This is a genomic window from Mesorhizobium sp. M1273 (assembly GCF_040318195.1).
GTDB lineage: Bacteria > Pseudomonadota > Alphaproteobacteria > Rhizobiales > Rhizobiaceae > Mesorhizobium.
Window position 1 is genome coordinate 55,748 of record NZ_JAMYLV010000006.1, and the last position, 57,671, is coordinate 113,418.

Below are 57,671 nucleotides of genomic sequence, written 5' to 3' on the forward strand. Positions count from 1 at the left end.
GTCGGTGATGGTGGATTTGCGGGCACTGATTGTCCGCTCATCGACAGAGGAAAAGAGATAGACGTCACGCGGCTCGACCTTGAAGCCGACGGTCGCGTCGGCAGCGACGGCACTCGCATGGCCGATCTGGACGGTGACGTTGCCGCTGCCGCTTTCGGAACTGACGCATTGCAGCGGGCCCGCGTCGGCATAGAGGATGGTCTCGCGGCCGAGATGCTCGACCAGCCGCACCCGTCCTGCAAAACTCGCTGTCCCTTCCGCGGCCAAGCTGATGCTCTCCGGCCGAATCCCCATCGTCACCCTATCGCCGACCTGTACGGATGCCGCTTCCGTCAGTTCGACAGTCAAAGGAGAAAGACCGGCGGTCGACAGCGTGGCGGCACCGCCGGAGACAGCGGCGACGGTCACTTCGAAAAAATTCATCCGGGGTGCGCCGAGGAAGCCCGCGACGAAGAGATTGGCCGGATTGCGGTAGAGTTCGAGCGGAGCGCCCACCTGCTCGACCGAGCCGCGATTGAGCACGACGATACGGCTCGCCATTGTCATCGCCTCGGTCTGGTCGTGCGTGACATAGACCATGGTGGCGCCGAGCCTGGCGTGCAGATCGGAAAGCTCGACGCGCATCTGCGTGCGCAGCGCTGCGTCGAGGTTGGACAATGGTTCGTCGAACAGGAACACGTCGGGCGAGCGGGTTATCGCACGGCCGATCGCCACTCGCTGACGCTGGCCGCCGGAAAGCTGTTTCGGCCGCTTGTCGAGCTGGTCGGTAATGCGAAGGATCTTGGCGGCTCGCAGCACGGCGGCATCGATCTCGGCCTTGGGGCGATGCGCCATGCGCAGGCCGAAACCCATGTTCTCGGCGACGGTCATATGCGGGTAAAGCGCATAGGACTGGAAGACCATGGCAATGCCGCGCTCACCCGGCTCGGTGGTGGTGACATCACGGCCGTTGATCAGAATCTTACCGGTCGAGACGGTTTCAAGCCCGGCGATGATCTTCAACAGCGTTGACTTGCCACAGCCGGACGGCCCGACGGTGACAATGAACTCGCCCTGTTCGACGCTGAGATCGATGCCGCGCAGCGCGTGGTAGCTGCCATAATTCTTTTGTATCTGCCGGAGTTCAAGACTGGTCATGGAGCCCTGCTTGCGAAATCAGTTTCGGATCGGGTGGGCGACGCCTTGAAGTCATGGTCGCTCATCCCTTGACCGCTCCCATGGTGAGGCCGGTGATGAAGTGCTTCTGCATTAGGAAGAACATGGCAACCGGCGGCAAAGCCACGACGATGGTGCCAGCCGAGATCAGGTTCCAGGCCGAGACCCATTCGCCGCGCAGGTTGGCGAGGCCGGCGGTTACCGGTTTGACGGTATCGCTGATGGTCAGCACGACCGCCCAGAAATAATCGTTCCAGATAAAGGTGAAGAGCAGGATGGCCAGCGCCGCGAGAGCCGGCCGCACCAATGGGACCACGACATGTACCAATGTCTGAAACGGCGTCGCGCCCTCGGCCCTGGCGGCCTGAAACAGTTCTCCCGGCAAGGCGGCGATGAAGTTCCGCATGAACAGTGTCGCAAACCCGGTCTGGAAAGCGATATGGAAGATGATCAGGGCCGCCATCGTGTCGTAGAGGTTGAGCCGCACCATGAGATCGCGCACCGGGATCATCATGATCTGGTGCGGCAGGAAGTTTCCGCCGACGAACAGGGCGAAGACGAGCATATTGCCGCGAAACCGGTAACGGGCGAGCACGAACCCGGCGAGCGTGCTCAAGATGAGAACGCCCATCACCGAGGGGATTGTGATCGTCAGGCTGTTGAGGAAGTAGCGGGCCATGGGCGTCTGGGTGAAGACCGCCGTGTAGTTGTCGACCAGGCCGAATTGGGTCGGCCAGCCCCACAGATTGCCGCCCATGACATCCTGTGTAGAGCGGAACGAGGTAAGGATGATGGCAAAGAGCGGCGCCAGCCAGACAATCAGGATGCCGACCACCAGCACGACATAGAGGCCACGCTGCCAAATAGCAGTCTCGGGAATCGGGCGGGGAAACATCAGCCGCCTCTTTCATCGGCGCGGATCATCCGCGTCAGGTACCAGGCGATGAAGACCGCCATGATCACGAACAGCACCGAGGCAATGGCCGCGCCATAGCCGAAGCGGTAGGAAAATATGGACTGCTCGAACATCTGATAGGCAAGCACCTCGGACGAACCGAAGGGGCCGCCGCTGGTCATCACCGAGACCATGTCGAAGGAACGCAGTGCGCCGACAACAGTGACGGCGATGGCGATAAAGGTGACCTGCGTCAGCTGCGGCAACACGATGTGGCGCAGCATGTTCCAGCCCCTGGCGCCGTCGACCCGCCCGGCGCCGATCAGGTCCTCGCTGAGATTGTTGAGGCCGGCGAGATAGAGCACCATGCAGAAGGCGATCTGCGGCCACAACGCTGCGATCACGACGGCGAAGGTGACGAAGTTTTCATCCGACAGCACTGCCGGGGCGGTCGCGCCGAAGGTGCGGAAGATCAGGGCGAGAAGTCCGAATTCCGGCGTATAGACCCAGGTGAAGACAACGCCGACGGCAACCGAAGCCAGCACCAGCGGAATGAAGAACAGCGATTTGAGCAGGCGCATGCCGCGGATTTTCTGGTTGACGAGCAGCGCGATGGCGAGGCCGAGCGGCGGCGCCAGCATGAACATCACCAACCAGATCAGATTGTTCTTCAGCGAAACATAGAACTGCGGGTCGGCGAACAGTTCGCGGTAGTTGCCGAGGCCGATCCAGACCATCGGGCTGAAGCCGTCCCATTCGTGCAGGCTGATCCACAGGCTCTCGACCGCAGATGCCAGAATGACGACGGAAAACAGCACAGCGGCTGGCAGGATCAGAAGTGTCGGTGTCAGCCACCAGCGATGGCGGCGCCAAAGCTTCGTCATTTTGGGAGACCTCATTCACGGAAAGCATCAGGGAGCAGAGTACGAACCCCGCTCCCCTCCGCTGGGAGGCGCTAGATCTTGAAGATCCGGCGACGGGTTCCCTCGAGACGCTGAAGAATGGCGTCCCGGCGCTCCGGCTTGGCCATGAATTCCTGGAAGCCGACCAGGCCGGCCTGGGCCATGTCGGGATCGGTGTCACGGTCGTAATATTGCGACGTGCCGGCCACCGTCTTCAGGCTTTCCACAGCCGCGTTGACCAGCGGGTCCTTGCTGGCCGGAAGGTCGTTGCGCGGCGGAACGTTGCCGCCGGGTTCCAGATAAGGGCCGAAATTTTCCGGCTGGTAGAAGAACGCGAGGAACTCGCGGGCACCCGCCTTGTTCTTGGCGTTGGCCGGGATGTGGACCGAATTGACCGAGAATTCTTCGTAGCGGTCGAGGGCGCCGTCAATCTTCGGGAAAGGGGCGAATGTCAGCTGCTCGAGATCCTGCTCAGGGAAAGTAGCTTTCACGAAGGCACCGAGGTTCATCATGCCGGCCTTCTTCTGGGCGAGGAAGGCGCCGGCCTCCTGCCAGCCGAACGACGTCTGATCCGGTGTGAAGAAACCCTGCTTGATCAGCTCTTCCCAGTGGTCGAAAACAGGCGTCAGCGCCGGGTCGGTGTAAGCCATCTTGCCGTTCATCAAGGCAAAGTGCTTGTCGAGACCGTTGATCCGCAGGTTCATCTGGTCGAACCATCCGGCCGCCGGCCAGAGTTCCTTGGTGCCGATGCTGACGGGAATAAGGCCGGCAGCCTTGGACTTCTGGCCGTAAGCGAGGAATTCGTCCCAGGTCGCCGGCACCGTCAGTCCGTGCTCGGCAAAGACGTCCTTGCGATAGAACATGCCCCACATCGTTCCGCCGGTCGGCAGGCCATACTGCTTGCCGTCGACAGTGACGGCACCGGTCGTGGCACCCAGCACGTCCTTGTACTTTTCCTTCTCGAACAGATCCGAAATGTCGTCGAATAGGCCGCGGGTGACGAAGGCGCGCATACGGTTTCCAGAGAACCAGAAGCAGACATCCGGCGCGCCGGCGACAAGGTAGTTGCGGATCGCGGTCTTGTGGGCCTCGTGATCCATATTGTTGATCACAACCTTGGTGCCGGACTGCTTCTCGAAGTCGGCCGCGATGCGCCGCAAGATCCGCAGGGCATCGGCATTGTTTTCGTCTGAAATGATGGTGACTTCGCTCGACTGGCTGAGTGCCGGCATCGGGAAGCCCGCGAGGGCTCCAGCGGAAATGCCCCCAGCTCCCTTCAGGAAATTGCGCCGCGTCGACGGCTTTTCAATCCACTTGAACGTCATTGTTACTCCTCCCGTGTTGTCAATTCTCTACTGGCGCACCGGCCGGCGCGGTTGTTCTTCTCAACGGCACGGCTCACCTCCCGGGCAAGGGAATATGCTTGCCCGCTCCTTCAGAGCGCGGTGACATTGCTAACCGGATTAATTTCGCTGACCCCCGGTTCGGGTGTTGAACAGTCGGGCAAACTTATGCATATGTTTTCTCGAGAGGCAATAATTAATTTACAAAATTAAGAAAGCGGATCCGTGAAGCTCAAGGGTGACCCGAGCACGACTCGGGCGATGAACCGCAGACTGATCCTCAATCTCTTGCGGCAGGAAGGAGCGCGCAGCCGGGCCGACATAGCGTCAGTTACCGGCCTTAGTCCGGCAGCGGTCACCTTCGTCGTGGCCGACCTCATCGAGGATGGCCTGCTGATCGAAGGCAAGACAGTCGTGGGCTCGGCTGGGCGCCGCCCTATCCCGGTGGATATCAACTATGCCAACGGCCTTGCCTTAGGTTTCAAGCTGATGGTCGGATCGGTCGAATGCGTGGTCACCGATCTTGCGACCAATCCGCTGGGCTCTCTGCGCGTCAAGCTCTCGGACAGCGATCCCGACCACATCATAGCGACCTTGGCCAAGGCGGTACCGGAGCTGATTTCCATTGTCGATCGGCCCGCTGCCAAGCTTGCCGGGATCGGCATTTCAATGCCTGGCGTCATAGACAACCAGAAGGCTGTGTGTATCCGCAGCAATCGCTACAACTGGGACAACGTTCCCCTTGGCCCGATGCTGGCCGAACTGGTAGACGTCCCCGTGTGGCTTGAGGACGACACCAATGCCTATGCCATTGCCCAGCAACTCTTCGGCCTGGGACGCCAGCACCGCAATATGGCTGTGCTGGCGATCGGCGTCGGAATCGGCTGCGCGCTCGTCTTCGACGGCAAACTCTATCGCGGCGCGAACGGTGCCGCCGGCAAGTTCGGCCACACCTCATATGAGGAGAACGGCCGCCTTTGCGAGTGCGGAAAGCGCGGCTGCTTGATGGCCTATTACGCCGAGCCGGCGATCCTGCGCACCTGGCGCGAAGCCACGGGGCACAACGAAACGGATAGCAAAGTCAGCCTTATGGCAGCCTTGGCAGACCGCGAACCGCGAGCCGTCGCCATTCTCGAGGAAGCGGGACATGGCATCGGCCGGCATCTCGCCAATCTTGTCAACATCACCGACCCGGAGGTCATTGTCGTCGGTGGTGAAGCCGTGTCGTTTGGCGATGCGCTGTTTGGCCCAATGCGGCTGACGCTTGGGAAAAATACCTTTCGCGCGGCACCACCAATGCTGCTGGACTGGGAGGACAATTCCTGGGCAAGAGGGGCGGCTGCACTCGTGACGCAGAAGCTCTTTGATTTCGAAACATCTGCCGGCAACGCCGCTCCGCTTTCAAAGCCGGCCCTATGGTCGGCATAGGCGAGTGAAATAGACAGCCCTGCGCCTTAGGCCGCTCGAACGCTGCGCGCTCCACGCGCCCAGGCCGGCAGCCAATCGCCATGCGCAACCAGCAAATCATCGACCAGCGACCATATCTGGTCGAGGTCGAGCTCGGCCGCCGTGTGCGGGTCCATCATCGCCGCGTGATAGATGTGCTCGCGGTTCTCGGTCATCAGCGCCTGGACCGTCAGCTCCTGGACGTTGATATTGGTGCGGATCAGCGCGGTGAGCTGCACCGGCAGGTCGCCAATGAACGTGGGTTGAATGCCGGAGGCATCGACGAGGCATGGCACCTCGGCCGCGCAATTATACGGCAATGACGTGATGCAGCCATTGTTGCGGACGTTGCCGTAGATCACCGACGGCTCGCCGGTCCAGACCGAGTTCATGATCGAAGACGCATATTCCTTCGACTGCTCCACTTCGATCTTGTCAGCCGAGCGATAGGCTTCCGCTTGCCCCTTCCAGCGTTCGATCTGCTCGATGCAGCGCTTCGGGTATTCGTCGAGCGGGATACCGAATTTCTCGATCAGATCCTCGCGCCCGTCCTTGATGAAATAGGGCGTGTATTCCGCGAAATGTTCGGAGCTCTCGGTGACGAAGTAACCGAGGCGCTTCAGCATCTCGTAGCGCACCTTGTTCGGGCAGCGCGGATTCCATCCCGGCTTCGGCGCCCGCCCTTCGCTGTAGGCGCGCAGCAGATCCGGATAGAGATTACGGTAGGAGCCGTCCGGCTGGCGATGCTCGAACTTCAGGTAGAAGGCCATGTGATTGATGCCGGCCGAGCGGTAGCGAATCTCCTCGTAGGGAATATCGAGATCATGCGCCAGTTCCATCGCCGTACCTTGCACCGAATGGCAGAGGCCGACCTGCTTGATGTCGGGGTATTTCTCCGCGATCGCCCAGGTGTTGATCGCCATCGGGTTGACATATTGCAGCATGATCGCCTGCGGGCAGACCGCGAGCATGTCCTCGCAGATCTTCCAGAGATGCGGCACGGTTCTCAAGCCTCGCATGATGCCGCCAACACCGAGCGTATCGGCGATGGTCTGGCGCAGCCCGTATTTCTTCGGAACTTCGAAATCGGTTACCGTGCAGGGCTCGTAGCCGCCGATCTGGAAGGCGACGACGACGAAATCGGCGCCCGCCAGCGCCTTGCGCTGGTCCGAATAGGTTTCGGCTTTGGCCTTTACGCCAAGCGTCGAGATCAGCTTGCCGACGACGATTGCGCTTTCCTCGAGCCGTTGCGGATTGATGTCCATCAGCGCGATCGTCGAGCCGGATAAAGCCGGACGCTGCAATATGTCGCCGACGATGTTCCTCATGAACACCGTCGAGCCAGCTCCGATGAAAGCGACCTTGGGATTTCTTGCCACAACAACCTCCGGCATAAGCAATTAGGCTACCTCGAAAGCGGCTTTGACCAGCCGTTCGGTGTAAGCGGTCTTGGGATGGGACAGGACTTCGTCGACCGGCCCCTCTTCGACGATCTTGCCGTGCTGCATGACGATGACGCGGTGGCACAGCGCCCGCACGACCTTGAGGTCGTGCGAGATGAAGATGTAGCTCAGGCCCCGTTCGCGCTGCAGCTTGCGCAGCAATTCGATGATCTGCGCCTGGACCGAGAGATCCAGCGCCGATGTTGGCTCGTCGAGTACGATGAATTCCGGTTCGAGCGCGACGGCGCGGGCAATCGCAATACGCTGGCGCTGGCCGCCGGAAAACTCGTGCGGGAAGCGCGAGAGGATATCGCCGGGCATGCCGGCGCTGATCAGCGCCTCGCGCACGCGCTCGATCCGATCGTTCCTGGTGGCGCCCATGCGGTTGACGACCAGCCCTTCCTCGATGATCTGGCCGATCGTCATGCGCGGGTTGAGCGACGAGAACGGATCCTGGAAGACGACCTGCATGCGCGACCGCAACGGCCGCATCTGCGCGCGCGAACAGCCATGGATCGGCTGGCCATCGAAATAGATCTCGCCGCTGTCCGTGGTGTTGAGCCTGAGCAACGCCTCGCCGAAGGTGGTCTTGCCCGATCCGGATTCGCCAACGAGACCCAGCGTCTCGTGCCGTCGAAGGGTCAGGCTGAGGCTGTCGACGGCAACGAGTTCGCGCAGGTCCGGCCTCATGAACGTGCCATGCCGTAGCATGAAGGAGACGCGCACATTCCTAGCTTCAAGAATAACGTCGGCGCTTTCCGGCAACGGATTGGCCTGGCCGCGCGGCTCGGAGGCAAGCAGGTGACAGGTGTAGGGATGCTGCGGATTGGCGAACAGCTTCTCCGTCACATTGTGCTCGCGCATCTCCCCATGCTGCATGACGTAGACATAGTCGGAGAACTGCCGCACCACGGTCAGGTCGTGCGTGATCAGGATCACCGCCATGCGCAGTTTCTTCTGCAGGTTTCGGATGAGATTGAGGATCTGCGCCTGAACCGTGACGTCGAGCGCCGTCGTCGGCTCATCGGCGATCAGCACATCGGGATCGTTGGCCAGCGCCATGGCGATCATCACACGCTGGCGTTGGCCGCCGGAAAGCTGGTGCGGGTATTGTTTCAGCCGCGCCTGGGGCTCAGGAATCTGTACCTGCTGCAGCAGCTCGAGCGCTCTTGCTTCGGCCTGCCTGCGGCTCATCTTGCGATGCACCCGTATCGCCTCGACGATCTGGCTTCCGATCGTGTAGATCGGGTTAAGCGAACTCATCGGCTCCTGAAAGATCATCGAGATGCGGTCGCCGCGCAGTTTGCGCCGCGCACGCTCGGAAAATTTCAGGATGTTGGCCCCGTTGTATTCGACAGTCGATTTCGGCGACACGACTGCGCGCTTCGACAACAGTCCCATGACGGTGCGCGCCGTCACCGACTTGCCCGATCCCGACTCGCCGACAATGGCGATCGTCTCGCCGCGATAGAGCTGGAAGGAGATGTCCTTGACGGCTTCGATCATGCCGTGTTCGACCTTGAAATCGACGGCGATGTTGCGGGCATCAATGACCGGGTTTTCCGAACGGCCGTCATGGTCGAGCCGGACAGGCGGTGCGAAGGATTTGACGAGCGCGTGTTGCATCATCTCATGCTCAATAAGGATCGACCGCATCGCGCAGTCCATCGCCAAGCGCGTTGAACGCGAAGACGGTGACAAGCACGAAGCCGACCGGTGAGAGGATCCAGGGATAGGTGCCGATGACCGAATACGTCGCGGTGTCTTGCAGCATCAGGCCCCAGGAGATCAGCGGCGGCTTCACCGCGAAGCCGAGAAAACCGAGGAAGGATTCGAGCAGAACCACGCTGGGGATTGCCAACGTGACCGCAACGATCACGTGGCTCATCACGTTTGGAAAAATGTGTTGCATGATGATGCGGCTATCTGTGGCGCCGACCGCCATCGCCGCACGAACGTAATCAATCCGCGCCAGTGCCAGGGTCTTGCCGCGCACTTCGCGCGACATCTGCGCCCAGCCGAGTGCCGACATGACAACGATCACGAAGGCCAGGAAGACATTCGTCGGCGCCGTCACCGGAACCAGCGAGGTCAGCGCCAGATAAAGCGGCAATTGCGGAAACGCGAGCACCAGTTCGACGAAGCGCTGGACCCAGACGTCGAATGTGCCGCCGAAATAGCCCGACACCATGCCGACCGTCGTGCCGATCACGGTGACGATGAAGACCACGGTCAATGCGATCATCAACGAGATGCGCGAACCATAGATCGCACGAGCCAGCACATCGCGACCGAATTTGTCGGTGCCAAAGAAGTGCACCGGCTGGCCGTCGGTCGAGCCGAAGAAGTGCCGGTTCGCGGGAAGCAGGCCGAGCAGTCTGTACTCCGCTCCCTTGACGAAGAAGCCGAGCAGCCGCGGATGGTCGTAGTCCGGCCCGACGACGGGTTGGAAGGTGACCGGGTCGAGGTCTTCCGAATCCGCCAGGGCATAGACGCGTGGCTGGAAGACGAAGTTGCCGTCCTTGTCATGGAAGCTCATCATCTGCGGCGGGGCGAAGCCGACATCGGTCACCTTGGGATCCATCGGTGCGAAGAAGTCGGCAAACACCGCCAGCAGCACCAGAAACGCGACCAGGATGAGCCCGGCCATGCCGGTCCAGGACCGTTTCAGGCGGCGCCAGACGAGTGCGATGTAACTCTCATTGCCGCGCGGCTTGATCTTGGCCGGTTCCTCGGCAAGTGGCGGCAGCGAGGGCTCGAAAGCAAGCATCTCAGGACCCTGCATATTGGCGCACACGCGGATCGAGCATGACGAGCAGCATGTCGGCGATGATGTTGCCGACGATCAGCGTCGCCGACAGCACCATCATGAATGTCGCCGTGACATAGACGTCGCCGACCGCCATCGAGCCAACGATCGCCGGGCCGACGGTCGGCAGGGCAAAGATGATCGCGGTCTCGATCTCGCCGGTCAGCATATAGGGCAGCACGACGCCCTGATACATGACCAGCGGATGCAGCGCATTGGGCACCGCATGGCGCATCACGACCGCACCGCCGCTAAGGCCCTTGGCGCGAGCGGTTTCGACATATTGCGCGTTCAGCGTGTCGAGCAGATTGCCGCGCATCACCCGCATGTTGTAGGCGAGCCCGCCGAAGGTGGCGATGGCGACAACCGGCCAGACATGCCGGACGAGATCGACGAACTTCGCCCAGGACCACGGCGCCCCGCCAAATTGCGGCGAAAAGAAGCTGCCGATCTCGGAAACGTTGAACTGGAAGACCAGCAGATAGACGATGATCAGCGCCATCAGGAAGCGCGGCACCGTCATGCCGAGGAAGGAAATCGCTGACAGCGTACTGTCGATCCAGCTGTACTGCCTGGTCGCCGCCCATATGCCGAAGGTGATACCGAGGACCGAGGCCAGCAGATGGCACACCAGCGCCAGCAGCAGCGTGCGCGGCAGCCGCTCGCCCACCACATCGGCCACCGGCTTGTTGTAATAGAGGCTGTAGCCGAAATCGCCGCGGGTGATGATGCCGCCGATCCAGTTGAAATACTGGACGGGCAGCGGCTTATCGAGACCGTGTTCTATCCGATAGGCCTTGGCCTGCGCGTCGGCCTCGGCGAATGAGGCCCCGCCCTGATTGATCAACTGCGAGCGGATGTAGTCGGCATAGTCGCCCGGCGGCGCCTGGATGATGGCGAAGGTGACCAGGCTCAGAATGGCGAGGACCGGGATCGCCGACGCTATGCGCGTGAGCAGGAATCGCAACATCGGTCGGTCCGCTTCCTTGTCTGGCCGGTCGCTCTCTTTGAGCGTACGGAGGTTTGCTTTGTCCGGCCGCGCCAACTGGCGCGGCCGGAGTTCTCAGTCAGGGGAGGTAAACCTAGTTCATCGGGCCCTTGTCTCCGGGCTTGCCGGGAAGCTCTTCGGGGAACAGCTCGTACTTGGCCTGCTTGTCGGCAGCGACAAAGACCCGCTCGCGGACGATCGAATCCTCGGCCCAGTTGAACATGAAGATCGGCGTGCCCTGCGGGATGTTGGAGAAGCGTTTGTTGATGATCAGCGCGCCGGGATATTCCGTCAGGCCGACATTGTAGACGTGCTCGGTCGAGATCTTCTGGAACTTTCTCATCAGGCTGGCGCGCTCGTCATTGTCCGCGGACGAGACAAACTTGTTGACGATGTCGACGAGGTCCTTCTCGAAAGGCATCATATCGACCTCGCCGTTTTCCGGCGCACGATGGTCCCAGCTGGTTCGTGGACCGACCGGGGCCAGCTGATCGGTATTCTGGACGACGGAAGTCAGCTCCTGATCGTTGCGCCGTACCAGCCAGTCGAAGCGGCCGGAGTATTGCGAGGCATCGCGCTGGGTGCCGTTGAGTCCGTTCAGCACGATCCGCAGCCCTAGCTTTTCCATCTGGGCGACGACACCTTCGGCAAGGCTCTTGTCGGTGGTGTAGTCGTTGTTGACGAGCATCACGATCTCGACATTCTTGCCGCCGGCGGTACCTGCAGGAAAATTGACGAAGCCGTCGCCATCCGTGTCCTTCAGGCCTGCCTTGGCGAGTTCCGCCTTAGCGCCTTCGAGATCGAAGGGGTAGTAGACCGTCGACTTCCGGTCGTAGAAGCTCGTGCCCGAGGATAAGCCGCCCGGATAGATGGCAGTGAACGGACCCTTGACCAGCGAGTCGCCGAGCGCCTTGCGGTTGAGCGCCATGGTGACGCCTTTGCGGAAGTCCTCGTTGCGGTTCAGCTCGCGTATCGCCTGTCCGCGCTCGTCGGGGTTGCCCCAGCCATTGGCTGAGAAATTCATGCGCAGATTATAGCCGATCAGCCGCGCGCCGAACGCAAGCCGTGCCGGTGCGTCTTTTTGCGCCGCGCGCTTCAGCGAGGCGACGAAGTTCTCTGGCTGCTCCAGATTGGAGAAGTCGCCCGCCCCCGATACCGCCTGAACGTCGCGGTCGGCCCAGGTCGACAATTTGTAGTGCAGTTCATTGAGATACGGCAGCTGGTTGCCCTTCTCGTCGACCTTCCAATAGTACGGATTGCGACGCATGACGATGATGTCGTCGGGGCGGTATGCCACCGGCACCCAGGCACCCATCACCGGCATGTTCATATATTCCGGCGGGAACGCGTTCTTGAACTGCTCGTAGGTGTTCTTCGAATATTTCGGATGCTGCGGCTTGAGGATATGCGACGGGCCCGGACAAAAGGTGCCGTAAGCCATGGCGTAAAGGTATTGTTTCGGAAAGGCGTCCTTGAACGTCCACTCGACGGTGTAGTCGTCGATTTTCTTCAACGTCGTGCCGACGCCGAAGGTCTCCTGCGTCGCGCCGTTCAGCGGCGACACATTGGGGTCGATCACCTCGTCGTCCCAGTAGAACATCACATCGTCGGCGTTGAACGGAACGCCGTCCGACCATTTGGCGCCTTCGACCAGATGCATCGTCAGCGTGTGGCCGTCCTTCGACCAGTCCCAGCTCTTGGCGAGGTTCGGCAGCGGCTCCGTGTCCTTGGCCTCGACCTGGAACAGCGGCGCGGTGCGCGTCAGGCATTCGGAAAGGCCGATGTCGATACCGCCCCAGCCTTGCGTCTGGCCGGCGCCGTAGTTCCAGCCCTCCGGCCGGCCGCCGATGACATGACGCATCGTATCACCGTAGACACCGACGCCGTCCGGCATATTGCCGGTCTTGAAGACCAGCGGCTCCTTCGGCAGCCGGTCCTTGACCGGCGGCAGCTTGCCTGCCTTGACGTATTTGTCGGTGACCCAATCGGGTTCGTGGTATTCCGGAAGTGCCTTGAACTCCAGGATGGAGTCGCGCGCGACGTATTTGATCTTTCCCTCGGCGGGAAATTGCGCAGGCACCGGCGGCACGGTCGGCTCGGATGCATACGCGTTCAGCGCCGAGGCCGAGACGCTAAGCGCCAGCCCGGCGAGAATGCCAATGTTTCGAAAATTCCTCATCGTCTCTCCTCCCTGTTGTTCAGGAGCGCGTTGACGCCGCTCCATTTCTCCTCGAACGAATGTACAGACGGGTGCGGAAAATCCTCCCGAAAGCTTGCCGCGATCCGTTCTGGCGAAATTCAGACGGCCTGCTTGAGAGCCGTTTTTTCCGCACGCAATTCCTCGATCGAACGGACGTCGCGCCTTGCCGCACCGGCCCATTCGCGGGTCTTGATCCTGGATTTCGAAAGCCGTTCCTTCGCGGCCGGCACCGCATCGGCATATTGCGGCAGCCAGCGAGCCTGGGCGACGACCATTTCGTCCACCATTTGCCAAACCTCTTCCGGCGTCGAAACCGCGCCGACCAGCGGGTCGTGCAGGACCGCGAGCTTCAGCAGGTCGACATCGCCGGAGATCGCCGCATGAACCGACATGCGCTGGACGTTGATCGAGGAAATGCAAGTGGCGGCGCAGGCCTCCGGCAGCGTGATGCCGGAGGCCATGTTGATACCGAAGCGGTCGACGAAGCCGGGCGACTCGATGATCGCGTCCTGCGGCAGGTTGGTGATGATGCCGTTGTTCTTGACGTTGAAATGGCCGCGGTAAACGCGGTTCGTCTCCAGCGCCTCGAGAATGTGGCTGGCATGCTCGTTGGAGCGCTTGGCGGGGTCTATCGGCCTGGCGGCGGATTCCAGAAATTGCGGGAACTCCGTTTCGAACCAGTTGCGTGTTTCGGTCGAATAACGAAGGTAGCCGCCGGTCTCGCCGTGAATCCAGTCGGACATGTCGATCCAGCGGGTGATTTCGTCCGGCCGCTTGCGATACCAGGGCAGGTATTCGGAAAGATGGCCGTTGCTTTCGGTCGAATAGACGCCGAAGCGCTTCAGGACATCGATGCGCAGCTTTTCCTGCTGCGAATAGACCGGATGCGCCTCGAAGGCGGCAACCAGCTCGTCCTTACCGATCTTGCGGCCGTTGAGACGCAGGTCGATGAACCAGGTCTGGTGATTGATGCCGGAGCAGACGTAGTCGAGATCGGTGCGCGACTTGGCGCCGAGCACTTCGGCGATCTGGTCGGCGCCATGCTGGACGCCGTGGCAGAGGCCGACGGTATCGACCCTGCCATATTCGATCGCCGCCCAGGTGTTCATGGCCATCGGATTGGCGTAGTTCAGGAATTTCGCCCCAGGCTCGGCGACTTCGAGGATATCCTTGCAGAAATCGAGGATCACCGGAATGTTGCGCTGGCCATAGAGGATGCCGCCGGCGCAGATCGTGTCGCCGACGCACTGGTCGATGCCATACTTCAAGGGAATGCGGATGTCGTCCGCATAGGCTTCGAGACCGCCGACGCGAACGCAGCTGATGATGTAGCGTGCGCCCTCGAGGGCAGCACGGCGGTCTGTCGTTGCCGTAACCTTGGTCGGCAGCCTGTTGAATTCGACGACCCTGTCGAGGATCGACTTGATCATCTGGAGGTTGCGCTCGCTGAGATCGGTCAATGCGAATTCGACATCCCTGAATTCAGGAACGCACAAAATGTCGGTGAAGAGCTTCTTGGTGAACCCGACGCTTCCCGCACCGATGATAGCGATCTTGAAACTCATCAGCCTCACCTCGACCTGATCGAACGCTAGGGCAAAGGCGGCGAAAAGAGGCTGGCCCGCCTGCGACGCTATGCAGGCTGGAATCCAGCACTTCCTCCCATCCGCTCTTTGACCGCGGTTTCTTTTGCTTTTCTCGAGGGATTATGCGCCTTATTCGGCACGCGACCAGAGAAGGATTATGCTTTTAGGGGTAATTTTGTGCTGCGGAACTTGATCGACATCGGGCCGGCGGGCAGGACGGTATCGCTGCCGCGCGGGCGCCAGCGCCTACACACCATGCCGACAAGCACCGGCTATGAAGTGCGCGAGAACGAGGTCTACGACTGGGATGGGCGCAAGCGCGGCCTGACGCCGTTTACCGTGCTCCAGCATACGATCAGCGGCACCGGCCGATTGCGCTACGAGAACCGGAACTACCGCCTGCAAAAGGGCGACACTTTGCTGGTTCTCGTGCCGCACAACCACCGTTACTGGCTGGCCAAGGGCGAACGCTGGGAGTTCTTCTGGATATCGATGAACGGCGAGGAGGCACTGCGCATCCACAAGTCGATCCTTGCCGCCGTCGGTCCGGTGCTGCGGCTGCAGCCCTCGACGATCGATCATCTGGCTGATTGCAGTGTGCGCCTGATCACGGGCGCGGTCTCGCCGGGAGCCGCCTCGGCCGTCGCCTATGAAGCAGCCATGGCGCTCTACGACGATGTCTTCGGCTCGCATGCCGTCACCGACGACAAGAGCGCCATGCAGCCGGTCATCGATCACATCAGGGCCAATCTCGACAGGCCGCTCCGCGTTGCCGATCTCGCTGAGATCAGCGGCCTGAGCCGCGCGCATTTCTCGCGCTGCTTCGCCGAGAGCGAGGGACTTCCGCCCGCCGAATTCGTGCTGCAGCAGCGACTGCAGCTCGCGGCGAAGTTGCTGACGAAGGCCGATTTCCTGCCGGTCAAGGAAGTCGCCATCATGTGCGGCTTCGAGGATGCCAATTATTTTTCGAAGGTCTTCCGCCGCCTCTACGGCATCAACCCGACGCAGTTCCGCACCAACGGGATGTATGCCAGCCTGGGAACCGCCCGATAGCCCGATAGATTGGCACCGCGCTTGGCATCGGATGCGGGAACGCTTTTGCTTCCCCTCGGTTTAGGACAAGAGAGCCTGCTCGCCGCTGCGGCACCCCCGCTCTGGCGGAGATCAGGCCACAGATGTCAGGGAGTGATCGATGAACAACCCCGATCCGAACAACCCGAATCCACTGCCGGACAATCCCAATCCGGAGCCGGCCCGGCCGCCTGCCCCGCCGGAGACTCCGCCGGGAGAACCTCCAGGCGTACCCCCGCCCTCGCCGGATCCAATTCCGACGCCGGACCAGGAGCCGATCGGAGTTCCTCCCGGCACGCCTTCCGAAATTCCTTCGGAACCGACCTTTCCCGGGCCGACCGCCTGAAGGGCAGTCGGGTGGAGGATGGCAAGGGTGATTTCGGCGAAGCGCTCGAAACGGGTCTTGCCATGGAACGTTTTGCGCTGGCGCTCATTCACCCTTTCATCCTGGAAACCGGCGGCGGGCCCTGCAACCAAGGGAGGTTAAAATGAAAGTTGGCAACTGCATGACAAAGGACGTCGAGATCGCCAGTCCGCAGCAAACCCTGCGCGATGCGGCTGAAATGATGGGTCGCCTCGACGCCGGCGCAATGCCGGTGGGCGAGAACGATCGGCTTGTCGGCATGGTAACCGATCGCGACATCGCAATCCGCGGCGTCGCCCAAGGCAAGACACCTGACGCCAAGGTACGGGAAGTGATGAGCACCGAGGTCAGGTATTGCTTCGAAGACGAAGACGCAGAGGATGTTCTGCGTAACATGGCTGACCTGAAAGTGCGCCGCTTGCCGGTGCTGAACCGCGACAAGCGCCTGGTCGGCATCGTTTCGCTGGGCGACCTCGCCACCAACAGCGAGACGGCGACAGCAGGTGAAGCGCTGAGCGGCATCTCGCAACCCGGCGGCGAGCATTCGCAAACGATACACTGACGGCGCACCACCGGCCGGCCTTTGCTACGACCGAACCGCCGGCTGGATAGACGCCGGCCTGCCGGCGAAACTGTTCAGAGCGAACTGGACTGCAACCCGACGAGGAGCAAGCCATGATTACGATGAAGGCCGTCCGTATCCACGATTTTGGTGGACCGGAGGTTCTTTCGCTGGACGCGGTTCCGTTGCCTCAGCCGCATGACGACGAGGTCACGCTCAAGGTCTACGCGGCAAGCGTCAATCCCGTCGACTACAAGGTTCGCGAGGGCTCTTCGGGCGCGGATCTGCCCGTCACGCTCGGCCGCGACGTATCCGGCGTGGTGGAACTGTGCGGCACGCGGGCCCATACGCTGAAGAAGGGCGATCCGCTATATGCCATGCTCGGCAACGACCGCGGCGGCAACGCCGAATATGTCGTCGTGAAGGCAACGGAGGCGGCGGCGAAGCCGCAACGCTTAAGCCACGCCGAAGCCGCCGCCGTGCCACTTGCGGGCCTTACCGCGTGGCAAGGCCTTTTCGATCACGGCGGCCTCAAATCCGGGCAGCGGGTCCTTATCCATGGCGGCGCCGGCGGCGTCGGTCATCTGGCGGTGCAGTTCGCAAAGGCCGCGGGCGCGTTTGTCGCGACGACTGTGTCCGCGCAGGATTTCGATTTCGTCCGCGCGCTTGGCGCCGACCAGGCGGTCGATTACAAGAACCAGCGCTTCGAGGAGCTTGTCGAGGACGTCGACCTCGTCTTCGACCTGGTAGCGGGTGAAACACAGGACCGCTCGTGGGACGTGCTCAAGCCCGGCGGGACGCTCGTCTCAACGCTTTCCGAACCGTCGGCGGAGAAGGCCCGCCTGCATCGGGCTCGCGGCGTTTCCTATTTGACCAAGCCGAACGCGGCGCAGCTTGCCGAGATCAGCCGCCTCATCGACGCCGGGAAGGTCAGGCCATTCGTGCAGGCAATCTATCCTCTTGAGGAAGTCGCCAGGGCCGAGGAACAGCTCGAGAAGCAGCACACGCGCGGCAAGATTGTGCTTCAGGTAGCTGCCTGAGCACTCGCCGAACAACAGGCCGCGGGCCAGTTTGCGGAGTGCTCGGACACAGGCCGTTTTCTGCTGTCCAGAAGCCCGGCGGCCGAGAGTTTGACACAGGCCGGCCCGCCGGGCCTGGCCGGCTTAGGCAGGTGCCGGCTAAAGCAGCATGCGCCGGGTTTGCCGGGATGCGCAAATCAAACAAATCAAGGAGATGCAACGGATCGTGAGGCACGTCGCGACGACACCGTCGCACGGCTGCGATCAGTTAACTGCGAAGCGAAGGACATAGCGTTTACCGACAGGCGGGCCAGGTTCCTACCGGCCGCAAGCCGCAAAAACCGCTTCAAACTGTCGGAAACCGGCGATAGGTTCGAACCATGTCTCAACCCGCCAATATCTCGCGCGAAACGGCAGTCTCGCCGTGGCGCCACAACTGGTCAGGAGCGTATGATGGCAGACGAATGCAGGCACGCCGGGGACATTCGCGGCGTGACACCGAGCGCGCTCGGCTGCGAGGAATGCCTGAAGAGCGGTTCGCAGTGGGTGCATCTGCGGCTCTGCCGCACATGCGGCCATGTCGGCTGCTGCGACGACTCGCCCAACCGTCATGCCACCAAGCATTTTCGGGCAACCGGCCATCCTGTCATCGAAGGCTACGATCCGCCGGAAGGTTGGGGATGGTGCTACATCGACGAAATCTTCCTCGACCTCGGCGACCGCACCACGCCGCAAAACGGTCCGATACCGCGCTTCATTTGAGCTTTTTGCGAGCGGGCCGTTTCCGTGAAACGATGAACCGTTCTAAAGCATGTCGCGCAAAAGTGTGCAGCGGTTTTGCGATAACGACATGTATAAAACAAGAATCTAAAGCGCGTTGCATGAGGCCGATCGAACGCGACGCGCTTTAGTCCAAGGCTGCTTCGGCTTGAGCGGGCGCATCGCGTCCCTCTGGTGGTGCCGATGACCGCTCGCGCATATGCCTGACCGTCTGGAGGACACGATCGGCAAGAAATGCCAGTGCGCCCTGTGCCGTGCGCGTCCCGATGACGGATTCCAGCGTAACCGCCTGCGTTGAGAATTTGTGTTTGAACGACTCTGCGCCACAGAGGAAATCGACCGTGCTCAAACCGTGATCTATCGACCACTGCACGTAATCCATCAACAGGATCACACCCGGCGACGCCCGGCCGAAATCCGGATCGAACGTCGTCACGAAGGCCATCATCACGTCGTGCTGGACGAAATTGATCGACACCGCGACCATCACGCCATTGCATTCGAGGACGAAGATATGCAGCACGCCGGCGCGCGCCAACGCACCGACGAGCGCGGCGAGTACCGGGACGCCCTCTTCGAACAGGTCTGACTCACGCATGCGCTCGGTCAGCCATTTCCGCTTCAAGGCCGCGAGGCGCTCCAGTACCGGTTGCAGCGGCTCGTCGGGGGCAAGCAGGCGAAATCTCACCTCTCCGGTTTCTTCCAGCGCTTTGATGCCGCGCCGATAGTTCTGGCGCGTCTTTTTCGACTGGCCCGCGAACCATGCCGCTCCGCTTTCCCATTGTCCGGCAACGCGATAGCTGACTTCCGTTCGGTGAAACGGACGAAGCCTGATGCCGCCGGAAGCTCCCGGCGTGAAAATTTTGCGGGCCGCCGCATCCGGCGAGAGACGACTGATCAAGGCAAGGTCGAAGCCGCCGGCATCGCAGAGTTGGGTCCATAGCTCCTGCAGCGCCGATAACGAGCATTCCGGAGCAACGAGAATATCCCCATAGTCGGTATAGCTGCCGGCCGCCCATTCGAGAAACCGCAGCCCCCTGCGCCTGCCGATCGCCAGCGGAACGACAGCAACGAGTCTCTCGCCCTTCCAGACCAGGCCGATCCGCAACGCGCGCTGGTCACGGCGTTGTACGGTACTCCACCATGCCGAAATCCAGGCATGGCTTTGAAAGATCAGCCCGTCGGTACGATGCCAAAGCTCCATCCAAGCGGCTTCGATCGCAGCCAGGCGATCCGCCGAACGGACGATTTCCAGGCGCTCCGCGCTTAGGACGTCGATGGAAACAGCGGTGTTCATGAAGGAGAACTGTCCTGTGGCTGCGCGACCACATTGGGCCGTCTGTGAAACAGTCGCATGACATGCCTTGCCATCTTCTTGAGCGGCAGGATGTAGAGCCCAAAGAGCGACTGGTAATCGCGCACATCGCGATCGACCAGGCCAAATTTCAGGTCTTCATCCGGCTCCGGGACAAATTGCGTTCCGAACAGACGATCCCAGAACGAAAAAAGCAGGCCGAAATTCTTGTCATAATGACGAGGGTCGATGCTGTGATGCACCTGGTGCCAGTGCGGACACAGGATGATGTTGTTCAACGGGCCGAACGATATCTTGAGATGCGTGTGACGAACAAAGTCCATCATCAGGATGTTACGGATGACGTAGACGTTGATGCCGAAGATAGCGACCTCTACCGGATCGAGTGCGATCAGGCTCCAGATCCCGAAGCAGATGCCCGGGATGACGCCATCCCACATACGGTTCATCAGATCGTCCAGCGGATGAACCCGGTCCTTGGTGATCCCCACCATCACCTCGGCCGAATGATGTACCTTGTGCAATTCCCACAGGAACGGGAAACGGTGCTGGGCGACGTGGTAGAGGTAGTATGAAATATCATAGGCGACCAGCATGGTTGCGGTGAAGATGACGATCGTCACCGGTCCCGCCGGGCCGCCGGGAAGCGGCGCGTGGATGTTAAGGAGCCAGCCAATTGCCTCGCGTGTGCCATAGCCCACCGCGACGACGAAGGTGACGCCGGCAGGAATAAGCAGGAAAGGCATCATCGCCCGTTTCGTGATCCAGAACATGGCGTCGGCTCGCGCCGACGGGTGCAGGATGACTTCCTGTGGGAAGGCGAAGTCGAAAAAGTCCCTGAGGGACTTATGTTCGGCAGTTCGCCAGTAGGCGATCACCGCGCTGCCCAGTGCGGTGAGGAGAAGCAGGCCGAGCGTGGTCAGATTGACGTTCGAAAGCTTTTCCACAATCGCTCTGGCAAATTCGGAAAACATTGATGCAGCGGCTCCTGGTCGTAAGAAGGCAGTCTGGGGGTCGTAAGAAGGCGATCTGGCGAATAGCAAAGCACAAAATTCCCGCCAAACTCGCTACGCCGCCTGCAACCAGTGGCTGTTGCGGGGCGCAGCGGGCAAAGCAGGCTGGATGGTGCGAGACTAGCAGATCAACGGTAACGAAACCGCTAAATGTCCAAACGTAATTAATGTCGAATACGGCTGGAACTCGCCCGGCAACTCTACGTTGGCACCGGCTTTTGCTGTTGCGGCGGGTGAATTGGGGCAAGATGGATATCGATCCCGGCTTCGCCCACTTCACCGTGCCAGGCGATGCGTTCGGCTTGCTGCCTGGTGCCAAAACGCAGTGAAACCCAACCGCCTTGGCCCGGCATGTCACCGCCGGCGCCGATATCGAGCACAGCATCAGGAAAGCGGATGGCCAACAGTACCTCGTCGCCGCGCAATACTGCGACCGTATCTTCGTGCCGGTCGGCATGGAGGCCGGGGGCCAGTTGGAAGACGATCTCGGACTGGCGCCTGCCGCCGAGCAGTTGGTCGGTGATGAGGATGCCATCGGCCTGGCGCGCCAAAGTGCGCTGATGCACGACGCCGAAGCGGCTTCTATAGCCGTCATGCCGGGCGCTCAGCCTCCAGTGCGTCCCCGGCTCGCTCTCCACCAGCGCTGCGACTGCCTTGTGCGACCAGTTGAAATTTCCAGCGATGGTGCTTTGGCTCTTGCCCTCGATGTTCAGCGTGTTGTGCGCCGGTGTGGAGCGGAACCAGTCGCGCCATGCGCCTCCCGAACCGTAGAGCCAGGTGCCGGGATCGACCAGCACCGGCTCATCGTCGATGCACAGGGTGAGCGACAGCGCGTCGGCATGGCCGTGCGCCGCTATCGAGAGATAGCCGAGCGGTCCATGGTCGAACGTTAGTTCGACATTGCGGCCATTCATTGCTCCGCGCCAGACGGAGAGCCCGCCTTGCGTGAATGTCTGCAAGCCATGCACCGCGGGCGCCGGGCCTGACGGCGCACCAAAGAAAAGCGAACGAAAATCGTCAGGCTCCGGCGCGTTGCCCGGCGTCCCCAGTAAGCCGTGGATGGCGGCCGCGACGGATCGGATATAGTTCGGCTCGTCGCCCAGCTTCAGCACATGGCCCTCATCGTCGTCGCCGAAGCGGGCGGCTTTCTGTGGCAGCCAGCCGACGAAATTGGCGAAGGCGCCCAGACGCGCTTCGACGGCCGAGGGAAACGGCGTTCCCGCCTGGCGCGCCGCGGCGGCGCACAGCAAGATGAGTTCGGCGCTGAAGGCTGCATAGGTCGGCGTTTGCTCGGCACCGGCGCCGTCGGCAAGAATCTGCTTGTGCGTCTCACTTAAGAGGGCGCTGCGGGCAATTTCGGATTCGGCCCCGAGCGCCAGGCCAACCAGATATTCGCCAGCCAACTCTGCGACGAGATGGTTGTTGGCGGAGGAATATCGCGACGGAAACCGCGGCAGCCAATAGGCGCTTGCCGCGAGTATCTCACCGGCTTTCCGCAGCGTCGCCGGGTCAAGCCGGTCACCGATAAGGTCCAGGGTGACGATCAGGCTGATGGCTCGCAGCGCTACTTCGATGCCGGAAGCCCAGCCAATGCCTCGGAACGGCGGATTGGCGGAATGCCAACTGCAGATTGCCGCCTCAATGGCACTCCGGGATCGATTGTCCTCGCTGAGGAGCAGGTGTGCAGCCAGTACTGGCAATTGCTGCAGCCGGTTGACCTCCCAGACATATTTTATATCGCCAAGGTCGCCGCCATCGCGAAAATCGATATCGAAAGTATGAGCCTCGGCGCCAGGCCAAAGCCTGCCGGTTACCGGATCAAGACGCCAAAGCTCAGCAGGAAACAAACGATCGGGCTCACGCTTTGGCCATGTCCGCCCGAGTGCCGAAAACCGGCCATGAAGCATCTCTTGCGCGGCCGCCGCTATGGCCTGCCGTTGAGCGTCGGTCGCTGCCAGCGCAGCATGGCGAAATCCGGGCAGCACTGGGTGCAACTGCGGCGATGGATAGCGTTCCCACCCATCATCGCGGCGGCGCGACGCGATCCTTCGACGTTGCTCGCCCAGCCGGTGCAACACCTCGGCCGGTCCCATGCTGCGCAATCGGTTGATGTACCAGCCGATTCTCATGCACGCCCCGTCAACGTTTCGGTCCTTGTATACCATGCCGTCGAAAAGCTGCGGGCCGGCAATCTTCTTTCCCGTTCGTTGCGGTTAATATCTCCCGCGAGCATGCGGAGGGAGCGATGCGAAAAGCGGTGTATTTTGTTGCCTGGGTGCTCGCCTTGCTTGTGGCGGCCGAGGCAGAGCCCATCCCTCTCAAGCGCGGCGTTGGCGTGCATCAGTGGCTCAACTGGTCGCCGGTGGCGAAAGACGGAACCTACGTTTGGCCGCCCTATCGCAGCGAAAAGGAGTGGCTTGCGGAAAGCAGGCCGCTCACCGACTGGCCGGCCGGGGAGGTGTTTGCCCACATCCGATCGATGGGCTTCGACTTCGTCCGGCTGAGCGTCGATCCCGGCCCGCTGCTTGCCAGCGGGGACGCCAGGCGGCAGCAGGCGCTGGACATTCTTGCCGCCGCCGTCGAGCGGATCACGTCGACCGGCCTCAAGGTGGTTTTCGACCTGCATGGCGTCACTCAGGTTACCGACTACAGCATGGAGATGATCTATGGTGGCGCCGACAGCAAGGGCGTTGCCCGCTATCGTCAAATGGTTGTGGCGGTCGCCGCCATGCTGGTCAAGATAGGCACCGACAAAGTCGCCCTCGAACCTTACAACGAGCCCGCATACTACCCTTGCGATGCGAGCGGCAGCGATCACTGGCAGCGGATCATGGCAGGGACCGTCCACGACATTCGAGCGGTCAGCAGCGAACTTACCATCGTTGCAACCGGCGCCTGCGGCGGCAGCATTGCCGGATTGGTCAACCTCAGCCCCGGCTTTGATGACCCAAACCTCTATTACAGCTTCCATATGTATGAGCCGCACAGCTTCACCCACCAGCGGCCCGATGACACGATCAGCTTTGCTTCGGGACTTCCCTGGCCGGCCGACAGCAGTACACCCGAAGTGGTGACCGAAACCCTTAGAGCGCGGATGGACGCTGCCGGCTTGAGCAGGGTCGAGCAGGTCATGAACATGGCCACCGCGCGCCAAGCAATCGCGAACTATTTCGAGCAGAATTGGGGCCAGAGCCAACTGGAGGCGAGCTTTCGCCAGGCTGTCGACTGGGCTGATGGCCATGGCATTCCCAGCCGGCGGCTCTTCATGGGCGAATTCGGCGCTATCCTCATGTCCGCGGACGGCCGCATGGGCGCCTTTGAGGCCGACCGTTCGCGCTATCTCAAGGCAGTGCGCCGAGAGGCCGAACGCTTCGCGATCCCATGGTCTGCCTGGGAGTTCTCCAATCCCTATGGGATGAGCCTCATCCCGCCCGATGGTCCCCCGGTTCCCGACCCGGAGATGCTGCAGGCATTGGGCCTGCCATAGGTGCCATCACTCGCCCTCACTAGCGAACAACCGGTGGCAATCCCTGACCCGCCAGGCTCGATCGAGGAACGGCCCGCGGCAGCTTTCTCCCGGTTGGGTTGTATTGGCACGAAGTGTTTAACACATTTGTTGTACTGAGTGGGGAATGCGCGCGCCTAGGGGGGAACAATGTGTGGAATTGCCGGATGGATCGGGCGAAGGGCTAAAAATCCACAAGAGCGGGCCGCCAAAATGTCAAACGCATTGCGGCATCGCGGTCCCGATGCCGAAGGCACCGAGATATTGGACCTGAATACCGGCGAGCAACAATTGGCATTGGTTCATCGCCGCCTGGCGATCATTGACCTAGCGCCCGAGTCGAATCAGCCGATGCAGATTGAGGACGGTCGTCTCAAAATAATTTTCAACGGCGAGATATATAACTACATCGAGCTGCGCCAGGAACTGATCGGCCTTGGCCATCATTTTCGAACGCGCTCCGATACCGAGGTGCTGCTCCGAGCCTACGATCAGTGGCGCTTGTCAATGTTCGACCGGCTGAGCGGCATGTTCGCCTTTGCACTCTGGGATGCTCAGAGGCAGGAATTGATCCTCGCCCGGGATCCCTTCGGGGAAAAGCCGCTTTACCTCATGCAAAGCGAAAAATTGCTGCTGTTTGCCTCGGAGATCAACGCATTGTTGTCATCGCAGCAAGATGCTCAGGAACTCGATATGGATGCCGTGCACGAGTATCTGAACTGGCGTTATGTGCCGGGACCGCGCACGCTCTTCAAACAGATCCGCAAACTCAATCCCGGAAGCTATGCTGTCTGGTCGCAAGGGGTAGTCAAGGAAACGCGCTACTATACGCCTCCGGACCAGGCGGCCGTTACCGAGCGGATCGACGGAAAAACCGCCAAGCGGCGATTTCTGGAATTGCTCGACCATTCCGTCGAGATCAGGATGCGCAGCGATGCACCTTTTGGGGCCTTTCTCTCCGGAGGGCTCGACTCCTCGGCTATCGTCGCGCTGATGGCCAGGCACAGCGCCACGCCCATTCGCACGTTTTCCGTCGGGTTCGACAACGCAGCCTATAGCGAATTTGCATTCGCCCGACGCGTTGCCGATCATTTCAAGACCGATCATTGCGAACTTGTAATCCAGCCAGGCGATCTGATGGATCATCTGCCGACGATGGTTCGCCAACGCGGGGCACCTGTTTCGCAAAGCAGCGATATTCCAATTTACCTGATGTCGGAGCGAGCCTCGCAAGACGTCAAGATGGTGCTCACCGGAGAAGGAGCCGACGAGATTCTCGGCGGCTATCCCAAGCATCGCGCGGAGTCACTGGCCGGGATCTACCAGTCGCTTGTTCCAGCCTCGCTGCACGATAACGTCCTTTCTCCTTTGGCACGCGCCATGCCGGGCGCGTCGGCCAAGGTCGATACATTTGCCCGCACCGCGGGCGAAAGGGACTTTGCCGCCCGGATGGTCTCCTGGTTTGGAGCCGTTTCGGCGCAGCAGAGCGCTTGCCTGATCGGCGCGTCCGCAAATCGCCGTTATGAGCGCAATGACTTTCCGTTCTCGTCAAGTGCTGCGGCCTCCCATCTTCGCCGCGTGTTGTTTTTCGATCAGACATCGTGGCTGCCCGACAATCTCCTGGAACGAGGCGACCACATGATGATGGCCGGTTCAATCGAAGGAAGAATGCCGTTCCTCGATCGCGATCTGGTCTCGTTCGTCAGCAAATTGCCCGATCGCTACAGGCTGGGTTGGTTGCACAGCAAGCAGATCCTGCGCGACAGCATGGCCAATATCCTCCCGGAGGAAATTCTCAGCCGCCGCAAGGTCGGGTTCAAGGTACCGGTCGCCGAATGGTTTCGCGGATCGATGAGGAACTACGTGCATGACCATCTTTGCTCGCCTCACTCCGTCATTCGCAGCTATCTGAGTCCGAAACAGCTAGATCAAATCGTCTCGGAACACACCACGCGTGCCGCAGACCACGAAAAGCTGATATGGGCGCTGTTGAATTTGGAGATATTCCACCGCGAATTCAGGCTCGACGCGCCGCCGCGATCGTCGGCCTCAGCGCTTGACCGGTTGACGGCTTGACGCGGCCGACCGCCAGACATCGCAGATTGCGCCGACAAACGGGGCGAGCTCAAGCCGTTCCCGATGCACGGCCATGGCACCGGCACCAAGCCTTGCCCGCAGTGCCGGGTTCTCCACGAGGCGGCTCAGCGCCTCGGTCAACGCTGTAACATCGCCTGGCGGCACCAGCAGCCCGGATTGCCCGTCGGTGATTATGTCTTCGACGGCGCCAACCGGGGTCGCCACCACCGCCAAACCGGCTGCCATGCCTTCGATCACCGACATCGGCAGATTTTCGGCGAAGGATGGAAGAACCAGAATATCGGCCGAAGAAATCAGCGATGCGACATCGTCCGGTCCCACCCAACCCGGAAAGGCGATCCGGTCTGCAATCCCCAGCGCGGCCGATTTTGCCCGTGCCGCCTCGACTTCGCCATCGCCGGCAATCGTGGCACGCCAATTCTTGACAGGGCTCATGCGGTGCAGTGCCTCGAGCAATTGCGGTACGCCCTTGCGGTCGCCGATGCGGCCCAGGAACAGGATATGCACATGGTCGCCGCCGCCGACATGCGCCAGCGACGGGACTTCGGTCGCATTGGGCACGATCACGATATTGCCGGCTGCGCCCGGCGCCCGGCTGGCGACGAAATCGCGCCAAAGCCTGCCCAAAACGATCACCCGATCGGCATGCTCGAACAGAGCTTTGATACGGCGGCTAATGAAACCGCGGTCGGCTTTCCAGAATGTCTGATACTGCGCCCCGTGCAAATGCAGGACATAGGGTATCGACAGCAGCCGTGCGCAGGCGGCGATCACCATCTTGCGGTAGGTGCTGCCGGAAACTGAGATGTTGATATGAATGACATCGGCGCGTCCAGCCAGACGCGCTTTAAGCATCCGTAAGCAAAAACCGAGCATATAGAAGATCGAAAGTCCGACATGCCCCGGGCCACGACTGGCAAGGAAGCACACATCGATGTCGGCGATTTCTTGCCGTTCGAACTCCTGCTTCAGCGCGCCCATGATGCGGTCGATGCCGCCCTGCCCCGAAACGCCCGAGGGCGTCGCGACCAGGACATGTATTTTTCGATCGGATATGAGGCGCTGCAACATGATGGTACTCTAAATAACACAGACCGGGTAACTGCAAAGCAAACGTTCCCGATAAGTTTTACGGCAAATCTTTTAGTTCAAACTGAATCTGTTCACCCTTCGGCGTCATCGGGCTGGATTTTCCGCCAGTCGGCGGCTAGTCGAAGGTGAGTTTTCCAGGGACACGCCCTTGCTGCTCCGTTCCACGCTCATTTATGCTCCGGCGATCCTGCTGACGCGAATTTCGGCGCTGCTCCTGCTGGTCGTCGTGACGCGTTTGATCGACCAGACCGAGTATGGCCTGCTCACCCTGGTGGTGACCGTCGGCGAAATGACCGACATTGCCGTCACCAACTGGCTGCGCATCGCCTTGCTCAGGCTTGGCGGCAAGGGCGAAGTCAGCCGCGGCAGCCTGATGCTGGCCGGGCAGGTGTTGCTTGCCACCACGGCACTGGCGCTGGTCATATCGGTAGGCGCGTCGGCGGTGATCGTGCCTGAACGCTGGATCGAGTTCGCGATCGCAGTCTGCGGCTATCTGGTCGCCGGGTCCATCAGCCGCTTCGCGTTGACGGTGCTGCAGATGCAGCAGCGCCATTCGGTCTATTCGATGCTAGAAGCCCTGCGTGCCCTGCTGCAACTCGCGTTACCGATCGGCGCTATCCTTGTCTTTCAGGATAGCTTTCTGACGGTGTCGCTCGGCTCGAGCCTCGGCGCCTTGATTGCCGGCATCGTGGCGGGCATCATGGCATCGCGACGGCTCGTTGCCGGTCCGCCGCGTTTCACCCACAGGGACTTCTTTGCGCTCGGTGTGCCGCTGATCATCATGGCGCTGGTTGGCTTCGGGCTCAACAGCGCGGAGCGTCTGTTCCTCAAGTTCTATTACGATGCCAGCGCCGTGGCGATCTTCGCCGCAGCCTATGCGCTGGCCCGCCAGCCGATCGATATGGTCGCCAACGCCATCAACATGGGCGCCTTTCCCGAGGTGGTTAGCCGGTTCGACGAGGATGGGCCCGCGGCATCGGGTCGGTTGCTGTCGCAGTTAATGGCCTTGATGATGCGGCTTTGCCTGCCGATTGCAGCGATGCTGGTCGCGCTCAGCAGCGATATCACCGAGCTCATGCTGCCCTCGCAATATCACGGCCGCTTCGGCCTGCTGTTTCCGATCATTGCCTTCAGCGTGCTGTGCGCCAACCTCACCAGCTTCGTCTATGGCGTCGTGGTGCACGCGCACAAGCGGCCGTGGCTGCTGATCATCGCCAATCTCTTCGGCTCGGTGGCAACAATCGCATTGTCCCTGCTGTTGATCCCCCCGATGGCGGAGATCGGCGCCGCTTTGGCGCTGGCGGGCGGCTCGGTGGTGGGCTCCATAACCTGCATCATCATCAGCGAGCGGCTCACACCGGTGCCGGTGCCGTGGCGCGACATCGGTGTTTCGGTAATCATCTCGCTCAGCACGGGGGTGGCCGCCAAGCTTGCCAGCATGGTGGCCGGCGACCTGCCGGCGATCTTCTCGCTTGTCGCCGGCGGCACCACCGGCGCCGCGGTTTTCTTCGGGCTGACCTCGTTGTTCCACCCCGTGGCAGCGACGCAATTCGTCGCCCAGCTGCGAGCGCGGCTACGGATCGCGTAATTTCCAAGCGATCTGTAAGCAGGTATTTCTGAGGCTTACAACACATGGTGTACCTTGCCGGGGACGGGCTCGTTGCATATCCGACATTCGGTCTCCGGGTGTTCGGGTCATGAGAGCGAGGCGCCATAATGGTCCGCACGTCGCGCTCGGCGGAAAAATGCCAACGAATCCGCGGGATCGCAGTCGGGCGAGAAACGGATGATTGAAAAGCTGCAATCATCGGCATTTAGTCGAACCCGGCTTCTTGTCCAAGTCTGAGGGGGCAATGTGATTTCCCGATCCAAGAAGGTTAAACAATTTCGCGCTCTTCATAAATCCGGCTGCTTCGTGATCCCAAACCCTTGGGACGTAGCCGGCGCGCGGATGATGGCTGGTCTGGGTTTTAGGGCGCTGGCGACTACCTCTTCGGGCTACGCCTTTTCGAAGGGGAAGAAGGACGGAGCAAAGGAAGTCGGCCGCGCCGAAAGCTTGGCATATGCCGCCGAGATCGCAGCCTCGACGACCGTGCCGGTCACTGCCGATTTGGAAGATTGTTATGAAGACACACCAGAAGGCGTGGCTGAAACCGTCCGGCTTGCCGCCGAAGCGGGATTGGCTGGACTTTCGATCGAAGATCGACAACCAAATCCCGGCCAGCCAATACGCGATTTTGATACCGCGATGGCACGTGTAGCGGCGGCGGTTGCGGCTGCTCGAAAATACGACATCGTACTCACCGCCCGCGCCGATGGGATGGGTAAAGGCGTATATGGTCTCGACGAGGCAATTCGCCGCCTGAAGGCCTTCGAAGCTCTTGGCGCTGAGGTGCTGTATGCGCCGGGCGTCCCGGACCTGGCGTCTCTCGAGCAGATTTGCAGCTCTGTCAGTGCACCAGTGAATCATGTCCTTGGCCAAGGTGTTTCCGGTCTCACATTCGAGCAGATTGCCGAGGCCGGTGTACGGCGGATAAGCGTGGGCGGCTCACTTGCGCGCGCCGCTGGCGGAGCACTAATGAAAATATGCCAGGAGATCGCAACCGGGAAATATACGGCGTTGGAAAGCGCTCTGGCCTGGAACAGTCTTCGCGATCCTAAGCCTGTGGTCGAAAGGGGGCGACGCCTGCGTTCCGGACATTAGGCGCCGCGCCGCTGGAGCCCCGTAGGCGAAACTATAAACCGGCGTTTCGGCGCCAGCGACGCTCCCAGAACTCCCGGCACAGCAGTCCCGCATAGGCAGTGTTGGTATCGTAGTAGCGGCGCCACAAGCGTCGCGGCTCCTGGACGACGCGGAACAGCCACTCCAGGCCGGCCGCTTGTATCAGCTTCGGCGCGCGGGCAACCTTGCCCCCATAGACGTCGAAACTGCCGCCCACGCCCATCACGAAACTTGAGGCGAGTTCATCGCGGTAGCGTTTGAGAAAGCGTTCCTTGCGCGGTGTCGGCATGGCCACCAGCAGGCAGTCGGCGCCCGAGGCGTTGATCGCCGCGACGATCCCGGCCTCGTCCTCCGGCTTGAAATAGCCGTTGCGCATTCCCGCTATGACGAGGCTCGGATGGTCCTTGGCAAGTCTCACTACAACCGCGTCGAGAACGTGCTGTTCGGCCCCCAGCAGATACGGCCTGAATCCACGCTTCGCGCAGAGGCTCAGCAGATTGATCATGATGTCGACGCCCGCCACCCGCTCGGGCAGCGCGACGCCGCACAGACGTGCACCCCAAAGCACGCCGATGCCATCGACATTGACCACGTCCGCCCCGGCCACGTCCTCGCGCAGCTCGGCATTCTGGCGCATGGTCACCAGTTTGGCGACGTTCACGACCACATGATGCAGCGGCCGCCCCAGGGTCATCGCCTCGTCGGCGATGGCCAGTGTCTCGGCCATGGTCAGCGCATGGATCGGTGCGCCAAGGAACTCCCGGCGCCGTGATGCCAACAGGGAATGCTGCGCCCATGCCGGGGCGTGCGCGTTCATGCGGCCTGCTCCCTTGCAAGTGTCACTTGTGCGACCTCTGGTTTCTTGCCTTCGATGCGGGCGTCGGGCTTGCGTGCCTTGCGCCATGTCCACAGACCCCTCGTATCGACGAGCTTCTTATCCTTGAGCGCTTCGGGGTCGACCAGATTGAACTGCCGATGGTCGACCAGGAGGACGACGATATCGGACTTGTCGATGGCCGAAAGTGCGTCGGTGAACACGATGCCCCTGCCCTCGAGCTCATGCGGCAGCGCATTTGTGTTGGGTTCAGCCGCAATGATCTTCACATTGGGGATATCGGACAGAAGTTTCACCACCTCGACGGCCGGGCTCTCGCGCAAATCGTCGATGTTGGCTTTAAAGCTGAGGCCAAGACAGGCGATCGTCTGTTTGCGGGAGGGGTCGAGCAAGGCCTCGATATCCCTGACCACCGACATGGGCCGTTCGGAATTGATCCGGCGTGCCGAAGCCATCAGCCGCGTGCTGTTGGGTGCGGCGTCGATGATAAAATATGGATCGACCGCAATGCAGTGACCGCCAACGCCCGGGCTCGGCTGGAGGATGTTCACGCGAGGGTGTCGATTGGCGAGATCGATCACTTCCCATACATTGAGCGACAGGTCCTGACACACGGCGGCAAGCTCGTTGGCGAAGGCGATGTTGACGTCGCGGAACGCGTTCTCGGTCAGTTTCACCAGCTCAGCACTTTCGGCCGTCGTCATGAACAGGTCGCCGGTGACGAAGGTTGAATAGAGTGCCGCGGTCCGCTCCGACGATTTGCGGGACAATCCGCCGATCGAGCGATCGTTGTTGATCAGCTCGGTCAGCACCTTTCCCGGCAGCACACGCTCGGGCGAATAGGCGACCAGCACATCGGCGTCTTCGCCATGCTGGACAGGAAATTTGAGATCAGGCCGCAACTCGGCAAGCAGCCCGGTCATGATACGCGTGGTTCCAACCGGCGATGTCGATTCCAATACCACAAGGTCTCCGCGCTTCAGCACGGGGGCGATGCTTCGTGCCGCCGCGAGCACGTAGGTTACGTCCGGCTTATGATCGTGGGTCATCGGGGTCGGCACGGCGATGATATAGGCGTCCGCCGGCTGCGGCGTGCTGTAGGCCATGAGCTTGCCGTTCGCCACGACCTTCTGGATCAGACCGTCAAGGTCCGGCTCGACGATGTGGATTTCGCCGCGATTGACCTTCTCGACCACCGCTCCGTTGACATCGACGCCAATGACGTTGAGCCCGCGGCTGGCGAAAATGGCGCAGGTCGGCAGGCCGATATATCCCATGCCGATTACGGAAACGGTTTTGATTTCAGCCATGATGCAGCAGTTCCTCAACAATCCGGTTACTAGCCCGGCCATCGCCATATGGGTTGTGTCGTTCCGCCATGCCGCGATAGGCAGCCTGATCGTCGAGCAGGCGATTGGCGTTGAACAGGATTTTTTCGACATCGGTGCCGACAAGGCGGGCGGTGCCGGCCACGATCCCCTCGGGTCGCTCGGTATTTTCGCGCATCACCAGCACCGGCTTGCCGAGCGACGGCGCTTCTTCCTGCACGCCGCCGCTATCGGTAAGCACCAGATAGCTCTGCTTCTGCAGGTACAGGAACGGCAGATAGTCCTGCGGCTCGACCAGATGGATGTTCGGCACGCCTTCCAGCTCTGCGTTGACCACCGAGCGCACATTGGGGTTTGGATGGACAGGGTAGACGATCTGCACGTCTCCCCGCGCCGCCAATCCCTTCAACGCCGTACAGATGCGCTGGATGCCGCCGTCGAAATTCTCGCGGCGATGTCCGGTGACGAGGATCATCTTCTTGGAAGGATCGAGGAAGGGAAAGCTGGCAGCGAGCTTCGCGTTCATCAGCCTGTCGGCATCGATCGCGCTTGAAAAATGCAACAGCGTGTCGATCACCGTGTTGCCGGTCACGAAAATGGTGCTTTCGGCCTTTCCTTCGGCGATGAGATTGTCGCGCGCTTGAACGGTCGGCGCAAAATGCCAGGTGGCGATGTCGCCGGCAATCTTGCGGTTCAGTTCTTCAGGAAACGGCGAGTTGATGTTGTGGCTGCGCAATCCTGCTTCGACATGAGCGACGGGGATACGCTTGTAGAAGGCAGCAAGAGCCGCGGCCATTGCCGTGGTGGTGTCGCCCTGTACCATGACGATATCGGGCTTCGCCTTGTCCAACACCTCGGCCATGCCCAGGAGCACGCGCGAGGTCACATCGAACAGCGACTGGCCGGGTTGCATGATGTTGAGATCGTGGTGCACAGGCAAGCCGGTCAGCTCGACAACCTGGTCGACCATTTCACGATGCTGGGCGGTTATGCATATTTCGGTGATGAAGCCTGGATGAGCGAGGGCGGCACGCGCCACTGGAAAGCATTTGAGTGCCTCCGGCCTAGTGCCGAACACGATCAGCAGTTTCTGCCTGGATGGCAGTTTTGGACGTGAAAGGACGTTCATCGCTGATCCTGGTCGCCTGCAGCCTTCGGGACATGCCGACTATTGCCCGCAAGAGTCATAATAGCGCCGGAAAGCGCCTTCGTGATCTCAATTCTTAATATATGATTAACAACCAACGCCGCGTTCTCCCGGTTTAACTCTTGTGAAAGGTTGGACTGACAAGTAGTCTATGGCAGTAGTCTTGAAAAAGAATATATTGGATTGACTAATATTTTAATCATCGGCCACGCCGACACATCCCGGCGCTGGGAAAATGAGCTTCTGGCGCGGTTGAGTGCGGCTGGACATGCGGTTTCGAGTTGCCGCGCGCCGACGCCTGAACCCAATGCGCGCACGATGGATAATGTGCTGGCGCTCGAGGGCCGGCGCTTCGGCCCCTCACTGGCAAGCCGTTCCCGGCCGTTGCCGTCCGGCGACACCGGCCCAGTCGATCTTATAGTCGATCTCACGGCTACCGCCGCACGACGCGGCACGCCTGTCCTGACGCTCGAATTTTGCGGCCAAAGCAGCTTTGCCGCAGGTATGACCGAGATGCTGGCGAGCGGGCGGCTGCCCGAACTCACCGCGCGCCTCGACGGCGTTGCCGTCGCCAGGGCGCGGCCGATGATCAGCGACCGGTTGTGGCTGTCCCGAACCAGCAACGACCTGCTCGCCGGCGCCATCTCCCTGATTGCCCAATGTGTCGCCCGCTTTTCCGCGGGCAAACTTGCGCCGATTGCCGAGAGCCCGGCGCCGCCCCTGCAGAAAGGCGGATTTATCGGGCACTATCTGCCCTTTTTCGGCAGGGGGTTAGTCGACCGCGCCGTGCAAAAACTGCGACGTGGTCGGCGTCCCTTCTATTGGCAGGTTGCTTATCGGCTGATCGACGGTCCAGGCGTCGCCGAAACCGGACAGCTGGATGGTAAGCCCTTCACCGTGCTTGCCGATGACGGGCAGCGATTCTACGCCGATCCGTTCGTCCTCGAGCGCGACGGCCGTCATTTTCTGTTTGTCGAGGAGTTTCCCTACTCCACTGGCCGCGGCGTGATTTCTGTCGCTGAACTTGGCACCGATGGCACTTTTGGTGTGCCGAAGGTGGTGCTGGAGGAAGCGCATCACCTGTCATATCCGCAGGTGTTCGCTCACTCCGGCGAGATTTTCATGATCCCTGAAAGCGCTACGGCGCGCGAAGTGGTGCTCTACCGTGCCGTGCAGTTTCCGGATCGCTGGGTACGCGACACGGTACTGATGATGGACAGGGACTTCAACGACGCCACGCTGCTCGAATCCGACGGCCGCTTCTGGCTGTTGGGGACTGAGCGGTTCGGTCACGGTAGCGCGTCCGACACGATGGCGGTCTATTCCGCCCCTGCGCTGCGTGGGCCTTGGGTCGCGCATGCGCTCAATCCCATCGCCGTCGATCACTCGGCCACTCGGCCGGGCGGCGCTTTCATCCGCCAGGGCGACGCTTTGCTGCTGCCCGTGCAAAACGGGTCTAGAGCCTATGGCGGCGGCCTGGGATTGATGCGGTTGGATCGCCTTGACGACTTCGATGTCCTGTTTGCACCGCCCCACCCGATCGGCCCAGGACCGGCATGGGCGCGGGCGGGCATCCACACGCTCAATCGCGCAGGCAATGTCGAGGTTGTGGATAGCGCCGGCTGATGCGTCTGGAGCCTGCGCTTATCCAAGCCGATCCAGTTTCGGCTCGGATGCGACAGCGGTCGAAGACGTGCTCTTCGGCTGGTTTCTATACGGCACGTTTCTATAGGCAAGCAGCAACACCACGATAGTCGTAATATCCGGCGCTTTTGACGAGAGCGCGTTGTTCGACAGCGCAGCAAGCAGGAATGTCATGGTGCCGATCCATGCCGGCAGCGGCGCCGCGCGCAGCAGCCGAAAAATGAACCAGAATACCAGCACTATGAAGAGCACGGCTATCGGCAAGCCGAAGAGCATGGTGATGACCACCGGAGCGCTCTCGATATAGGGCAGATGCAGCTTCTCTTTGACGATCGCCAGGAGGTCGTCGACGTTCATGCCAAACAGGATGTCTTTCCAGCTAACAAGTCCGAATATCTGGTAGATCGTCACCCGCGCCATGAAATTCTCGTCAAAGATCGTGTTGCCGAATCGATTCAGCAGCCCGCCCGAGAATAGTATGGCCACCAGCACTGCGCCGCTCACCAGGGCGAACAGCAGCACCACGGACTTGGCCTGCCGCTGGTGCTTGAGAGTCAGGCGCGGCCAAGGCACGAACAGCAGCAGAATGAGGGTTTCTCCCGCTGCGAGCATCAGGGCGGCGCGAGCGCCTGACGCAGCACAACCGACGAGCAACACGAGAATCGATGCCACCCGCACCCATATGCGCCAGCGCGTCAGCGGCACGAATCCGATGGCTGTGGCGCAGAGCGCGCCTAGCGCCAGCGGGTGCGCCGATAGGCCAATTGGCCTGAACTGCAGTTCGTTGAGACCGTAAGGCATAAATCGATGTTGAGTCACCGCTTCGATCGTGCCGAGCACAGCGCTGAGGATCACCATTCCAAGCACGACGTCGCCCAACGCCCGCCGCACTTCCGCGTTCAAGGCCAGCATCAACAGGCCTGCGGCGCCGGCCACCAGATAAGAATCGATAATGAACCCGGAGGAGCCCGCACGGCCGGTGACGAACAGATAGGGCACCAGCGCGAACATCAGCACCGAAAAGCGAATCAACGCTTTGAATATCCCAATTTCGTCGCCCTGCAGCAGAAACGGTCGGCTGAAAAGAACGACGGCAAGGACCAGGAAGATCGCATAGGTGCCGAAATGCAGCTTCTCGTAGAACGAGCCCCCCTGGGCCGTATAGTCGACGACCATGTTCATCACCTGCGGCGACACCGTAAAGCGAAGCAGGAGCGCGAAGGCGGCGCATAGGAAAAACAGCAGCGACAGCGCGTTCTCACGGCGCGCTCGACTGGGCAACAATCGTTCCGATGCGGCAGCGGGATAGCTCATGGCCCATCCAGGTGAAGGTATTCAAACAGCATTCCGGGCAACGAGACCCCTTCAACGTCCGCCGGACGGACAGCGTGAGCGGTAAAATGGGCCAACTTGGAAAATAAGATCTTAACGATGTTTCTGTAGAGCAGGCCAAGCGTAATGATTTAACAAGGGTTGTCACCATGTCTGCCGGTTCCGGCACACCCCCTATCTCCGCGACGGCTTCCAATAACAGTGCATTCGAGCGTATCGCCAATGCACGGCGCAGGGCATTGCTGCAACAGCATGGCCCAGTCGCGGGGCTAAGCTCCGCGCCGGTGACGCCGCAACCTCCAGAGCCTGTCGCAACGGTGACCCTGGACAAGATCGGCGATTTCCTTGAGCTCGATTTTCGGCGTCTGTTCGTCTGGCTGCGGGCCGGCCTCGCCCTGGCCTTCATGCTGGCGGTAGTCGGCGGCATTGTCGGCGGCGCCTATGCATTGCTGAGCAAGCAGCGTTACACCGTCACGACCGAGGTCCTCATCAACCCATCCAATTTGCAGGTTGTGGAAAACGACCTCTACTCGCAACCGGGCCAGGTCGATAGCCAGTTGCTCAGCACGCGCAGCAAGCAGCGCATCCTGACCTCGGGCAACGTGCTTTCCCGTGTGGTGGACGAACTGAACCTGACTCACGATCCGGAGTTTTTCGATCCGGACCGGAGCACATCCTCGTCCGGCGCTGTGGCGAAGCCCGACCCGAGGCTCATCGCCTTGAAGAACCTGGCGGACCGGGTAGACGCCATCGCGGATCCGACCTCGTTTGTCACAACCCTCTCGGTATCTGCGGAAACCACCGCCAAGGCGATCCTGATCTCGCAGGCCATAGTCAAAAACTTCCAGGAAGAACTGGCTAAGGCCGAAGCTGCCGGCGCCAGCCGTGCCGCGGCTGCCCTTGACAGCCGGCTTGGCCAACTCAAGAGCGACGTGCAGGCAGCCGAAGAGAAGGTCGAGAGCTACAGGCGCAGCCACAACCTGTCGTCCAGCAATGGCCAGCTCGTCAGTTCGCAGACGCTGACGCAGCTCAATGGCGAAATCGTCGATGCGCAATCGCGTGTCATCGCCGCGCAGGCAAGCTACGACGCCCTGGTTGCCTCCGGTATCAACGGGGCCAATCCCGACCCCACGGTTTCGGAAGCGCTCGCTGCGCTGCGCGACAGGTCAAACAGCCTGCGGCAGCAGATCGACTCACAGTCGATGACCTTCGGTCCGCGCCACCCGACGATTGTCAGGCTCAGGACGGAACTCGAGACCGTCAACTCGCAACTCCGGGCCGAGTTCTCCCGCACCGTCGGCACGGCAAAGGCCAGCCTGGACAAGGCCCGGGCCTCGTTGGCTTCTCTCAACGCCAGGATGAACGATCTGAAGGGCAATGTATTCACCGACAGCGAATCCGAAGTCGCCCTGCGTGAACTTGAACGCGATGCCGCGTCCAAGAGAGCGGTCTATGAGAGCTTCCTGTCACGTGCGCGCCAAATCAGCGAGCGCGAGCAGATCGACACCACAAACGTACAGGTGATTTCGACCGCGGTGCCCCCGCCCGCGCGCTCATGGCCCCCGCGCACTGCCCTGGTGGCAGGCGCCGGAGCGTTCGCAGGCTTTGCCCTGGGGATGCTGCTGGCCATCGGCATGGGCATCATCCGCGACATGCGCCGGCCGCCGAACCGATCAGGCGTTGCCGCCAGCCGAGCCTGAAGCAAGGCATGGTGAAGCGCATCGTTTTCCACATCGCCAGCCTGAGGGGCGGCGGCGCCGAACGTGTTTTCGTCCTGATGGCAAATGAACTGGCATCGCGTGGCCACGAGGTCACGCTTTTTACCTGGAACGCGGAAGGCCCTAACGCCGCGCTGCGTTCCGCTGCCGTGCATCTGGTCGACTTCGGCCTTCTCTTGCGCGGCGAGGGTTACGCCAAGTCGGCGACACTGAAAGGCATCGTGCGAAGCGCAAATTTGTTCCGCCGCCTTAATCCTGATGCGGTCTATAGCGCCCCGGAATTCGCCAATCTGGTGATGGCGCTGTCACTCATGTTGGCCAGAAGCCGGGCAAAATTCTTTCCAAGCTTCCATGCCGCCGCCTCGCTGCCTGCCAGCGGCCTCGGCGCGAGGCTGGCGATCTGGCTTTCCGCGCTGGTTGCAGCGCGCGCAACCAAAGCCATCGCCGTTTCGGCGGGTGTTGGCCGTGACATCATCGCCCGCGACTTCCCCGAATCGAAGGTTGTCGTCATCAACAATCCGCTGCCGCCGGCTGTAGCACCGCAGAGGAAATCCTATGCCTGGCAGGCAGCGTTGGCGGCGATGGGCGATGGCCCGGTCATCGCCACCGCGGGACGCCTGGTGCCGGTCAAGGACCACCGGACTTTGCTGCGGGCCTTCGCTGCCCTGCGCGCCGGCCGCCCTGCCCGGCTTGTCATCTTCGGCGAAGGTCCGCTGGCTGCCGAATTGCACGCCTGTGCCGAGCAGATCGGCATTGGCCAGGACGTACTCTTTGCCGGCTACGTCAACGATCCCGCAGCCTGTTACGCCGCAGCCGATCTGTTCGTCCTTACATCCACGAGCGAAGGCTTTGGCAACGTCTTGGTCGAGGCCATGGCCGCCGGTGTCCCCGTAATCTCCACCGATGCTCCGCACGGCCCGCGCGAAATACTCGGTGACGGCCGCTTCGGCACCTTGGTGCCGATCGGTGACGCCGCGGCCCTGGCGAAGGCGATGGCCGAGACGCTGGACCACCCCACCCCTGCTGCCGTGCTGAAAAACAGGGCGGTGGATTTCACAGTCGACAAGATTGGCAATCAATACGAAGCGTTGCTCTAGTCGTTACGCACTGGCAGCAAATCGGCGTTGGATGCGGTCGACGTAGTCGGGCTTTGATTGCGATAATCTCTTCGCGGGCTGGGGCGCAACGAATTCATCGTGAGACGTTTCCTCGTTCCTTGAGTTGTTGGGCAAGGAAATCCTTGACCGAATCGAGAACCGCGTCCCGTTCATGAGATATGCCTGGCAGCAAATCGAAGCGCACGCGCGCCCCCGCCTCCTCGAACGATCGACACAATGCCACGAGGCGTTCCGGCCGTGTTCGCCCGGCATCGTTGGCGCCTGGCATCCAATGGGTGCTGCCTTGGACATGAGTGATTTCCCAAGTCTCCAGGTCAGCGCCGCCGACGATCATCTGGAAAGGCACTTTTGCCAGCGCTGCGGCATCGAAGGTGATGCCGAACTTCTCCGGCAGATCGCGAATGCCCACCCACCAGTCATGCGTCGGATCGAGCAAGGTCACCGAGCCTGGCGCGCCGATTGAGGCCGCCCAGAGCCTGTCGGGATGCAGGATAGCAAAACGATGCGTGAAATGTCCGCCGCCGGAAAATCCGAACATGGCAAAGCGGCTCCAATCCTGACTGTATTTGGCGCTGACCTCCTCAACCATGGCGAGCAGCACCTGATCGTAGCGTATGTTGCCCTCGAGCAAATATTTGTACCCGCTGCGGGCATCATCCCCGAGAACGCCGATTGGAAACAGCGGACACAAAACGGCGCAGCCGTTCCAGCGTCCGAACTCGGAAAACGCGTCGCGGAATCCAAGAAAAGAGGTGCGGCCGGTGCCATGGACAGCGACCATCAGATCGACTTTGGCCCCTTCCCCAACCGCGGGAGGCACATACAGGCAATAGTGAAAGCGCGCGTCTGATTTGGAAGCAAAGATGGCGGTCGCGCCAAGGTCATAGGTAGCGCGACCGCGATCCGCGACAGGCCCCTTGGCAACACTTGTCAAATCGATAACTCCTTAATAGGCCCGGCGTTCCGACAACAATATACCGGTCGGCCGACCTCGTGAACTGGAGGCGCCTCCAGGCAGCCGCGAGGAGGACCTCGTCGTGCACCGGAAGCAGGGCGCCGCCGGGACGATCAGGGACAAAAAGAATGCCTTCGCCAACGCCTCGGGAAGCCGCCATTAACTTTTCGTTAACCATGCCGGGCTAGCCTTAACCAATCAGTAAGGACTCGCCTCTGTGACCTGCGTCGCTCCCATCCAAAACAAGTCCATACGCTTTCGAGCGCGCTCGTTTGTAGCCTTCACCCTCACCCCTGAGGCTCCGCTAGGGGAATGGCTGCAAAGCCTCGATCACTGGACCGAAAACTCCCCCGGCTTCTTTGCCGGCCGCCCGGTCGTGCTCGATCTGAATATACTCAAGCCCGAGGTGGGCGAGATGCGGGATCTGGTCTTACAGCTCGCGGAGCGCGGGATTCGCATCTACGCGATCGAGGCCGATGGCAATGTAGCGCTCGATGCCGATCTGCCGCCGCTCCTCGTTGGCGCCAAGGAGGCCACCGCTGATGCGCTTTACGTGCAGCCGGACCCGAAGGCCGCCGCTGAGGCCAAGACGGAAGAACCGCAGGCGCCGAACTCATTGATGATCAAGGCACCGATCCGCTCCGGCCAGTCGATCTTTCATCCCGATGGCGATGTGGTCATTGTCGGCTCCGTCAGTTCCGGTTCCGAGATCGTCGCCGGAGGATCGATCCACGTCTACGGCACGCTGCGTGGACGTGCGTTCGCCGGCGCCACGGGAAATTCCGCGGCTCGCATCTTTTGCCGGAAAAACGAAGCCGAACTTCTGGCGGTGGACGGCTGGTACCGCACTGCCGAGGAGATGGACGCCTCCTCGCGAGGAAGGCCGGTACAGGCCTTTCTCGAGGACGGCGCACTTTGCGTCGCACCGCTCAACTAACAACATTGGAGGCACAAATATGGGCAAGGTAGTGGTTGTCACATCCGGCAAAGGGGGTGTCGGCAAGACGACCTCGACGGCCGCTCTCGGCGCCGCGGTCGCGAAAACCGGCAAGCGGGTGGCTCTCGTCGATTTCGACGTCGGCCTGCGCAACCTCGATCTGATCATGGGTGCCGAGCGGCGCGTTGTTTTCGATATCGTCAACGTCATTCAGGGAACCGCCAAGCTTTCGCAGGCGCTGATCCGTGACAAGCGACTCGAAACGCTGTTCCTGCTGCCGGCCTCGCAAACGCGCGACAAGGATGCTCTCACCGAGGAAGGCGTCGCCGATGTCATCGACAAGCTGCGATCGGTTTTCGACTACGTCTTCTGCGACAGCCCAGCCGGCATAGAGCGGGGCGCGCAACTTGCCATGCGCTTTGCCGACGAGGCGGTAATCGTCACCAACCCGGAAGTGAGCTCGGTCCGCGATTCCGATCGCATCATCGGCCTGCTCGACTCTAGAACGATGAAAGCCGAGCAAGGTGAATCGATTGTCAAACACGTCCTCGTCACGCGCTACGATGCTGCGCGCGCTGCCCGCGGCGAGATGCTGAGCATCGATGACGTGCTCGAGATCCTGTCGACGCCCTTGCTGGGAATAATTCCCGAGAGCCAGGACGTGCTGCGCGCATCCAATGTGGGCGCGCCGGTTACGCTCAGCGAAAACACTAACCCCGCCGCACGCGCCTATATCGACGCGGCAAGAAGACTCGAGGGCGAGGACCTGCCGGTCATTCTGCCTTTCGAGCGGAGGGGCCTCCTCGACCGGCTGTTGGGAAGGAGGGCAGCATGAACCTGCTCGATATCTTCAAGCGCCGCGGCAGCGCGCCGGTGGCGCGCGAGCGCTTGCAACTGCTGTTGGCTTACGAGCGTCGAAGCCGCAACCAGCCCGATCTCGTCTCGGTGTTGCGCGAGGAGATCATGGCGGTGATCGCCCGGCATGTTCAGGTCGACCAGGATTTCCTGCAGGTGAGCATGGATCACGGCGAAACGACGTCGAGATTGGAGATCGACATCCAGATCCCCAACAAGGTCGCAATGCCCATGGCCGCGGCGTTCTAACCGAATCCTCCGGCCAGGGCTTGCGTCGGCTGCTGCCGAGGTTGCGGCGCCGTGGTTGGCGTGTTTGACCCGGTCGCCACCGGCAAGTCGCGCAATTCGAGGACAATAATCACTGCCTCACCAAAAACCCGCGGCCGTTTCCAGCCGCGGGGGGCCTTGGGAGGGGCCTTTCGAAACCCGTGATCAAATGTTGGCGAGCAATTCGTTGACGCGGCTTTCCATGTCGGCAAGGGCGGTGTCGACGTCCTTCTGGCCACTGATTGCTGCACTCATCTCTTCGCCGATAATGTCCTGGATCGCAAACTGACGCTGTATGGCGGACGGCAGCGGCCTGCCGAGATCGGCGACCGCAGAGATCGTGTTGCGATGCGGCAGGGCCTTGAAGGCGTCCGAGGTGATGACGGCCTTATAGGCCGGCAGGTGACCGGTGCGTGACCATTCGAAGTCGTTGTCGGCGAAGAACTTCAGGAATTTACCGATGGCCGCGATCTGTTCAGGCGTGCGGTCTTTCTGCGAAACGGCCCAGGTGTGGCCGTCGGCATATTGCGCATGGGCGCCGCCAAACAGCTGCGGATACGGATAGACCGCATAGCCGCCCTTGTTGAGCGCCGTACCCTTGGTCTCGGACTGGGCGTTGTAATCGCCGACCACCCAGGTGCCGTTAAGGTGGACGCCACCCTCGCCGGCAAGGAAGGCGTTTATCGAGCCGCCATAATCGAGATCCTTGGTGGTGTAGCCCTTCTCGAAGATCGCCTTGTACATCTCGACGACCTTCTTGGCTTCCGGCGTATTCAACTTCACGTGCTTCGGATCGGCAAAGAAATCGGAATCCTGCTGGAAAAGATAGGTGTAGAGGTTGCGTGTGTAGAGTGCAGTCTCATTGGTCAGGTTCTGAACGAAATAAGGCTTGCCCGTCTTCTGCTTGAACTGTTCGGCCTGGGCGAGCAGTTCCTCGGGCGACTTTGGAAAAATCGGCGTGCCGTCGGCATTGACGAGGCCGGCTTGTTTGAAAAGATCCATGTTGACGTGATAGAGCATCGTCCAGCTGTCGATCGGCAGGCCATAGACCTTGCCGTCTTTGGTGGCGCCATTGCGTGCCGCGTCGGTGAAGGCGTCGGGTGTCACGCCGACCGACTTCAAGAGATCGTCGAGCGGCATCAACAGGCCCTTCGACTGATAATCCGACAGTACGGATTCATGGATCGTGACGATGTCCGGAGCGTCGCCTGAAGCGAACTGCGCGGTCAGCTGATCATAGCCGGGCCATTCCACGGTGGTGACGTTGACATGGACATCGGGATTGTCGGCGTTGAACTTGTTGATTAGCGAGGTGATGATGCCGCATTCGCCAACGGCCTTGGTGGCATCGGTGTTGGTGCCGAAATCGGCATCGCAGGCGCCGAAAAAGCGCTGCACGCTCAGCTCCGTGGCCGCGAAGCTTGGACTTGCGAGCATCATTGCGCCCGCAGAGACTGCGGCAAACAGTATTTTCTTCAGTTTCATATCAGTTCCTCCTACTGAGTTTCCGCCGCTCCACCCTGGATTGGCTTTCGTGCTTCAATTGCTGCGCATTCCCCGGCCGTCAGGCAATCTTCGTTATCTCACCGCAGCGCCGGAGACCGCCGTGACGATGTATTTCTGGAAGAACAGGTAGACGATCAGGATCGGTGCACCGGCGAACACCGCCTGCGCCATCAGGAAGCCGATGCCTTCGGACTGGGCGAAGTTGGTCTGGGTCGAGGCCATGCCGACCGTCAGCGTGAACATGTCCTTCTTCGTCGCCGAAATCAGCGGCCAGAAGTAGTCGTTCCACGCGCCGAGAAAGGTGAAGATGCCGAGCGTCGCCTGCGCAGGCAGCGTGAGCGGCAGAAGCACCTTCCAGAAAATCCTGAGCCGGCTGGCGTTATCGAGCATGGCGGCTTCGTCCAGCTCCTTCGGGATGGCCTTGAAATACTGGGTCATCAGGAAGACGCCGAACGGAGCTGAAAGGCCCGGCAGGATGAGCCCTTGATAGGTGTTGTGGAACTTCAGCATGCTGAAGATCTGGTGACGGGCGACAAGCACGGCCTGTTCCGGGACCGCCAGGCCGAACAGCACGATCACGAACAGCACGTCTCGGCCGGGGAAATTCAGCCGTGCAAAGCCGTAGCCGGCGAGCGATGACAGGATCAACGTGCCGAGCGTCAATCCGCCCGAGACGATGATGCTGTTGCGCACCCAGATGAACACCGACGAGGTGCCGACGGTGTTGATGTAGTTCTTCAGCGTATAGGGTGCGTGAAACACCGAGTTCGGATCGGCCATCAGCTCCGTATTGTCCTTGAGTGATAGACCGACGACCCACAGAACCGGCGCGATCATGACGATCGAAAGCAGGATGACCAGGGCCAATAACAAATGGTCGCCAAATGCCCGGCCCTTGATGGAAGCTGCTGGGGCGCTCATGCCTGGTCTCCCCTGCTGCGTGTCACCAGGTACTGGGCCATGGCCGCGACCAGGATGAGGATGAACAGGATTTCCGATGCAGCGGCGCCCAGGCCGAGATCCCAGCGACGGAATGCGGTATCGTAGATGTAGAGCACGATCGGCTTGGTCAGATTGTTCGGACCGCCGCGCGTCATCAGCCAGGCCTGGCCGAACAGCTGGAATTGCAGCACGATCTGGATGATGATCACCAGGATGAAGGTCCGCTTGATCGACGGCAGCGTGATCGACCGCAGCGTCTGCCAGCGATTGGCATTGTCCAGCGCTGCCGCCTCGTAAATGTCCTGCGGGATCTGCTGGAGTGCTGAGAGAAAGAGCATCATCGGCAGGCCGATGCACCACCAGATGGTGGCAATGGCGATGCCGGCCATCGCCAGGCTGGGATCGGAAATGAAGGCCGGAGCCGTTGCGCCGAACCATCCGTAAATCGTCGACAACAGCCCGACATTCGGAATGAAGACGATGCGCCAGATCAGCGTGACGATGGTGACCGATAGCACCGACGAGGAAAAGAACAGCGTCCGCAAAACCGCGGCAGCGCGCGTGCGGCGGTTGAGGCAAAGCGCCAGGAAAAGGCCGATCAGCGCCAGCGTCGGCACCGTCAGAAGCACGAAATAGAAGGTGTTCCAGATCGATTGCAGGAAGACCTTGTCGTGATACAGCCTGGCGTAATTGCCGAGACCGACAAAATTTCCGGACGAGAACGTGTCGGCCTTGTGGAAACTCAGCCACATCCCCCAGAGCAGCGGGAAGAGCAGCAGCGTGGTGAAGAAGAACAAGAATGGCGCAACGAAAATGACGTTTCGCCATTGCGGCGAATAGATGTCGGCGGTAGGGGCTCTGACGCCGACAGCAGGTGTCGCGGTTGGGGACATCGCCAGCCGGTCAGCCATCTCAGGCCTCCCTCGCATGCCAGGCGCGGCCGGTCTCGTTGAACAGATGCGATTTCTGGCCGTCAAAGGCGAGCCCGATTCTGTCGCCGACGGCGACGCGGCTGTTGCCGGCATCCGAGCCGACGATCTGCTGGCCATCGCCCAGCCGCGCGTAGATCAGGGTGCGTTCGCCGAGCCGCTCGAGCACATCGACCACGCCGCCGGCATTGCCCTGTCCGGCGGCAACGATGCGCACGTCTTCAGAACGGATGCCGAAAGTGTACTTGCCATCGGTCAGTTGGCTGGAGGCGATCTCGGTCTGGACCGAGACGCCGTCCGCAAACCTGGCCGTGGCGTTCTCGCCGGATCTGTCAAGCGTCGCATCGACGAAGTTCATCGCCGGCGCGCCGACAAAACCCGCGACGAATTTGGTCGCCGGGCGTTCGTAGATCTCCATCGGGGTACCGATTTGGTCGATCTTGCGATTGTTCATGACGACGATGCGGTCGGCCAGCGTCATTGCCTCGACCTGGTCATGGGTGACGAAGATCATCGTCGATTGCAGCCGCTGGTGAAGCTGGGCAAGCTCGATGCGGGTGCGGGTGCGCAACGCCGCATCGAGATTGGAAAGCGGCTCGTCGAACAGAAAGGCCTTCGGCTCCTTGACGATCGCACGGCCGATGGCGACGCGCTGGCGCTGACCGCCGGAGAGCTGGCCCGGCTTGCGATCGAGCAGATGCGGCATTTCGAGGATGCGGGCGGCTTCGTTGATGCGCGCCTCGATGACCTTGCCTGGAACACCGATATTCGCAAGCCCGAAGGCCATGTTGTCGCGCACCGTCATGTGCGGATAAAGCGCATAGGACTGGAACACCATGGCAATGCCGCGCTTGCCCGGTGGCAGATGATCGATGCGCTCGTTGTTGATGGCAATCTCGCCGCTATCGACAGCTTCGAGCCCGGCAATCATTCGAAGAAGCGTCGATTTTCCGCAGCCGGACGGGCCCAGAAACACGATGAATTCGCGTGCCCTTATGGAGAGCGACAGATGATCCAGCACCGTCATGGCACCGAACTGCTTGCTCACGTTCCTGATCTCGATATCGGCCGTCACGTCGACGCTCCTCCTCAGCGTTTGCGCTTTCTCGATGATCCGCCTGAACTCAGAGCCTCAGGCGTATGACCTGGTAGGAATAGGCCGGCAGTGACAGGCTCAGCTTGCCGCTGGCGAGCGAGGCGCCCTGACCCTTCCTGGGGCCGACATTGCCAGGGTTTTCGGCCGAATTGACGGCTTTCAGATCGGCGTGTGCCATCACCTGGTGATCGACGATCTCCGCCGCGCCGAAGCCGGTGAGGTCGACCACTGTTTCGATTGCCTCGCTCGAATGGCGGTTGACTGCGAAGAAGGTGACGTGGCCGGTTTGCCTGTCGTGCACGCCGGCAACATCGACATAGGCGACGTCGCCCGCAACGCTGGATTTGTAGGTCGGGCTTTCCACCTTGAGATCCAGCGCATTGCCGCGACCATAGTTAGAAGCAAACAGATAGGGATAAAAAATCGTCTGCCGCCATGCCGGGCCATTCGGAACGGTCATGATCGGCGCGATGACATTGACCAGTTGTGCCAGGCAGGCGATCTTGACGACATCGGAACGGCGGATGAAGGTGTTGAGGATCAGGCCGACCTGCAGCACATCCTCGAAATTATAGATGTCTTCGAGCAACGGCGGGGCGAACGGCCAGCCGTTGCTGCCGCCGAGTATCTTCCTGTCCTGGTCCTTGGAATGGTACCAGACGTTCCATTCGTCGAACGAGATGTAGACCTGCTTGTTGGAGCGCTTCTTGGCCTTGATATACTCGATGACGCCGGCGACCGAGACAATGTAGTCGTCGAGCTTTTCGCTCATGGCGAGATAGTTCGGAGCGTCGTTGGCTTCGTTGTCGAAATACATGTGCAGCGAGATGTAGTCGACCTCGTTGTAGGTATGGTCGAGAACCGTCGCTTCCCATTCAGGGTAGGTCGGCATCTTGGCATTCGAAGAGCCGCAGACCACCAGCTCGAGTGACTTGGAGAAGGCGCGCATGGCCTTGGCCGTCTCATGCGCCAGCCGGCCATACTCGTCCGCGGTCTTGTGGCCGATCTGCCAGGGGCCATCCATTTCATTGCCGAGGCACCAGAGCTTGACGTCGAACGGCTCCTTGCGGCCGTTGGCGATGCGCTTGTCGCTCCATTTGCTGCCGCCGGGATGGTTGGCGTACTCCAGCAGGTTGCGGGCTTCATCGAGGCCGCGCGAGCCGAGATTGACGGCAAGCATCATCTCGGTGTTGGCGGAGGTGCACCAATCGGCAAATTCATGCAGGCCGACTTCGTTGCTTTCCGACGTGTGCCACGCGAGGTCGAGGCGCACTGGACGCTGTTCCTTGGGGCCAATGCCGTCTTCCCAATTGTAGGCCGAGACGAAATTGCCGCCGGGGTAGCGGACGATCGGAACATTGAGTTCCCTGACGAGATCGATGACGTCCTGACGCATGCCGTTGGCATCCGCTGTCGGATGGCCGGGCTCATAGATGCCAGTGTAAACTGCCCGCCCCAGATGCTCGATGAAGGATCCGTAGAGCCTCGGATCGATTTCCGAGACAACATAGTGCGGATGAGCCGTAACGGCTGCCTTCATGCATTCCTCCCATCGATATCACAAACGATGATTTAAATCATCTTGCCCGATATCAAAGAGGAATTGGCAGCCCTTCGTCAAGCCAAAATAGCCAAATGTAGGACAATTAGACGAACGCTTTGGAACAGCAGAAAGCCAGATAGTTGAAATTGCTGCGTTATCTTCAGAACCCGGTTTCATGATATCAACCAGTTTTGATCCTGAGCAGGATGTCCTGATCGTAATTTCCAAAGCCCTTGCCGAAAATATTGATCCCGCCGGGGCGCTTGGCGTCGTCCTTGACGCCGATACGGACGCGGATTGAATGATGGCTCTTCAGATCGAGTGCGGCGAGCCCGGTTTCGGACATCCTGAGGCCGTCGACATAGGTGCCGTCATTGGCAATTCGCCAGTTCTTCAGCTTACCGTATTGCGAGCCCTTGAGCTTCCACCAGGAGGGCGTGAAGACGCCGCGCTTGTCGCCGAAATCCCCCGGCGACGTCCAGGTGCCGACATCGACGCCATTGATCGTCAGCGTGATGTCCGAGGGCCAATCGGCGCTGGTGCCCGGCACTTCCGAAGACAGTTCTATCGCAACTTCGAGTCCGGTGATCTCGGCATTGGCGAGCTTGGCATTGTTGGGGAACTGGTATTCGACAAAACCGCGCGTGAACCATAGCAGACCGGCTTTCATGCGGTCCGGATCGAGGAAAGTGTTCGGCACATCGAGTAGACCGATGATGCCGTCCGGCGAACAAAGGCCGCAGGGCGCGGTAACCTCGAAGCCGGTATAAAGCCCGATCGGCATCGACACTTCGATCGCGTCGTTCTTGACCGCACGATATTCGCTCTTGAACACGACGAGCACTTCTTCCGCCGTCGGATAACAGATTTTCTGACTGCCTTTCTTCGCTTTCAGGTTCTCGGTGCGGATCAGCCCCGCATCCTCCAGCACCTGGATGTTGGTCGAGACGGTCGACTGCGGAAGCGACAGCACGGCGGCGATTTCGTTGACATTCATCGGCCCCTTCTCATGCAGCAGTTTCAGCATCGAGATCCGCGCCGAGGAGGCAAGCCCCTTGAGCACGGCAATGCCTTCCTCAGGTTCAATCACCAGAAAATTGCGACTCATGAAATTGCCCGGCCCATGTAAAATCCATATCCGAAATTACCCTGTATATCGGGATATCTGATTTAATCAATGTGCAGGCGGAACGTCGGGCAATTTGTTGAATCCGGCAGGGCGAGGGTCGCGCGGGGGCCCTGCACAGAATTTGTGCAGGAGCCATATGCAGAGTGGACACCTGAACGCCGATCGCCCAATCTAGTCCGGAGCCGAGCCCGGTGATGGCGGCTTGCACATAAAGCGGTTGGACGGGTCGTGACCAAAGGGTGGAAATTATACGATCAGCGACTGGCCTGGGTCCTCGTCGCGCCTGTGCTTTTACTGCTTACCCTGCTTCTGCTGCTGCCGATCGCGATGATGACGGTCTACACGTTTTTCACCTTCGTCACCGCGGGGGTGGAGTCGGCGGTGCTGACCTTCGACAACTGGAAGGAATTCCTCACCGACAGCTACTATCACGGTTTTCTTTGGAAGACCGTTCGCGTCGGCGCCATCACCGCTGTGATCTGCGCGATCCTTGGCTATTTCCCCGCCTATTTCATCTGGGCCACGACCTTCAGGCACAAATGGCTGTTGTTGCTGCTGCTCATTGTGCCGTTCTGGATCAGCTTCACCATCCGGACATTCTCGTGGATCCATATTCTCGGCGAACAGGGGCTGATCAACGTCGTGCTCATCGGGCTGGGGATTATCAACGAGCCGTTGCCGATGCTCTACACCGAGGGCGCCGTCATCATGGGGCTGCTGCATTTTCTGCTGCCCTATATGATCCTGAACGTCTATGTCAGCCTGGAAAGCATCGACCGCACGCTGATCGCCGCCGCCCGCTCGATGGGCTGTACCAGCGCGCAGGCGTTTCGCGAAGTGACCCTGCCGCTATCGATGCCGGGGCTGGGCGCCGGGCTGCTGCTCTGCTTCGTGCTGGCGGCCGGCTCATATGTGACGCCGCAGCTGCTCGGTGGCAGCCGCGATGCGCTGTTCGGCAACTTGATCTACGACACCATCATGGGGCAGCTCAATTGGCCGATGGGCGCCACGCTTTCCATCGTCCTGTTCGTCCTGCTCGGCGCGGCCGCGGCCGCCTATAGCCGCTATATGGGCCTATCGCAGATCATGAAGGGCCTCAGTGCATGAGAGCGGATCATCCCGATCGCGAAGGCAGATGGGCGTGGCGGCTGACCGGCGCGATCACGGTGTGCGTCTACGTCTTCATGTTTGCGCCGATCCTCGCCACGGTCGTGCTTTCCTTCAACGCCTCGATGTTCGGCGGCTTTCCCCTCACCGGCTTCAGCCTGCGATGGTACGAAAAGCTGCTCACCAACGAGCCGGTTCTCGACGCCTTCCGGACATCGATGTGGATTGCCCTGGTGACGGCAACGGTGACGACGCTGCTCGGCATCATGGCGGCATTGGCGCTGGTGCGCTTCGAGTTCCGTGGCAAGCAGGCGATCAACACGCTTGTCATTCTTCCCGCGCTGGTCCCCGAAACGATACTCGGCGTCGGCCTGCTGGTCATGATCAAAGCCGTCGACCAGCCGCGCAGCATGACGCTGCTGGTGCTCGGCCACATTCTGCTCACGCTCCCCTACGTGGTGCTGATCGTCCAGGCGCGCATGGTCGGCATAAAACGTTCCTATGAGGAGGCGGCGCTGTCGCTCGGGGCGCCGCGTGTCTCGACGTTCCGCGAAATCACGCTGCCGCTGCTCATTCCCGCAGTGCTTGCCAGTGTTCTGCTCGCTTTCACCATTTCGTTCGACAACACCTCGGCCAGCCTGTTCTGGCGGCCGGCGGGCGTCGAGACCATGCCGACGCAAATCCTTTCGATGCTGAAGATCTCGATCAGCCCCGAGGTGAACGCGCTCGGAACCGTCATGATCCTTTTGACGATCGGCATTCCCTTGGCTGGCGGGCTCATCCTGCAAAGCCTCACCTGGTTCAAGGCAAGCAAGTGAAGATGAAAATGGGAGAATGGAAATGAAACTGACAACCGCCAAACGACTGGAACGGCTCAACGAACGCTATGCCAATGGCGACATCAGCCGGCGATCATTCCTGACGCTGACGGCCGCCGCTGCCGCCGCCACCGGGCTTTCCATGCCTTGGATGGGACGGGCGCTGGCCGCGGTTTCGGAAGTGCGCTTCGACGGATGGGGCGGCGTGGTGCAGGAGGCGATCGATAAGTACGCGTTCCAGCCTTATACCGCCAAGTCCAAGGTCAAGGTCGTCCAGGGCACCTTTGGCGACGAGAACGAGATCATCACCAAGATCAAGACGTCGAAACCAGGCGACTTCCAGATCGTCCATTCTTCCGGCGTCAACTACTACATCAAATACGTCAATGGCGGTTTCAATTCGGAGATCAACGAGGCAAACATTCCGAACATGGCGAATGTCCTGACCGCCATGATCGAGCCGTTCCGCAAGATCACGCCGAAGCTGTCGGCAGTGCCATATGATTACGGCACCACCGGCATCGCCTACAACAACAAGGTCATCTCGCCGGAGGAAGCCAAGGAAAAGGGCGCCAACCTGCTTACCGACACGAAATATGCCGGCAAGATCGGCGGCTATGCCGATATGACGACGCGCGTCTGGTATGCGGCACTGCAGACGAAACAGGACCCCAACAACATCCAGGACATGGATGCGGTCTGGGCCAAGGTTCGCGAGACCCGCGACCTGGCCAAGAAGTTCTGGAGTTCCGGCGCGGAACTCATGGACCTCCTGTCGCGAAACGAGATCGTTGTCACCGACGCCTGGTCAGGACGTGTCGCCGCCCTGCAGCAGCAGGGCCAGCCGATCGGCTATCTCGACCCTGCCGGCTCATACGCGTGGATGGAGGACATGCTGGTCCTCAAGGGTTCGCCGATGGCCGAATGCGAGGAACTGATCAACTTCATGCTGGATCCTGCCACCTCGATCGCCGTCGCCGAGGGCCAGAACTATCCGCCATCGCTTGACCCCACCAAGGTGAAGCTGACCGACAAGATCGCGGCGCTTCCGGCCTTCGACCCGACTGGATCGATGAAATCGCTGACCTTCGCCGATCCGCTCTACTGGGCGAAGAACGAAGACGCCTGGACCAAGCAATGGGACAGGGTGTCGAAAGGTGCATGACGACAACAGCCACGACCAGCAGCCCCGGCCGGCTTCGGCCGGGGCTGATGGCGACCCGCTCGCCCAGAGCGAGCGGCAGCCGATAGGAAAGCCTGCGGTCGAGTTTCGCGACATCGATATTTTCTACGGCAAGTTCGCCGCTGTGCGCGATTTTTCACTGGCAATCCGCAAAGGTAGTTTCGTCACCTTGCTGGGGCCGTCCGGGTGCGGCAAAACGACGATCCTGCGCTCGATCGCGGGCCTGGTCGACATCTCCAGTGGCCAGATCTCGATCGGCGGAAAGCGGGTCGACGACATCCCGATCTATAAGCGCAACATTGGTCTGGTGTTCCAGAACTACGCGCTCTTTCCGCACAAGAACGTCTTCGACAACGTCGCATTCGGCCTGAAATACCGAAACGTGCCGAAACCGGAAATCGTGCGCCGGGTCAAGAAGGCGCTGGATATGGTGCGGCTGCCCGGCAGTGAGACAAAGCTGCCGTCACAGCTCTCGGGCGGCCAGCAGCAACGCATCGCACTGGCCCGCGCCATCGTCTTCGAGCCGGAAGTGCTGCTGCTGGACGAGCCCTTGTCGGCGCTCGACGCCAATATGCGCGAGGACATGCGCGTCGAGATCAAGAAAATCCAGAGGGAGACGGGCATCACTGCTATCTTCGTGACGCACGACCAGGAAGAAGCCTTGTCGATGTCCGACCACATCGTCGTGATGAACGCCGGCCTGATCGAGCAGATCGGCTCCCCCGCGCAGGTCTATGACCAGCCGGCCACCGCATTCGTCGCCAATTTCCTGGGCAAGGCCAACATGCTGCCCGGCAGCGTGACCGTGATGGACGGCAAGATGGCGACGATCGCGCTGGCCACCGGCCATATCGTAAAGGCGGCCGCGCCGAAGGCGCTCGAGACCGGCAGCGTGGTCACCGTCGTCGTTCGCCCGCAGAAGCTTACCGTCGGTACCGCCGGTGCTGCCAACAGGCTGGCGGGACGGATCGCCTCGACCTCCTATCTCGGCGGCAATGCGGTCTACGAGATCGACATCGGCGCCGGCACGCTGGTGCGCGCCAACACGTTGATCGACGGCCAGCCGCTGCGTGAAGGCGAAGCGGTCGATGTCTGCTTCGACCCGCTGGGCTGCGTGCTTCTCGACGCGCAAGGCTTACGCATCGCCTAGCGAGGCGGAACTGAGCCGTTCAGTCTTTCGCGTCACCCTTTGGCCCGAGAAACCGCGCATAGACCTCACCGACAATACCGCGCCGGAAAACCAGCACGCAGACCATGAAGGTCAGGCCGGTGGCGATGGTCACCGGAAAGTTCGAGGTGGCGAGCATGTTTTCCAGGCCGACGACCAGACTGGCGCCGATGATCGGCCCGGCCATGGTGCCGATGCCGCCGAGGAGCGTCATCAGGATCACCTCGCCCGACATCTGCCAGGTGACGTCGGTGAGCGTGGCAAACTGAAAAACGATCGCCTTGAGCGCGCCGGCCAGCCCGGCCAATGTTGCCGACATGACGAAAGCCGCCAGCTTGTAGTTGGCGACGGAATAGCCCAGCGAAATGGCCCGGCTCTCGTTTTCCCGGATAGAACGCAGGATCATGCCGAAAGGCGAGTTGATGATGCGCCAGATGGCGAACACGCCGATCAGGAAGACCGCCAGCACGAAATAATAGATGTTCATCGAGACGTTCAGGTCGAGCATTCCAAGCAGCCTGCCGCGCGGCACGCCCTGGATGCCGTCCTCACCTCCGGTGAACGGCGCCTGCACGCAGAAGAAGAAGAACATCTGCGACAGCGCCAGCGTGATCATGGCGAAATAGATGCCTTGCCGGCGGATGGCAAAGAAGCCCATCACAAGGCCGAGCAGCGCGGCACCTAGGACACCGAGCAGGATGCCCGCTTCCGGTGGCCAGCCCCAGACCTTGACCGCGTATGCGGTGAAATAGGCCGCCCCGCCGAAGAATGTCGCATGGCCGAAGGACAACAGCCCGGTGTAGCCGAGCAGAAGGTTGAACGCGCAGGCAAACAGCGCAAAGCACAGCATCTTCATCAGGAAGATCGGATAGACGAAGAAAGGCGCCACCAGCAGCGCCAGGATGCCGAGCCCGACCAGCGCCCATTCAAGCCGTGCCGAATTCTTGGCACGCGTCTCGCGAAGTGTCAGTTCGGCCATCTCAGGCATCCCTTCCGAACAGGCCGGCTGGCCGGACCAGAAGCACGATTGCCATGATGACGAAGACCACCAGATTGGAGGCTTCGGGATAGAAGACCTTGGTCAGGCCTTCGGCGAGGCCAAGCATGTAACCGGTGACGATCGCCCCAAGGATCGATCCCATGCCGCCGACCACGACGACGGCGAAGACGACGATGATGAGGTCAGATCCCATCAGCGGGCTCACCTGATAGATCGGCGCGGCGAGAACCCCTGCAAGTCCGGCAAGAGCGGCGCCGAGGCCGTAGGTGAGGGTCAGCAGCAACGGCACGTTGACGCCGAAAGCCTGCACCAGGCCGGGGTTCTCCGTCGCCGCGCGCAGATAGGAGCCCAGCCTGGTCTTCTCGATCAGCGCCCAGGTGCCGAAACAGACGATCATCGAGGCGACCACCACCCAGCCGCGATAATTGGGCAGGAACATGAAGCCGAGATTGGTTCCCCCGGAGAGCAGCGGCGGCACGGAATAAGGACTTCCCGATACGCCATAGTAGTAACGGAACACCCCTTCGAGCACGAGCGCGAGGCCAAAGGTGAAAAGCAGCCCGTAAAGCGGGTCGATGTCGTAAAGCCTCGACAGCGCCAGGCGCTCGACCACGACGCCGAAGCCGCCGACGATCAGCGGCGACAGGATCAGAGCCGGCCAGTAGCCGATGCCGAAGCGGGTGAGAAGCAGGTACCCGACGAAGGCGCCGAGCATATAGAGCGCGCCGTGGGCAAAATTGATGACGCGCAACAGGCCGAATATGACAGCCAGGCCCAGGCTCAACATTGCGTAGAACGAGCCGTTGATGAGGCCGACCAGCAATTGGCCGAGGAATGCCTGAACGGGTATCCCGAAGATCATCGTCATGGCGCCATCATACACCCAGCACTTCATGCAGCAGCGTCATGCGATCCGGCAGTTCGCCGACCGGAAAGCCCGCCACGACCTTGCCGTGCTCCATCAGGTAGAAACGGTCGGTGACGCGGCTGGCAAAGCGGAAATTCTGCTCGACCAGCAGGATCGTCATGCCGCGCTTTTTCATCGTCGCCAGCAGATCGCCGATGCGCTGCACAATGACCGGAGCCAGGCCCTCGGTCGGCTCATCGAGAAGCAGCATTTTCACGCCGGTTCTGAGCATGCGCGCGATCGCCAGCATCTGCTGCTCGCCGCCCGACAGCTTGGTGCCCGGGCTGTTGCGGCGCTCCTTCAGATTGGGGAAAAGATCGAATATTTCCTGCACGCTCATGCCGCCCTCGGCGACGATCGGCGGCAGAACCAGATTCTCGTCCACGGTCAGCGTCGCAAAGATGCCGCGTTCCTCTGGCACCAGGCCGATGCCTTGATGCGCGGTCCGGTGCAATGGCAGGCGCATCAGATCCTTGCCGTCGAAAAAAATCTGGCCGGTCCGCTGGCGGATCAGCCCGATAATGGCGCGCAATGTCGTAGTCTTGCCGACGCCGTTGCGGCCCAGCAACGTCACAGTTTCACCTGGAAAGACCTCAAGATCGACGCCGTGCAGCGCATGGCTCTCGCCATACCAGGCGTTGAGGCCGCGGACTGCGAGAAGCGGCGCGGCGTCACTCATCGGCGGTGCCCATATAGGCGATCCTCACCCGCTCGTCGCGGCTGACCGTGGAGTAGTCGCCGGCGGCAAGGATTTCGCCGCGCTGCATGACGGTTATCCAGTCGCAAAGATCGGCTACAACAGTCAGATTGTGCTCGACCATCAGCACCGCACGCTCCCTGGCGACCGAGCGGATGATGTCGGAAACCGTGCGCACATCCTCATGCCCCATGCCGGCCATCGGCTCGTCGAGCAGCAGCACTTTCGGGTCGAGCGCCAGCGTCGTGGCGATCTCGAGCACGCGTTTCCTGCCATAGGAGAGATCGGCGGCGGGCCTGTTCTTGGCATCGTCGAGGCCGACAGACCGTAAAAGCTCCTCGGCGCGCGGCGTCAACCGATCGAGCACAGACAGCGAGCGCCAGAACTGAACGCTGAGTCCGGCCCGTCGCTGCAATGCAACGCGCACATTGTCGAGCACGCTGAGATGCGGAAACACCGCCGAGATCTGGAACGAGCGCACCAGGCCCATCCGCGCGACCTTGGCCGGCGAGGTGCGGGTGATGTCGTGGCCGAGCAGTTCGATCCTGCCGCTGGTCGGCGGCAGGAACTTGGTGAGCAGGTTGAAGACGGTGGTCTTGCCAGCGCCGTTGGGTCCGATCAGCGCGTGGATATTGCCGTGGTAGAGGTCGAGATCGACATTCCTGACCGCAACAAAGCCGGCGAAGTCACGCCGCAAACCGCGGGCGGAAAGCACTACCCGCGGCCCATCCGGTCCAGGCGGCGCCATCGGTCCGCCAATCACTCGCCTGCCGTGGGACAGCCGCTCTCCTTGGGGCTCAGAAACGCCTCGTTACCGGGGATCGTGGCGAGCGGTTTGTAATAGTCCCACTCCTTGGTGCTCTCGCTCGGCGACTTGACCTGATAAAGATACATGTCGTGAACCATGTTGCCGTCGGCCTGCACTTTGCCGTTCGCCGTAAAGACATCGTTCACCGGCATCGCATGCAATTCCTTGGCGACCGCCTCGGTTCCATCGGTGCCGGCTTTGTCGATCGCCTTCAAATACTGGGTCACCGCTGAATAGGTGGCGGCCTGGATCATATTCGGCATGCGGTTGGTGCGCTTGAAGAAGCGCTGGGCGAACTCGCGACTCTTGTCGTCGCGATCCCAGTAGAAACCTTCGGTCAGCACCACGCCTTGCGCCGCCTCGAGACCGAGCCCATGCACCTCGGCCAGCGTGAAC

Annotated in this window: 51 protein-coding genes (2 of these 51 running past the window's edge); 20 read left to right on the forward strand and 31 right to left on the reverse strand. The window is 61.0% G+C overall.

Annotation, left to right across the window (positions count from 1 at the left end; all coding sequences use genetic code 11):
- From NKH30_RS09125 to NKH30_RS09140, 4 genes are all read right to left on the reverse strand, one after another.
- Positions 1-1,137 carry the 5' portion of an ABC transporter ATP-binding protein gene (locus tag NKH30_RS09125; RefSeq protein ID WP_352473208.1) on the reverse strand. The gene continues 3 nt to the left of window position 1, outside the view, so the window shows 1,137 of its 1,140 coding nt (coding positions 1-1,137); the start codon lies at positions 1,135-1,137; its stop codon lies beyond the left edge, outside the window.
- Positions 1,138-1,198: 61 nt separating this feature from the next.
- Positions 1,199-2,050 carry a carbohydrate ABC transporter permease gene (locus NKH30_RS09130; RefSeq protein WP_352452362.1) on the reverse strand — a complete coding sequence of 284 codons (852 nt, stop codon included), beginning with the start codon at positions 2,048-2,050 and terminating at the stop codon, positions 1,199-1,201.
- On the reverse strand, positions 2,050-2,934 hold the full coding sequence (locus tag NKH30_RS09135; RefSeq protein WP_023677182.1) for a carbohydrate ABC transporter permease: 885 nt from the start codon (positions 2,932-2,934) through the stop codon (positions 2,050-2,052). The genes NKH30_RS09130 and NKH30_RS09135 overlap by 1 nt, the downstream gene beginning before the upstream one ends.
- 71 nt (positions 2,935-3,005) lie before the next feature.
- A complete protein-coding gene (locus tag NKH30_RS09140; RefSeq protein WP_352473206.1) occupies positions 3,006-4,277 on the reverse strand; it encodes an ABC transporter substrate-binding protein in 1,272 nt (423 codons plus the stop codon).
- A 243-nt stretch (positions 4,278-4,520) separates the two neighbouring features.
- Between NKH30_RS09140 and NKH30_RS09145 the strand changes: the two genes are divergently transcribed.
- Positions 4,521-5,723 carry an ROK family transcriptional regulator gene (locus NKH30_RS09145; protein WP_352541686.1) on the forward strand — a complete coding sequence of 401 codons (1,203 nt, stop codon included), beginning with the start codon at positions 4,521-4,523 and terminating at the stop codon, positions 5,721-5,723.
- 26 nt (positions 5,724-5,749) lie between these two features.
- Here the strand turns inward: NKH30_RS09145 and NKH30_RS09150 are convergent, their stop codons facing one another.
- The 6 genes from NKH30_RS09150 to NKH30_RS09175 form a co-directional block, all read right to left on the reverse strand.
- Positions 5,750-7,120, reverse strand: coding sequence for an alpha-glucosidase/alpha-galactosidase (locus NKH30_RS09150; protein ID WP_031211901.1), 1,371 nt, complete (start codon positions 7,118-7,120; stop codon positions 5,750-5,752).
- A 21-nt stretch (positions 7,121-7,141) separates the two neighbouring features.
- Complete coding sequence (locus tag NKH30_RS09155) at positions 7,142-8,809, reverse strand: ABC transporter ATP-binding protein (protein WP_352541732.1); 1,668 nt, start codon at positions 8,807-8,809, stop codon at positions 7,142-7,144.
- 10 nt (positions 8,810-8,819) lie between these two features.
- A complete protein-coding gene (locus NKH30_RS09160) occupies positions 8,820-9,953 on the reverse strand; it encodes an ABC transporter permease (protein WP_352541687.1) in 1,134 nt (377 codons plus the stop codon).
- A gap of 1 nt (position 9,954) precedes the next feature.
- A complete protein-coding gene (locus tag NKH30_RS09165) occupies positions 9,955-10,962 on the reverse strand; it encodes an ABC transporter permease (protein ID WP_352452370.1) in 1,008 nt (335 codons plus the stop codon).
- Positions 10,963-11,074: 112 nt separating this feature from the next.
- The gene (locus NKH30_RS09170) at positions 11,075-13,159 is read right to left on the reverse strand and encodes an ABC transporter substrate-binding protein (protein ID WP_352541688.1); all 2,085 of its coding nucleotides are present in this window, start codon (positions 13,157-13,159) and stop codon (positions 11,075-11,077) included.
- A 119-nt stretch (positions 13,160-13,278) separates the two neighbouring features.
- On the reverse strand, positions 13,279-14,745 hold the full coding sequence (locus tag NKH30_RS09175; protein WP_352541689.1) for an alpha-glucosidase/alpha-galactosidase: 1,467 nt from the start codon (positions 14,743-14,745) through the stop codon (positions 13,279-13,281).
- Between the two features lie 198 nt (positions 14,746-14,943).
- On the opposite strand from NKH30_RS09175, the gene NKH30_RS09180 reads away from it, so the two are divergent.
- The 5 genes from NKH30_RS09180 to NKH30_RS09200 all read left to right on the forward strand — a co-directional run bounded on the left by NKH30_RS09180 (position 14,944) and on the right by NKH30_RS09200 (position 18,544).
- Positions 14,944-15,819 carry an AraC family ligand binding domain-containing protein gene (locus tag NKH30_RS09180; RefSeq protein WP_502895678.1) on the forward strand — a complete coding sequence of 292 codons (876 nt, stop codon included), beginning with the start codon at positions 14,944-14,946 and terminating at the stop codon, positions 15,817-15,819.
- Between the two features lie 375 nt (positions 15,820-16,194).
- Complete coding sequence (locus NKH30_RS09185) at positions 16,195-16,329, forward strand: hypothetical protein (RefSeq protein ID WP_352501351.1); 135 nt, start codon at positions 16,195-16,197, stop codon at positions 16,327-16,329.
- On the forward strand, positions 16,326-16,763 hold the full coding sequence (locus NKH30_RS09190) for a CBS domain-containing protein (RefSeq protein WP_352472517.1): 438 nt from the start codon (positions 16,326-16,328) through the stop codon (positions 16,761-16,763). Before NKH30_RS09185 ends, NKH30_RS09190 begins: the two co-directional genes overlap by 4 nt.
- Positions 16,764-16,876: 113 nt before the next feature.
- Complete coding sequence (locus NKH30_RS09195; RefSeq protein ID WP_352449638.1) at positions 16,877-17,803, forward strand: NADP-dependent oxidoreductase; 927 nt, start codon at positions 16,877-16,879, stop codon at positions 17,801-17,803.
- 429 nt (positions 17,804-18,232) lie between these two features.
- Positions 18,233-18,544, forward strand: a complete 312-nt coding sequence (locus NKH30_RS09200; RefSeq protein ID WP_352501352.1) for a UBP-type zinc finger domain-containing protein — start codon at positions 18,233-18,235, stop codon at positions 18,542-18,544.
- Positions 18,545-18,689: 145 nt separating this feature from the next.
- Here NKH30_RS09200 and NKH30_RS09205 read toward each other — a convergent pair whose 3' ends face one another.
- The 3 genes from NKH30_RS09205 to NKH30_RS09215 form a co-directional block, all read right to left on the reverse strand.
- The gene (locus NKH30_RS09205) at positions 18,690-19,859 is read right to left on the reverse strand and encodes a GNAT family N-acetyltransferase (RefSeq protein ID WP_352541690.1); all 1,170 of its coding nucleotides are present in this window, start codon (positions 19,857-19,859) and stop codon (positions 18,690-18,692) included.
- Positions 19,856-20,851, reverse strand: a complete 996-nt coding sequence (locus NKH30_RS09210) for a sterol desaturase family protein (RefSeq protein ID WP_352541691.1) — start codon at positions 20,849-20,851, stop codon at positions 19,856-19,858. Before NKH30_RS09210 ends, NKH30_RS09205 begins: the two co-directional genes overlap by 4 nt.
- A gap of 239 nt (positions 20,852-21,090) precedes the next feature.
- On the reverse strand, positions 21,091-23,019 hold the full coding sequence (locus tag NKH30_RS09215) for a heparinase II/III family protein (protein WP_352541692.1): 1,929 nt from the start codon (positions 23,017-23,019) through the stop codon (positions 21,091-21,093).
- A 116-nt stretch (positions 23,020-23,135) separates the two neighbouring features.
- Between NKH30_RS09215 and NKH30_RS09220 the strand changes: the two genes are divergently transcribed.
- Complete coding sequence (locus NKH30_RS09220) at positions 23,136-24,377, forward strand: glycoside hydrolase family 5 protein (RefSeq protein WP_352541693.1); 1,242 nt, start codon at positions 23,136-23,138, stop codon at positions 24,375-24,377.
- 168 nt (positions 24,378-24,545) lie between these two features.
- Entirely contained in the window at positions 24,546-26,471 is a 1,926-nt protein-coding gene (gene asnB, locus NKH30_RS09225; protein ID WP_352541694.1) for an asparagine synthase (glutamine-hydrolyzing), read from the forward strand.
- Here the strand turns inward: asnB and NKH30_RS09230 are convergent.
- Positions 26,445-27,563, reverse strand: coding sequence for a glycosyltransferase family 4 protein (locus NKH30_RS09230; RefSeq protein WP_352541695.1), 1,119 nt, complete (start codon positions 27,561-27,563; stop codon positions 26,445-26,447). The two genes, asnB and NKH30_RS09230, sit on opposite strands and share 27 nt — an antisense overlap.
- 169 nt (positions 27,564-27,732) lie before the next feature.
- On the opposite strand from NKH30_RS09230, the gene NKH30_RS09235 reads away from it, so the two are divergent.
- Positions 27,733-29,172, forward strand: a complete 1,440-nt coding sequence (locus tag NKH30_RS09235) for a lipopolysaccharide biosynthesis protein (RefSeq protein WP_352541696.1) — start codon at positions 27,733-27,735, stop codon at positions 29,170-29,172.
- A gap of 267 nt (positions 29,173-29,439) precedes the next feature.
- Positions 29,440-30,288, forward strand: a complete 849-nt coding sequence (locus NKH30_RS09240) for an isocitrate lyase/PEP mutase family protein (RefSeq protein WP_352541697.1) — start codon at positions 29,440-29,442, stop codon at positions 30,286-30,288.
- Positions 30,289-30,319: 31 nt separating this feature from the next.
- On the opposite strand, the gene NKH30_RS09245 is transcribed toward NKH30_RS09240, so the two are convergent.
- Genes NKH30_RS09245 through wecB form a run of 3 tightly spaced genes read right to left on the reverse strand, consistent with a single transcriptional unit; the run spans position 30,320 to position 33,598 of the window.
- Positions 30,320-31,123 (reverse strand): WecB/TagA/CpsF family glycosyltransferase, encoded by an 804-nt coding sequence (locus tag NKH30_RS09245; protein ID WP_031211886.1) that lies wholly within the window; start codon positions 31,121-31,123, stop codon positions 30,320-30,322.
- Positions 31,120-32,451: a UDP-N-acetyl-D-mannosamine dehydrogenase gene (gene wecC, locus NKH30_RS09250; protein WP_352541698.1), complete on the reverse strand. Its 1,332-nt coding sequence runs from the start codon at positions 32,449-32,451 to the stop codon at positions 31,120-31,122. Before wecC ends, NKH30_RS09245 begins: the two co-directional genes overlap by 4 nt.
- Complete coding sequence (gene wecB, locus NKH30_RS09255; protein ID WP_352541699.1) at positions 32,444-33,598, reverse strand: non-hydrolyzing UDP-N-acetylglucosamine 2-epimerase; 1,155 nt, start codon at positions 33,596-33,598, stop codon at positions 32,444-32,446. The genes wecC and wecB overlap by 8 nt, the downstream gene beginning before the upstream one ends.
- A 201-nt stretch (positions 33,599-33,799) precedes the next feature.
- Between wecB and NKH30_RS09260 the strand changes: the two genes are divergently transcribed.
- The gene (locus tag NKH30_RS09260) at positions 33,800-35,242 is read left to right on the forward strand and encodes a glucosamine inositolphosphorylceramide transferase family protein (RefSeq protein ID WP_352541700.1); all 1,443 of its coding nucleotides are present in this window, start codon (positions 33,800-33,802) and stop codon (positions 35,240-35,242) included.
- A gap of 18 nt (positions 35,243-35,260) precedes the next feature.
- Here the strand turns inward: NKH30_RS09260 and NKH30_RS09265 are convergent, their stop codons facing one another.
- Complete coding sequence (locus NKH30_RS09265; protein ID WP_352472504.1) at positions 35,261-36,574, reverse strand: VpsF family polysaccharide biosynthesis protein; 1,314 nt, start codon at positions 36,572-36,574, stop codon at positions 35,261-35,263.
- A 167-nt stretch (positions 36,575-36,741) separates the two neighbouring features.
- Here NKH30_RS09265 and NKH30_RS09270 point away from each other — a divergent pair, with 167 nt between their 5' ends.
- A complete protein-coding gene (locus NKH30_RS09270; protein WP_352472503.1) occupies positions 36,742-38,292 on the forward strand; it encodes a GumC family protein in 1,551 nt (516 codons plus the stop codon).
- Between the two features lie 8 nt (positions 38,293-38,300).
- On the forward strand, positions 38,301-39,407 hold the full coding sequence (locus NKH30_RS09275) for a glycosyltransferase (protein ID WP_352541701.1): 1,107 nt from the start codon (positions 38,301-38,303) through the stop codon (positions 39,405-39,407).
- Positions 39,408-39,501: 94 nt separating this feature from the next.
- Here the strand turns inward: NKH30_RS09275 and NKH30_RS09280 are convergent, their stop codons facing one another.
- Complete coding sequence (locus NKH30_RS09280; RefSeq protein WP_352472501.1) at positions 39,502-40,362, reverse strand: alpha/beta hydrolase; 861 nt, start codon at positions 40,360-40,362, stop codon at positions 39,502-39,504.
- A gap of 238 nt (positions 40,363-40,600) precedes the next feature.
- On the opposite strand from NKH30_RS09280, the gene minC reads away from it, so the two are divergent.
- The 3 genes from minC to minE are packed head-to-tail and all read left to right on the forward strand — an operon-like array spanning position 40,601 to position 42,424.
- Entirely contained in the window at positions 40,601-41,320 is a 720-nt protein-coding gene (gene minC, locus NKH30_RS09285) for a septum site-determining protein MinC (RefSeq protein WP_352472500.1), read from the forward strand.
- Positions 41,321-41,339: 19 nt separating this feature from the next.
- Positions 41,340-42,155, forward strand: coding sequence for a septum site-determining protein MinD (gene minD, locus NKH30_RS09290; RefSeq protein WP_023677152.1), 816 nt, complete (start codon positions 41,340-41,342; stop codon positions 42,153-42,155).
- Positions 42,152-42,424 (forward strand): cell division topological specificity factor MinE, encoded by a 273-nt coding sequence (gene minE, locus NKH30_RS09295; RefSeq protein WP_023677151.1) that lies wholly within the window; start codon positions 42,152-42,154, stop codon positions 42,422-42,424. The genes minD and minE overlap by 4 nt, the downstream gene beginning before the upstream one ends.
- Before the next feature lie 183 nt (positions 42,425-42,607).
- On the opposite strand, the gene NKH30_RS09300 is transcribed toward minE, so the two are convergent.
- From NKH30_RS09300 to NKH30_RS09330, 7 genes are all read right to left on the reverse strand, one after another.
- Positions 42,608-43,927, reverse strand: coding sequence for an ABC transporter substrate-binding protein (locus tag NKH30_RS09300; protein ID WP_352541702.1), 1,320 nt, complete (start codon positions 43,925-43,927; stop codon positions 42,608-42,610).
- Positions 43,928-44,020: 93 nt separating this feature from the next.
- The gene (locus tag NKH30_RS09305; RefSeq protein WP_352541703.1) at positions 44,021-44,869 is read right to left on the reverse strand and encodes a carbohydrate ABC transporter permease; all 849 of its coding nucleotides are present in this window, start codon (positions 44,867-44,869) and stop codon (positions 44,021-44,023) included.
- Entirely contained in the window at positions 44,866-45,783 is a 918-nt protein-coding gene (locus NKH30_RS09310) for a carbohydrate ABC transporter permease (RefSeq protein ID WP_502904311.1), read from the reverse strand. The genes NKH30_RS09305 and NKH30_RS09310 overlap by 4 nt, the downstream gene beginning before the upstream one ends.
- Positions 45,784-45,802: 19 nt before the next feature.
- Positions 45,803-46,894 carry an ABC transporter ATP-binding protein gene (locus NKH30_RS09315; RefSeq protein ID WP_352449658.1) on the reverse strand — a complete coding sequence of 364 codons (1,092 nt, stop codon included), beginning with the start codon at positions 46,892-46,894 and terminating at the stop codon, positions 45,803-45,805.
- A 49-nt stretch (positions 46,895-46,943) separates the two neighbouring features.
- Positions 46,944-48,455: an arabinosylfuranosidase ArfA gene (gene arfA, locus NKH30_RS09320; protein WP_352994961.1), complete on the reverse strand. Its 1,512-nt coding sequence runs from the start codon at positions 48,453-48,455 to the stop codon at positions 46,944-46,946.
- A gap of 18 nt (positions 48,456-48,473) precedes the next feature.
- Positions 48,474-48,635, reverse strand: a complete 162-nt coding sequence (locus NKH30_RS09325) for a hypothetical protein (RefSeq protein ID WP_352541706.1) — start codon at positions 48,633-48,635, stop codon at positions 48,474-48,476.
- A 4-nt stretch (positions 48,636-48,639) separates the two neighbouring features.
- Positions 48,640-49,566 (reverse strand): ArsR/SmtB family transcription factor, encoded by a 927-nt coding sequence (locus NKH30_RS09330; RefSeq protein WP_352683182.1) that lies wholly within the window; start codon positions 49,564-49,566, stop codon positions 48,640-48,642.
- Between the two features lie 249 nt (positions 49,567-49,815).
- On the opposite strand from NKH30_RS09330, the gene NKH30_RS09335 reads away from it, so the two are divergent.
- Genes NKH30_RS09335 through NKH30_RS09350 form a run of 4 tightly spaced genes read left to right on the forward strand, consistent with a single transcriptional unit; the run spans position 49,816 to position 53,845 of the window.
- Positions 49,816-50,694, forward strand: coding sequence for an ABC transporter permease (locus NKH30_RS09335; RefSeq protein ID WP_352501364.1), 879 nt, complete (start codon positions 49,816-49,818; stop codon positions 50,692-50,694).
- Positions 50,691-51,512 (forward strand): ABC transporter permease, encoded by an 822-nt coding sequence (locus tag NKH30_RS09340; protein WP_352541708.1) that lies wholly within the window; start codon positions 50,691-50,693, stop codon positions 51,510-51,512. Before NKH30_RS09335 ends, NKH30_RS09340 begins: the two co-directional genes overlap by 4 nt.
- 22 nt (positions 51,513-51,534) lie before the next feature.
- On the forward strand, positions 51,535-52,677 hold the full coding sequence (locus tag NKH30_RS09345) for an extracellular solute-binding protein (protein ID WP_352541709.1): 1,143 nt from the start codon (positions 51,535-51,537) through the stop codon (positions 52,675-52,677).
- Positions 52,670-53,845, forward strand: coding sequence for an ABC transporter ATP-binding protein (locus NKH30_RS09350; RefSeq protein WP_352472489.1), 1,176 nt, complete (start codon positions 52,670-52,672; stop codon positions 53,843-53,845). Before NKH30_RS09345 ends, NKH30_RS09350 begins: the two co-directional genes overlap by 8 nt.
- Before the next feature lie 19 nt (positions 53,846-53,864).
- Here the strand turns inward: NKH30_RS09350 and NKH30_RS09355 are convergent, their stop codons facing one another.
- The 5 genes in view from NKH30_RS09355 to NKH30_RS09375 are tightly spaced (at most 11 nt apart) and all read right to left on the reverse strand, a layout consistent with a single transcriptional unit that may run on beyond the window.
- Positions 53,865-54,842 carry a branched-chain amino acid ABC transporter permease gene (locus tag NKH30_RS09355; RefSeq protein WP_352501368.1) on the reverse strand — a complete coding sequence of 326 codons (978 nt, stop codon included), beginning with the start codon at positions 54,840-54,842 and terminating at the stop codon, positions 53,865-53,867.
- A 1-nt stretch (position 54,843) separates the two neighbouring features.
- Complete coding sequence (locus tag NKH30_RS09360; RefSeq protein ID WP_352501369.1) at positions 54,844-55,731, reverse strand: branched-chain amino acid ABC transporter permease; 888 nt, start codon at positions 55,729-55,731, stop codon at positions 54,844-54,846.
- Between the two features lie 7 nt (positions 55,732-55,738).
- Positions 55,739-56,449, reverse strand: a complete 711-nt coding sequence (locus NKH30_RS09365) for an ABC transporter ATP-binding protein (RefSeq protein WP_352541710.1) — start codon at positions 56,447-56,449, stop codon at positions 55,739-55,741.
- Complete coding sequence (locus NKH30_RS09370) at positions 56,442-57,215, reverse strand: ABC transporter ATP-binding protein (RefSeq protein WP_352541711.1); 774 nt, start codon at positions 57,213-57,215, stop codon at positions 56,442-56,444. The genes NKH30_RS09365 and NKH30_RS09370 overlap by 8 nt, the downstream gene beginning before the upstream one ends.
- 11 nt (positions 57,216-57,226) lie before the next feature.
- Positions 57,227-57,671: the final stretch of an ABC transporter substrate-binding protein gene (locus NKH30_RS09375; protein WP_352541712.1), read on the reverse strand. 764 nt of this gene lie beyond the right edge of the window; 445 of the gene's 1,209 nt are visible here — the last part of the coding sequence; the start codon falls outside the window, past its right edge; it ends in the stop codon at positions 57,227-57,229.

Coding starts and splice junctions, on each gene's coding strand:
- NKH30_RS09130 (WP_352452362.1), bottom strand. CDS start 2,050: ATGTTTCCCCGCCCGATTCCCGAGACTGCTATTTGGCAGCGTGGCCTC.
- NKH30_RS09135 (WP_023677182.1), bottom strand. CDS start 2,934: ATGACGAAGCTTTGGCGCCGCCATCGCTGGTGGCTGACACCGACACTT.
- NKH30_RS09140 (WP_352473206.1), bottom strand. CDS start 4,277: ATGACGTTCAAGTGGATTGAAAAGCCGTCGACGCGGCGCAATTTCCTG.
- NKH30_RS09155 (WP_352541732.1), bottom strand. CDS start 8,809: ATGCAACACGCGCTCGTCAAATCCTTCGCACCGCCTGTCCGGCTCGAC.
- NKH30_RS09160 (WP_352541687.1), bottom strand. CDS start 9,953: ATGCTTGCTTTCGAGCCCTCGCTGCCGCCACTTGCCGAGGAACCGGCC.
- NKH30_RS09165 (WP_352452370.1), bottom strand. CDS start 10,962: ATGTTGCGATTCCTGCTCACGCGCATAGCGTCGGCGATCCCGGTCCTC.
- NKH30_RS09170 (WP_352541688.1), bottom strand. CDS start 13,159: ATGAGGAATTTTCGAAACATTGGCATTCTCGCCGGGCTGGCGCTTAGC.
- NKH30_RS09175 (WP_352541689.1), bottom strand. CDS start 14,745: ATGAGTTTCAAGATCGCTATCATCGGTGCGGGAAGCGTCGGGTTCACC.
- NKH30_RS09190 (WP_352472517.1), top strand. CDS start 16,326: ATGAAAGTTGGCAACTGCATGACAAAGGACGTCGAGATCGCCAGTCCG.
- NKH30_RS09195 (WP_352449638.1), top strand. CDS start 16,877: ATGATTACGATGAAGGCCGTCCGTATCCACGATTTTGGTGGACCGGAG.
- NKH30_RS09200 (WP_352501352.1), top strand. CDS start 18,233: ATGATGGCAGACGAATGCAGGCACGCCGGGGACATTCGCGGCGTGACA.
- NKH30_RS09205 (WP_352541690.1), bottom strand. CDS start 19,859: ATGAACACCGCTGTTTCCATCGACGTCCTAAGCGCGGAGCGCCTGGAA.
- NKH30_RS09210 (WP_352541691.1), bottom strand. CDS start 20,851: ATGTTTTCCGAATTTGCCAGAGCGATTGTGGAAAAGCTTTCGAACGTC.
- NKH30_RS09215 (WP_352541692.1), bottom strand. CDS start 23,019: ATGAGAATCGGCTGGTACATCAACCGATTGCGCAGCATGGGACCGGCC.
- NKH30_RS09220 (WP_352541693.1), top strand. CDS start 23,136: ATGCGAAAAGCGGTGTATTTTGTTGCCTGGGTGCTCGCCTTGCTTGTG.
- asnB (WP_352541694.1), top strand. CDS start 24,546: ATGTGTGGAATTGCCGGATGGATCGGGCGAAGGGCTAAAAATCCACAA.
- NKH30_RS09230 (WP_352541695.1), bottom strand. CDS start 27,563: ATGTTGCAGCGCCTCATATCCGATCGAAAAATACATGTCCTGGTCGCG.
- NKH30_RS09245 (WP_031211886.1), bottom strand. CDS start 31,123: ATGAACGCGCACGCCCCGGCATGGGCGCAGCATTCCCTGTTGGCATCA.
- wecC (WP_352541698.1), bottom strand. CDS start 32,451: ATGGCTGAAATCAAAACCGTTTCCGTAATCGGCATGGGATATATCGGC.
- wecB (WP_352541699.1), bottom strand. CDS start 33,598: ATGAACGTCCTTTCACGTCCAAAACTGCCATCCAGGCAGAAACTGCTG.
- NKH30_RS09265 (WP_352472504.1), bottom strand. CDS start 36,574: ATGAGCTATCCCGCTGCCGCATCGGAACGATTGTTGCCCAGTCGAGCG.
- NKH30_RS09270 (WP_352472503.1), top strand. CDS start 36,742: ATGTCTGCCGGTTCCGGCACACCCCCTATCTCCGCGACGGCTTCCAAT.
- NKH30_RS09275 (WP_352541701.1), top strand. CDS start 38,301: ATGGTGAAGCGCATCGTTTTCCACATCGCCAGCCTGAGGGGCGGCGGC.
- minD (WP_023677152.1), top strand. CDS start 41,340: ATGGGCAAGGTAGTGGTTGTCACATCCGGCAAAGGGGGTGTCGGCAAG.
- minE (WP_023677151.1), top strand. CDS start 42,152: ATGAACCTGCTCGATATCTTCAAGCGCCGCGGCAGCGCGCCGGTGGCG.
- NKH30_RS09300 (WP_352541702.1), bottom strand. CDS start 43,927: ATGAAACTGAAGAAAATACTGTTTGCCGCAGTCTCTGCGGGCGCAATG.
- NKH30_RS09305 (WP_352541703.1), bottom strand. CDS start 44,869: ATGAGCGCCCCAGCAGCTTCCATCAAGGGCCGGGCATTTGGCGACCAT.
- NKH30_RS09310 (WP_502904311.1), bottom strand. CDS start 45,783: ATGTCCCCAACCGCGACACCTGCTGTCGGCGTCAGAGCCCCTACCGCC.
- arfA (WP_352994961.1), bottom strand. CDS start 48,455: ATGAAGGCAGCCGTTACGGCTCATCCGCACTATGTTGTCTCGGAAATC.
- NKH30_RS09325 (WP_352541706.1), bottom strand. CDS start 48,635: ATGAAACCGGGTTCTGAAGATAACGCAGCAATTTCAACTATCTGGCTT.
- NKH30_RS09330 (WP_352683182.1), bottom strand. CDS start 49,566: ATGAGTCGCAATTTTCTGGTGATTGAACCTGAGGAAGGCATTGCCGTG.
- NKH30_RS09340 (WP_352541708.1), top strand. CDS start 50,691: ATGAGAGCGGATCATCCCGATCGCGAAGGCAGATGGGCGTGGCGGCTG.
- NKH30_RS09345 (WP_352541709.1), top strand. CDS start 51,535: ATGAAACTGACAACCGCCAAACGACTGGAACGGCTCAACGAACGCTAT.
- NKH30_RS09355 (WP_352501368.1), bottom strand. CDS start 54,842: ATGGCCGAACTGACACTTCGCGAGACGCGTGCCAAGAATTCGGCACGG.
- NKH30_RS09360 (WP_352501369.1), bottom strand. CDS start 55,731: ATGACGATGATCTTCGGGATACCCGTTCAGGCATTCCTCGGCCAATTG.
- NKH30_RS09365 (WP_352541710.1), bottom strand. CDS start 56,449: ATGAGTGACGCCGCGCCGCTTCTCGCAGTCCGCGGCCTCAACGCCTGG.
- NKH30_RS09370 (WP_352541711.1), bottom strand. CDS start 57,215: ATGGCGCCGCCTGGACCGGATGGGCCGCGGGTAGTGCTTTCCGCCCGC.